The following is a 57,671-nucleotide window of genomic DNA, read 5'->3' as shown; positions in this document are numbered from 1 at the left end:
GCAGAAACACGTTGACGATCTGAACGCGATTCATCAACGCTTCAAAGCCTTGGTAAAACTACATCGGGAAGAACTGAATATTGACGATGTGTCAGAAGGCGATTTCTGGTTAGCAGAAGATGCACTGCAAAGAAAACTGGTTGATGAGTTGATGACCAGTGACAGTTATTTGATGTCGCTGTGTGAATCGACAGATGTTTATCGTGTACGTTGGCAGCCTCATAAATCGTTAGAACAGCGGATCAAGGGTGCATCGGCCGCGATTATGGCTGTGGTTGAAAACCGATTATGGCAGCGTCGTCTGCCTTGATGACAAATCGGCCTTAATGCAGTTATCCAGTCAGAAAGAGCGCGTAATTACGCGCTCTTTTTTGTTTGGTTACTGCATCCGTGTGACGTCAACGTAGAGCGTCAGGCGATCGCCCGGTTGCAGATATTTCTGCGAGAGCGTGTTCCACTTCTGAATATCACTGATTCTCAGATTGAACTTGTTGGCAATTCGGTAAAGAGAATCGCCTTCGCGGACAACATAGCCAACCTTGCGCACGACAGAGCGGTTATCAAGACTCGCCGTTGTTACTGAAACCGGCTCATCAGACCAGATGACCAGAGTCTGGCCGGGTCGCAGCACATCCTTGGGGGCCATGTTGTTCCATTTAGCAAGCGATTGAACACTGACATTGAACTTTCGTGACAGGTCCCAGAAGGTGTCGCCAGATTGTACGGTATAGTCCACGCGGTTCTTATCTGAACCCGCCAGCGCGTTTTGCTTTACTCTCAAGCGGTTATCCGCGGACAGGGCATAAGCATTGTCACTGCGGCTGGCAACGGGGATCAGCAAGGTGTCACCAGCTCGAATCAGGTTGCCACGAATATTGTTAACGTCCTTGACGACATCGACGGTCACCTCAAAACGTCTGGCAATACTGAGCAGAGAATCACCCGGTTCAATCGCATAGCGCTTCCAGGTTAAACGCTGATCAACCGGCAGTTGTGCAATGCGTTGCTCAAATAGTTCACCTTTTCCGACATGCACTAACAGATGGTGTGGACCGTCAGGATCTGTTGCCCATCGATTGAAGCCCGGGTTGAGCAGGTAAAGGTCAGACAGGCTCATATCGGCCAACGAAGCGGCCTGAGCCAGATCGATTTGACCGCCGGTACGAACCACATCAAAAAACGGCTCATTTGGTACGATAGGCAGCTCGATGCCGTATTCGTCTGGAGAATGGAACAGTTTGGCCAAGGCAAACATCTTAGGTACGTAAGCCTCAGTCTCTGTTGGAAGGTCCAGGTTCCAGAAATCGGTGGGCTTGCCTGCCGCCCGGTTGCGGCGTTGTGCTTTCAATACGGTACCCGGTCCTGAGTTGTATGAAGCCAGGGCCAATAACCAGTCACCGTCGAACATACGGTTTAGCTGGTCAAGGTAATCCAGAGCAGCGCGAGTCGACTCTAAAACGTCTCTTCGGCCGTCATACCACCAGTTTTGCTTCAGACCGTACATGCGGCCGGTTGAAGGAATAAACTGCCACATGCCGGACGCGCTGCCATGGGAATATGCGAATGGATCGAATGCGCTTTCAACAATCGGTAACAAGGCCAGATCCATTGGCATATTTCGGGCGTCCAGTTCCTGGACAATGTGGTAAAGGTACCGAGATGCTCGGTCACTGACACGGTTGATGTAGCTTTGATGGGAGGCATACCAACGCAGCTGCTGCATGACCCGCCGATCTTCGATGGTCAGATCAAAGGTGAAGTTGCGTCTAAGAACCTGATACAAATCATCCGGATACTTGTCATAAGGGTCTGGACGGGTCAGATCGAGCGGCTGAAACCAATGTTGCTTGGCAGCAATTGTGTTTCGGTAAAGTTCCTGGGCTCTGAGTAAGTTCAGGTTTTGCGCCAGGGCGTCATTTTTGGGGTCAGTGGTCAGATCGGGCGCAGAGGTTTGTTCCTGTTGGGCAACCGTCTTGGATGGTTGAGCCGCCTCAGAGTTCGCTTGTTCTGAGGGCTGTAGAGGAATCAGTTGGCATGCAGAGAGCAGGCATAGCGCCGTCAGAGGCGTAAATCTTTGTATTATTTTCATGTCTTGGCAGCAGAAGAATTGTGACGTCTATTCAGTTGGGCGATAATTCTATTTTTGTCACCGCAGGGTAGCAAGGAAACAAGGGCAGATAACTGCCAAATTTACCTAATAACGGAAAGTGTTTTGGTTAAACGACTTGGGCAACGTTTCAAACAGGTCTATCGGCAGGGGCCGGTAGAGACCCGGTTGCAGGAAGCCGCTTTGTCTCAATGGTACCGAACCAGCGTCGGTCAGGAACTGCTGGCCGCTGAGGTCGACCTGATCTCAAGAGCCATTTCCGGACGATTCGGTTCGATGATGGTGCAGTTGGACAGCGGGGCACATGAACCCTTGTTCGAAAAACGGCTTTTTGGCGCTGGGACCCTGGTTTCTCAGCTGGAAAACCGGGCCCCGTGCCCGGTTATTTGCGCAAAACCCGAAAACCTGCCGTTTGAGCCCGAAAGCATCGACATGTTGCTGATGCACCATACCCTCGATATCTGTGAAAACCCGTATCAAGTCATTCGTGAAGGCGCTATTGCACTGAAGCCTGGAGGTGTGTTGATTGTTCTGGGGTTCAATCCATACAGTCTGTGGGGGCTCCGGGCTCTCATACAGGGGCGCGGGGAAGGCGCAGGAATCTGGCACTCCCGGTTTTTACGCAGTGGACGAGTGGAAGATTGGATGCATCTGCTTGATTTTGAGCTCGAGCGGCATGAAAAACATCTGTTTTACCCTCCGTATCGACGTCCATCATGGCTTCAGCGCTTAAATTTCGGAGGGCGTGTCCAGCGGCGACTGTTACCTTTTACCGGCGCTGTTTACCTGCTTGTCGGGTATAAGCAGGTTTTAGGTCGGCTGCCAGCCGCAGAAAAACGAGTAAAACGCGGCTTTCTTGAGCCTGTCGTCTCCATTAACTCAAAAGTCAGGCATAAGTAACGAATGAAAACCGTAACTCTATATACGGACGGTGGTTGCCGTGGCAATCCCGGCCCTGGTGGGTGGGGAGCTGTCTTAATCTATGGCGATCACGAAAAAAAGCTAAAAGGCTCTGAACCTGAGACAACCAATAATCGAATGGAGCTGCTCGCAGCCATTGAGGGCTTGGAAGCGCTGAAGCAGGCGGTAACCGTCGATCTCTATACTGATTCCAAGTACGTTCAGCAGGGCATCACTCAATGGATCCATAATTGGAAAAAGAATGGTTGGAAAACCGCGGGGAAAAAACCCGTTAAAAATCAGGATTTATGGCAGCGTCTGGACAGTCTGATGTCAAAACACGAGGTGAATTGGCATTGGGTAAAAGGACACGCAGGTCATAAATACAATGAAATAGCGGATGAACTCGCCAACCAGGCGATGGATGAGATGGTAAGGCAATGAGACAAGTTGTATTGGATACAGAAACCACTGGTCTGAATCCGACCAAAGGTGACCGCATCGTGGAAGTGGGTTGTGTTGAAATGGTTGACCGAAAGCTAACCGGACGGCACTTCCATTATTACATCAATCCAGAACGTGATATTCCTGACGAAGTCGTTGCGGTTCACGGGATTGACAATGACAAAGTGAAAGACAGTCCTAAGTTTCGTGATATAGCCGTTGAGTTATGGACATGGCTGGAAGGTGCCGAACTGGTCATTCACAACGCTGCGTTCGACATGGGCTTTCTGAATGCTGAGTTCGAGCGATTTGCTCAAGAGCAGAGAGAACCGTTTGAGAAGCTGGAAACGGTTTGTGGCGTTCTTGATACCTTGAAAGTAGCCAGAGACAAACATCCGGGGTCCAAAGTGTCATTGGATGCGCTGTGTAAACGTTATGGGATTGATAACTCCCATCGGACCTTACACGGGGCCTTGCTTGACTCGGAAATTCTGGCTGACGTGTATCTGATGCTAACCGGTGGGCAGACGGCGTTGATTCTTGATGACAGCTCTGAGTCCGGCAGCAGCGATCAGGCGGTGGATGTTTCTGCTCTGGATGATTCAGGTGGGCATCTTATCACTGTCCAGCCGTCGTCGGCAGAGCTGGCTGCACATGAAGCCTTTATCGATATGCTGGCTGAAAAGTCAGGAAAAGATGTTCGTTGGCCATAACAAGCACTGGTTTTTTGCGGTCGCTAGAATGATCTGATGCAAACGGATTTGCTCAGGCCCCTAAAAGCTGGAAACCTGAGCATATGACCTCAGTGAATTGAACGTCGGATCACACCAACATACAGGCCTTCAATCGCAAAATCTTCTTCGCGCAGATTAACCTGAATGGGTTCAAAATCATCATTTTCAGGGTAGAGCGTCACAGTGTGGCCTTTCTTTTCATAGCGCTTTACGGTGACATCGTCGCCCACACGTGCCACGACAATGTCGCCGTTTCTGACCCGGTCTGTTTTATGAACAGCGATGAGATCATCTTCGAGAATGCCGATATTTTTCATACTGAGGCCTTGAACCTGCAGTAAAAAATCTGCGGTCGGGTGAAACAGTCCTTTTGGCAAATCCACATATTCGGCGACATGTTCTTCAGCCAATACCGGTGAGCCCGCAGCGACCCGTCCAACGACAGGTAATCCGGATTCTGACTCAGGCAAGCGAATACCACGGCTGGCTCCCTGGACTATTTCGATATACCCTTTACGAGCCAGTGCCTTGATGTGCTCTTCAGCGGCATTTGGTGATTTAAACCCCAGTGTTTTTGCAATTTCCGCCCGTGTTGGCGGATAGCCGGTATCCTCGATGTTATCTTTGATGACATCCAGAACCTGTTGTTGTCTTGCTGTGAGTTTTTCCATAACCTATCGCCTGTTAATATATACAGTATCTGTGATTATATACAGCTAATGTAATGTGTAAAGGGTAATTATCAATTGAAAAGCAGTAGTGAACTTTTCCCCGTGGAGCTGGTTTCAGCCGAACATCGGGGTACCTATTTTGAAGATCTTTATTCTGTGAAACACAATCGCAGCCAGGATCGCTCCGTTGAGGTCGCTGTTCTGCATCTACATGCTGCCAAGGATAACTCCGGATCGGATGCCTTTTTGTTTGTGCACGATGTCTTTGATAGCCATTGGCAATGGATGGATGATGGCGCGAATCAACAAGTGATTTCAGCATTGCTGAATGAGGGATACTCAATCTGGCTGTTTGACTGGCGTGGTCACGGCTCTTCAAAACATAATCGCGATGTTCATTCCAATACGCTCAGCGAAATGGCCGCAACCGATCTTCCAGCCGTCGTTGAGTTTATTCAGGAAAAGTCCCGTGGCGGTCAGTTAAGTGTGGTCTCGGCGGGTTACGGTGCGCAAATGGTTCTGCGGGCGATGCCACAGATCGATGCGGTGTCGAAGTTTGTGCTGGTTGATGCGCAGTGCATCAAGCCAGCCAGGCGCTACTGGATACCCTTCGTCAGACTTAAGAACCGAACTCGATTACTGGGTCGTCAATGGGTCAGTAATCGAGCCGGAGAACATGAGCCGGCGTCGTTGTTCATAGAGTTATTAAAAGAAGCCGCCTGGTTTTCCCGTTATCGCAGGAAGCAGTTAAAGCCTCTGATAGCGGAATTGCAATCACGGTCGCATCGCATATTCTGGTTGTGCACATCAGCACGATTCGAACGCAAAGCGCATCGGCTGCTGGGTACTAAGGCGCGCACGCATCGCGTCAACGCACAGGCGGCATTGAGTTCTGCTGACGTCTCAGGATTTGTTAATCCCGTCTTAAACGATCTGAAACAGCAATTGGGTTCTGAAAGTTAAAAACGATGATATAACTGGAAAGCGCGAAGGTCGCGATGGCCGTCGACTGCACTAAAACCGCCGCGCGTTCCGACAGCAGGCCTGAACCTTGTGCAAGAAAGGTCACCAGTAGCGAAAACTCCGATATTTGCCCCAGCCTAAAACCGATATCCCAGGCCAGATGATTCGACTCGCTCAGGCGATGCAGCAGAAAGCGGAACACGATTGGTTTGCCAGCGAGAATCAGGATCGTGAGCAACACCATAGGTAACCATACGGTGCTTAGTACGCCGATGTTGAGCTGAGCGCCGAGAGTGAAGAAGAACAGAATCAGGAAAAAGTCTCGCAACGGTTTAAGGTTGAGCGCAATAAACTGCGCAATGGGGCTGCTGGCCAGGCTGATGCCCGCGATAAAAGCGCCAATTTCATGAGACAGTCCCATCAGTTTGGCAACTTCGCCGATACCCAGGCACCACCCGATAGTCAACAGGAAAATGTATTCATGAAACCGGTCAAATCGAGTCAATAGCGGAAGAATGATCCATTTAACGGCCGCAAGGGTTGCGCCGATTAAGATGGGTAGCATGAGTAGTGGCTGGATAAAGGTCAGCGCGTCGATGGACTCTTTACCCAGACTTTCAATGGCTAACAGCACCAGGATCGCAATGAAGTCCTGAATGAGCAGAATCCCCACCATCAGTTCGCCCGCGTGTCGATGGTGCAGCACAGTCGTGGGTAACAGTTTGATGCCGATAATGGTGCTGGAAAACATCAGGCAAAGCCCAATGATCATGGCTTCGAGAGTGTGGAAGCCGAGTAGGAGTGTGACGAAAAAACCACATCCGGCAAAACACACGCAACTCAATACACCCACGAGTAAGCTCTTTCGCATCGTGGTCAGCAGGTTCGACAGCTGCATGTCGAGACCTAAAAGAAATAACAGAAAGATAATGCCGATTTCCGATATGTCGCCCAGCAGATCGGTATCTTCTAGGACTCCAAATCCGTAAGGGCCGGTCAGAACACCTAAAAAAATATAAGCAATGAGCAATGGCTGACGCGTGTAGAGCGCCACCGTGGCTAAGGCTGCCGCGCCACTGAAAATCAGAAAAAATGAGAAAAACATAACCGCCTGACAGGAGTCTGAGTCGTAAACATAATGACAGATTAGGTGGTGAGAAGAAAAAAATCACCCCCGTTCTGGATGGGATAAATCGCAGGCAGCCTCAGTTGAGGCTACTTGCCCGGGCTAGCATATTGGACTTTACTGAGTCCGCTTGGCTAATGACGCTTTTATTTTTGTGCGCATGGAGCGCAGCAATGTTTCAGTCGATTCCCATGAAATGCAGGCGTCGGTGACCGATTGGCCATAAGTGAGCTCTGATAGTTCAGCAGGGATTTTCTGATTGCCTTCGACCAGATTGCTTTCGATCATAACGCCGATTATCGATTCATTACCTTCCATGATCTGATTGGCAACGTTGTCGGCCACCAGAGGTTGAAGGTTGTGGTCTTTATTTGAGTTCGCGTGCGAACAATCGACCATGATGTTAGGAGTGATGCCCGCTTTCTGAAGTTGTTCTTCGCAAACGGAGACTGAAACCGAATCATAATTTGGTTTGCCGTCGCCCCCTCGCAGTACTACATGGCCGTAGGCATTACCTTTTGTTGATATAACAGACACTTGGCCTTGTTGGTTTATACCAAGAAAATTATGTGGTGCTGAAACGCTCTTGAGTGCATTGATGGCAACATCAAGACTGCCGTCGGTGCCGTTTTTAAACCCGACCGCAGAGGTCAGGCCACTGGCCATTTCACGGTGAGTTTGGCTTTCCGTTGTTCGCGCACCGATGGCCGACCAGCTGATCAAATCCTGGAGGTACTGCGGCGAAATCGGGTCGAGCGCTTCGGTCGCCGTCGGCAGGCCAAGCTCAGAGATATCGAGCAAGAGTTTGCGCCCCAGATGGAGACCTTCCTCAATGGCAAAGGTATCATTCATGTGTGGGTCGTTGATGAGGCCTTTCCAACCGGTTGTGGTCCGTGGTTTTTCGAAATAGACCCGCATGACAATTAACAGGGTATCATCAACTTCGTCGCTCAGCGCTTTCAGGCGTTTGGCATAATCCATCGCAGCGACTGGGTCATGGATAGAGCAGGGGCCGATGACAACAATCAAGCGAGGGTCTTCACGGTCCAGAATTTTTCGAACGGCTTTCCGTCCTTCTGCTATGGTATGAGTGGCGGCTTCCGAGACCGGAAGTTCTTTTTTAATGTCGGCAGGCGTAGTCAGTAATTCCTGACGGGCGATATTAAGGTTTTCAATTTGTGACATGATTTCTGCTTTAAGGTGATTCATTGGCTTGGTAGAGCGATGATAAAGTGGTAAATAAATGATTACAAGATGTACAAAAAAGTTTACAGGAAGGCGTTTTGGCTAAACAGAAAGGTGTTTTTAAGACAGTAATCGTCCCTTCATTCATCATTGCCGCGTTTGTAGTAGGACTCGCTATGGCGATTGAAGAGTTTGTCGCGACAAACGGGAGTTATCGGGTCACGATATGGGATGTGCTGAATGGCCGTGGGGAGCTTCCAGAAGGGCGAGCGGAAGTCAGTCAGCAGGTTGCGATTGAGGTATGCCGGCAAAAGGCTTCGGCAGAGTTTGGTCGAAATCTGTTGCTTACCCGGTTTGATCAACGGTCTTCAAGATACAATCCCGAACTCAAGGTGCACACCGTTTTTATTAATCTGACCATTAAGGGGTCTGAGCGTGACCCGATCTATATCCGCTGCGATATTTCGGCGGTCAATCGCATGATCATTGAATCCAGAATCAAAGGTACGCGTGGCTTTTCTCTGTTTGGTACCTGACGACTTCTAAAAGATCGCGTACTTCATTCCGAGCAGCATCAACAGGGTCGCCAGTACCGGCTGCATCAATCGGCTTGGGATCTTTCCGGAGAGCGCGGAACCGACATAGATGGCTGGTAATGATCCCATCAGCAGCGCCCCTAACAGTTGGAAATCTACATTGCCCAAATAGAGGTGTACAGCACCGGCAATGACGGTCAGGGGTACCGCATGTGCAATGTCCGTTCCGACCACTTGCTTGGGGATCAGGTACGGAAACATAAGCATCAGCACGGCGGTACCAATGGCGCCCGCGCCTACGCTGCTCAGCGTCACAAGGCTGCCCAGTGCCGCCCCGGCTAATAGCAGTTTGATCGAGAACTTTCTTGCAATTAAGTTATTTGAACGACGTCCATAATGGCGGGTCAGTCGACTTCGGAAAATTAAGACAATGGAGGTCAGGATCAACATGAACCCAAGTGCCGTTTTTAGCAGGGATGCATAGTTCTCCGCGGATCCAAACCAAAATGTCAGAGCCAGTCCGGTGAGCACCGCGGCAGGCAGGGAACCGGCCGCCAGATTCAATACAATAGACCAGCGAATGTGCCCTTTTTTCTGGTGCGCAATCAATCCGCCGGACTTGGTTAGGGCGGCAAACCAAAGGTCCGTGCCGATTGCGATGTGCGCGGGAAATCCGAACATCAGCAAAACCGGCGTCATCAACGCGCCGCCGCCAACTCCGGTGATGCCTACAACCAGCCCAACTACGGCGCCGGTCAAGATTAAAAAAAGGATTTCCATACGATTCAAAACGTCATAAATTAAGATGCAGCGTCAATCTAACGGTTATTAGCTATTTCTAAAAAGAATACTTAATAATATTTATATAACCGATTTGCAGAGGCTCGCATGATTTATGTACACTCGAGGCGAACAGCCCGCCCAAGCAACTGCTCTCAACGCTAGGGAAACGCTGTGACAGTTTGATGTACTCAGATGGGGCCGGTGACAGCGGCTTGGACGCTGTCAGGGACCCTAAAACTCGGTAAGGGATTCAGTTAATGAAACTTCAGCAACTCAAATACATTTGGGAAGTCGCCCATCACGATCTGAATGTCAGCGCGACGGCACAAGTTCTGTATACCTCTCAACCGGGGATCAGTAAACAGATCCGGCTGTTGGAAGATGAGTTGGGTATCGAGATTTTTGCTCGGTCGGGAAAACATTTAACTCGCATTACTCCGGCGGGGGAGGCGGTACTCAAAGTTGCTGGCGAAATTCTGGGCAAAGTTGATTCCATCAAGCAGATTGCTCAAGAGTACAGCAATGATAAGAAAGGCAGTCTGAGTATTGCCACGACTCATACGCAAGCCCGATATGCGTTGCCGAATGTTATTGAGGGCTTTATTCATGATTATCCGGATGTGTCGTTGCACATGCATCAGGGCACGCCCATGCAGATCGCAGAAATGGCGGCCGATGGCACAGTAGATATGGCCATAGCCACCGAGGGCATGGATCATTTTTCAGATCTGGTCATGATGCCTTGTTATCGCTGGAATCGATCCATTGTTGTTCCCAGAGATCATCCATTAGCGCAAAAGGGGACGTTAACGTTAGATGATGTTGCCAGCTATCCCATAGTCACCTATGTGTTCGGGTTTACGGGTCGGTCTAAGCTTGACGATGCTTTTATTGATAAAGATCTGAAACCGAGAGTGGTATTTACCGCGACGGATGCCGATGTTATTAAAACCTATGTTCGTCTCGGTTTAGGGGTCGGCATTCTGGCTCATATGGCTATTGATCCGGAAACAGACCGAGATCTGGTGAGTATCGACGCCAGCCATTTATTTGAAGCCAGTATTACTAAAATCGGTATGCGTAAGGGTACGTTTCTGCGCGGTTTTCAGTATCGGTTTATTGAGCGGTTTGCACCGCATCTTACCAAAGCCGTCATTGAAGAAGCAATGGCCTGTCACAGTCGCCACGATCTGGAAGAACTGTTTAAGAACACGCCGCTGCCGACCTATTAATGCTTACAAGCACGGCCGGCAGCTCGTGTTCAGAAAAATGCGCTTAACTTTCCAGTGTGGTCTCGTTGCCTGAATGGAGACCACACTCCTTCTTCGTCGCTTCTTCCCACCACCAACGTCCTTCTCGCTCATGTTGATTGGGCAGGGTGGCTTTGGTGCAGGGTTCGCAACCAATGCTTTTAAAACCTTGCTCATGCAATGGGTTGTAGGGAATTTCCATCATCCGAATGTAGTTCCAGACATCCTCGGATGACCAATTGGCCAATGGATTAAACTTAACCAATGTCTCGCCCCGGCCGGTAAAGGCGGGATCGGCCTGGACTACAGGGATCGTCGAGCGTGTACCCGGGCTCTGGTCTTTTCGTTGTCCGGTTATCCAAGCATCCAGCCCGGACAATGCGCGTTTCAGTGGCTCGATTTTACGGATGCCACAACATTCACCATGCCCGTCCTGGTAAAAGCTGAACAAGCCCTTTTCTGCCACGAAGGGCTCCAATGCGGTCGCATCTGGCGTGTACACCTCGAGTTTTATCTGATAATGCTGACGAACGCGGTCCAGAAACCGGTAGGTTTCCGGGTGCAGTCGGCCGGTATCGAGCGTGAAAACTTTGGGCGCGTCCGACAGCTTACTGATCATATCCACGAGAACGACGTCCTCGGCGCCGCTGAACGAGACAGCAATTTGCTCGTAATCAGCCAATGCACGCTTAAGAATATCGCGAGGGGACTTGGCACTGAGTTCGAGTTGGAGTTCTGAAAGTGTTGTCATAAGTAGGTCTCAGACAGAAAGTCAATTGGCGGGCAATTTATCATGATCGGCACCAACCTCGAAAATAACTGAATAAGATATGGTTATTACAGAACCATTAAGAATAACGTGGAACATGGTGTGTTCCACGTGGAATGCGTGGAACATCGCATGTCACGCCGGTTGTCGGCAATACAGCGATGCATTAATCGGGTTTGTCAGCGATCGGCACGGTGATACATTAGCAGTTTTAAACTTAGTGAATGGAGAAATGCGTGGAACTAGCCTGCCTTGATCTGGAAGGGGTACTGATTCCGGAAATCTGGATCGCCTTTGCTGAAAAAACCGGAATTGAAGAACTCAAAGCCACCACCCGGGACATACCGGATTACGATGTTTTGATGAAACAGCGACTGGCGATTCTGAAGGCGCATGATCTGGGATTGAATGAAATTCAGGAAGTTATCGCCACGCTGTCACCCTTGCCGGGTGCGGGTGAGTTCATCGATTGGCTGCGTGAACGGTTTCAGGTGGTGATTCTTTCCGATACCTTTTACGAGTTTGCCCAGCCACTGATGCGTCAACTGGGTTTCCCAACGTTGCTGTGCCACAAGCTGGAAGTGTCTGAAAGCGGTGAAATTACCGATTACCGGCTACGTCAGAAAGATCCGAAGCGCACGTCAATTAAGGCATTCCACTCACTGAATTACCGCTGTATCGCAGCCGGGGATTCGTACAACGATACGACAATGTTGAAAGAAGCCGATGCGGGGATATTGTTTAATGCTCCGGATAACGTCATCGCGGAGTTTCCCGAGTTTCCGGCCGTGAGGGGCTACGATGCTTTAAAAGCTGAGTTCTTAAAGGCCAGCGAGCGAAAACTGGCTCCCTAATCAGATGATGTTGATAGCGTCTGCATTAAGCGCCGTACCTTAACGGCGCTTTCTTCGAACTCTTCGGTCATCGTGCTGTCATGCACAATCCCACCACCGCCGTGACAACTTAATTGACCATCTGCCAGTGTCATGGTGCGAATCAGAATACTGCTGTCCAAATCCCCCTGAGCGTTCACATAAAAGCCGCTGCCACAATAGTTGGCTCTGTGACCTGTCTCCAGCTCATCAATGATTTCCATGGCCCGTTTTTTGGGTGCTCCGGTAATGGAGCCGCCGGGAAAGGCATCGCGAAGAATGTCCAATGCGTGACTGGTTGTCTTGCGCGTTGCGCTGATGGTGCTGACAAGGTGATGAACATTCGGAAAGCTCTGCACTTCAAACAACTGGTCGACTTTCACCGTGCCCGGTTGAGCGTGACGGGCCAAGTCATTGCGCAGTAAATCGACAATCATAAGGTTTTCTGCACGGTCTTTTTCGCTGTTTAACAGGGTGTTCGCCAGCATTTGATCGTCTTTCGGTGTTTGGCCACGGGGGCGGGTTCCTTTGATCGGTTGTGTCAGCATTTGAGTGCCGTTGATCCGTATGAAGCGCTCTGGTGAAACACTTAACAGACTATGACTGGGGCATCGATGGAACATTGAGAACGGAGCTGGCATGGCATCGGTTAACTGGCGGTAAATCGCTAAATCGGCCAGTGGTGCGGCCGTCGGGACATCGCATTGCCATTGACGGGTCAGATTCGCTTGATAGATGTCTCCGTCGACGATGTACTGTTTCAGTCGCATAAAGGCCTGTTCGTAGTCGGGGCGATCCATCTGACTGTGCCATTGCTCGAAAGACGGGCAGGAAAGGTAGGCTGTTGTCGATGCCGTGCTCTGCAGTTGATCGACCAGTTGTTCCAGACGGCGAGTTGTCTCGGTGCTGCAGCTCTGTTGCATGTAGAGCGTGGCGACTTTACGGGCGTGATCGATCTGCAGACTCCAAAGATAGAGCCCAGCCACAGCAAGGGGCATCGGCGTGCGAGGGTGGCGGCTCTTTATGTCGAGCAGCTCCAGTCCGAGGTCATAACTCAAATGGCCTGCCAACCCGCCGGTAAAAGGGGCGTCATCACATCCTTCAAGCACAGGTAGGCTGTGTTTGAGTGTTGAGAAAAAATCGCCGGACACTTCGTGTACTGATTGATCCGAATGGGTAAGTCGGGTGACGTCATCGCCCAAATACTCAAACCGGATTTCCGGATACGCGGAGATCCATTCGACATCACGAACGCCTGCGCCACTGTGGTACCAGATCAGATCAGGCCAGTCAGCAACAAGATTCAGATAAAACCAGGAAGATTCAGAGTAGGGCAGTTCGATGGTCAGCAAGAATGGTCAGCCTTTGATCAGCACAGATAATCACTGTCAGTCTGTGACAGCGGTTGCGCCCTTCACCAACTGACTTTAGGATGACGATGATAACGATAATAATAGGTAATTTCATCGATGAGCATCGCCTTAGTTGTAGACTCAGCCTGTGACCTACCGAAAACCTTTCTTGACGAACGAGGGATAAAACTGTTCCCCATCTCCATTAATGTGGATGGCGATCTGTACACTGACGACAAAGACCCCGCAACCCTGTTGAACTTTTATCAGGAAGATTTGCTTTCTCTGGATCATGAAGCTGAGTCAATACCGTTTAGCAGCGAACAGATGCACCACCTGATCATGGAGACCATTGTGCCAAACCATGATTTTGCCTTGGTGCAAACGGTCAGTCAGAAACGGTCTCAGATTTTCCAGAACTGCACAGACGCTCAGCCGGACGTGTTGGCCAGTTATCGTAAGTTGAAGGACGCTGGAGAGTTGGATACTCATTTCGGCATGCGCATTATGAACTCATCGACCTTGTTTACCGGACAGGGCTTGTTAGCGGTGTTTACGTCGGATCTGATTCAGGCTGGTAAAAGCAGACAGGACATTGTGCGTTTGGCTGACGCCTTTAAATCCCGGATTTATGCCTACGCCATTCCGCCCGATGTAGCCTATATTCGCGAGCGTGCTCGAAAGCGAGGAGAGAAGAGTCTGGGCATGCTGGGTGCTCTGGTGGCGAAGTCACTCGACATTAAGCCGATAATCCGAGCCAATAATGATGAAACTGCGCCAGTCGGCAAGGCGAGAGGCTTCGACAATGCCGTCGAGAAATTATTTGAATACGCCGCTGAGCGCATCAAGAAAGGGCTGCTGACACCGTATGTTATCGTCAGTGTGGCGGGGGATGAGTCAGAGCTGGCTCAGTATCCGGCGTTCGACGAGTTAAAACGAGCAGCGGATGAAGAGGGAGTTAACCTGATCACCTGTGTTATGGGATTGACCAGTGGTTTGAACTTAGGGCCGGGTGCCGTGTCATTGGCTTTGGCCGCAGAAGAGCATGCGTTTGAGTAAGCGGTTTGGGCCTGGCATTGCTGTCCAGGCCCTGTCGTTTAGCATTTCAGTCTTTCGTGTAGTACACGCCGGGGATCCAGCTTTTGTGCACCTTAGAGGTTTCCTCAAAGCGGTGTTCATTTTCGTCAACAAACTTAAAGCTGACGAAACCGATGCGCAGTACGTCGTTGTGCCGTACGTCTTGTTCGGTAATCTTTTTTTCGTTTACAAACGAACCGTTCGTGCTTTTTAAATCGATCAGTCGATAGGATCCGGGTTGTCCATCATCCCCTGGCAGAAACTCAAGCCAGGCATGATTCGCCGATACGGTTTTGTCGTCCAGCTGAATATCATTGTCCGTTCCGCGGCCGATAGAGACAGTCTTCTCTTCCAGCGGAAACTTGTTTTGTACAATGTCGTCTTTAATTTGCATCAGAATTGGCATTTCCGGTCTCCTGCGGTTGCCATTGGCTCATCATTTCAGGTATAGATTACCAGTATTCTGTCATGAACGTTGATAAGTTGTTAACACAATGGTGAAAGCCTTCGCTCAGTTTTTGTTCCTGCGGATCATCCCCGGCTGGGTCGTTGCGCTGTTTTTGGTCTTCGTATCCTTTCCCTGGTTGCAGTCTGCCTATGCGCCGGTTGCCCAGCAGTTGTGGGGGCTTACGTCAACTGCCGGCAACAGTGGCATCCGCTACCAGTTGTTGGAAAATCAGCCCGCTCAAACGCTTTCGGTGGTCTGGCCTGGTGGTCTGGCCCGAAACTTAAGCGCCTATAACGCAGAACTTTCCGTCAGTGACGCGATCGATGATTTACCGCTGCCTCGGCAACAGGTACTGACTTTTATGCACGGGTTGAGTGTGCCGCGTGACATCGTGACCGAACAGTCCTCCTCCGGTCTTTGGCGCCCGGCTGATAACAGCTATAAACGACTGGTATATCGTACCGACGAGCGTACTTATCTCGACCAGATACTGGTGAGGGCACACGGTAAGACCGATGTTCAGTTCTGGCAGGTGCAGTCCGGGTTTTACCGAGTTCCGTTGGACCCCTTTGGTGGATTGTATTTATTTGCATCTGAGGCTCCGGAGCCCATACAGGTCGGTCAAGATGAGTTGTTCGATGTTCAGATTTCCAGCGATGCCCAACTCGGGCAGCAATTTCTGCGTGAGCTCTGGGCGTTAAACAATCAACACTGGTCAGTTGTGACGATCGTTTCAATGAGTGCAGCGGCCCTGATGACTTTGCTGCCGTGGTTGTTCTTTGATCGTACCCGGCGGATTTACTTGTCAGTCATCAGTCTGGTCGTGGTCAATGTAGCTTTGCTGGTTGGCTTTCAGTTTCAGTACTCCTGGTTCTATCCCGTGCTCTTACCACTGTTATCACCGTTTTTTGCCTGGATATGGTATTCGCGATCCCGCCGGATGAATCAGATCATTGCCGGCGTTCGCGCACGGCATGGTGATGTCGCCAGGCTCTGGATCAGCCATCTGCTTGACGAGGGTAAGCCGGAAGCCGCGTTTCGCTTTTTAAAGGATGAGCAAAGTGCCAACCTGCAGTGCGCGGAGCATTGGCAGTTGGTCGCTCAGGGCTATGAGCGGAACCGTCAGTTTGATAAGTCGGTCGAGTGTTATCGTGAAATCCTGGCCGTTGAGCCAGGGCATGCGACAGCAAAGCAGCGAATCAAGCAGCTCAAAGGCGTGGTGGATGGATCGAAAACGGTTGCGATCACTCAGTCCGGTGGTGAACTGCCGGTGGGGCAGGTCGAGAACCTGAGTCTCGGACGTTATCGGATTTTGTCTGAGTTAGGGCGTGGGGCTATGGGCATCGTCTACGAGGCGGAAGACCCGAAAATCCATCGCAAGGTGGCTCTAAAGGTTGTACATCTGAAAAGTCTTGGGGTTGACGAAGTAGAGCAGGTCAAACAGCGATTTTTCCGTGAGGCACAAGCGGCTGGCAAGCTGAATCACCCGAACATCGTGACGGTCTATGATGTTGGCGAGGAGCATGATGTTGCTTACATCGCCATGGACCTGTTGATCGGGAAGCCATTGTCGGCCGTGATTAGCGCTGGTCAGACGGATCTGAAAACCATGGTGAGCTGGATTGCTCAGGCCGCCGAAGCGCTGGCCTATGCTCATGAAAGTGACGTCATTCACCGGGATGTTAAGCCCGCCAATATGATTATCGAAGAACGGACACGGCGCCTGAAACTGACCGATTTTGGCGTTGCCCGCATTGCCGGCGTCCAGCAAACCCAGACCGGTATCGTACTGGGCAGTCCGTCCTATATGTCGCCAGAGCAGATTCGTGGTGAAAAACTGACCGGAGCGACGGATATTTTCAGTCTTGGGGTGACCCTTTATCAATGCATTACCGGCCAATTGCCGTTTGCCGGCGAAACGCTACCGGCACTTGCTTACGCCATTACTCAAACCAAGCAATCAAGTCCACGTACCTTGAATGACGATGTACCGGTGTCTCTGGTAAGAATCTGTAATAAAGCCCTGCAGAAAAAGCCGGAGGAGCGATTTGAAACGGCTGCCGATTTTGCAAAAAGTCTGAATAAATGGGTGAATGAACACAGTTGATTCTATACTGAATATTAAGCCAACTGAGTGCTGAAACAGGAGGTGGTCCGAAAGCAAACAGAGTCAGGCCAGTATCAAAAAGACCGGTAAACGGCCCGTTATACGACACTCGAATGCCTAATCTGATCAATTCGCCGAAGGGAGTTCCGAATGGCTGAAGCACCCAACACCGATGTCCGTACCTACGCACTCGACACCAACGTTCTGATTCATGATCCGAATGCGGTGTTTAAATTTGAAGAACACTCAGTAGTCATCCCCATGGTCGTCCTGGAAGAACTGGACAAGTTAAAAGTCGGCGCGTCGTCGGTGGCGGCGGATGCCCGTCAGGCCGTGCGCACAATCGACGAGCTCCTGGGCCCGGCATCGCCACAAGAAATTATGGCCGGGGTTCCTATCCGGCGTCCTGATGGCACGGAACAGGGCGAAATTGCCATTCTGATGCCCTCTAATGAAGATCATTCCGGGCTGTCTTCATCCAGTAACGATAATCTCATTATCAACGACCTGATCGTTCTTAAAGGGCGCAGCGACAACAGTGATGTCGTGTTAGTCACGAAAGACATCAACATGCGCTTAAAAGCGCGGGGCACAGGCTTATCCGCCGAGGACTATCACAACGATCAGCTGATCAGCGATCTGGAATCGCTTGCCACGGGCTATCATCACATCGAAGGCAGCTTCTGGGAGGCTATTGAGCAGGTTGAGCCGCAGAAAGTAGAAGGCGGCAAATATCATGTGATGAAAAAATCGACATTGCAGGCCATCCTCGAGCGAACGGTTTACGTTAACCAGTTTATTTATGACGATCGCGAGTTCGTTTGTCGGGTATACAAAGAAGATGGCGAAAATGTTGCTATAGAATTGCTGAATACTGGAATACTCATGCGACAAAAAGCCTGGGGACTAGTTCCGCGGGACCTTTTCCAGGCGATGTCGATGTACTTGCTGTTCGACCCAGAGATCGATCTGGTGGCGATTAACGGCGCCGCAGGCAGTGGGAAAACGATCATGGCCCTGGCCTGTGCGCTGGAACAGACCATGGAAACCAAAGACTATAAACGGATCATCGCGACCCGCAGCACTCGTGGATTGGACGAAGACATCGGATTCTTACCCGGTACCGAAGCCGAGAAAATGCAGCCCTGGTTGGGCGCGTTTACCGACAACCTGGAAGCGTTGCATGCCGAAGATTTCGATCCCAGCAGCAGTGAAGACTATGTGGGTGCCCGGGTGCCGCTGCAGTTTAAAAGCCTGAACTTCGTTCGAGGACGAAGCTTTCAACAGACGTTTCTCATCGTTGATGAAGCTCAAAACCTCACGCCGCACCAGGTAAAAACCATTGTAACGCGGGCAGGTGAAGGCACTAAAGTGGTGTGCCTGGGTAACCTGGCGCAGATTGATACGCCCTATCTTGGGGCGACCAGTTCGGGGCTGACGTACATGAGTGAGCGTTTTAAAGGCTTCCGTCATGGAGGCGCCATTACCTTGCAGGGTGTTGCCCGATCTCGTTTGGCAGCCTATGCCGAGACACATTTGTAAGGTGGTACGGCGCTAACAGGGCTATCATTCAATCACTCCCCGAAGTATCATGCTTTGGGGTGATTGTCAGGGGGTTAATGTGGTAGAAATCATTGTTATCGATGACCATGATCTGGTCCGATTCGGTTTGGTCAGGCTACTGTCCGATGTGGAGGGAATCCGCGTCGTAGCTGAAGGAGATAGCGGTGAAAAGGCAGTTGAACTGGCGAAAAAATTTGAGCCAGACGTGATGTTGATGGACGTACGGATGCCGGGTATGGACGGCATTGAAGCGACCAAAAAGATTCAGCGTTTTCTGCCAGATGTTAAAATCATCGCGGTAACGGCCTGCGGTGAAGACCCATTCCCATCACGGCTGTTGCAGGCCGGCGCCTCGGGATACCTCACCAAAGACGCCTCGACCGATGAAATGGTACAAGCCATTAAAACGGTGATGGCCGGGCAAAAATATCTTACCCCTGAGATTGCACAAAAACTGGCTTTGACGCGGTTTGATGGTTCTGACAACCCTTTTAGTGATTTGTCGGACCGTGAAATGCAAATCGCTACGATGATCTGTTCGTGTAAAAAAGTTCAGGAAATCTCGGATAAGCTCTGTCTGAGTCCGAAGACGGTCAATACCTACCGCTACCGCGTGTTTGAAAAGCTATCGGTCAGCAGTGATGTTGAATTAACGCATCTAGCTATCCGACACGGTTTGCTTGAGCCTCAGGAAATGGTCTAATCCGGAAAATTTTCCAGTTTCGGGTCTATGACAGAATCCAAAGACGAGCCGTTCGATCACAAAGCCTTTTTGCGTAACCTGACGTCCCGTCCTGGTGTCTATCGCATGTACGATGCGGACGACACCTTGCTGTACGTCGGCAAAGCCAAAAACCTTAAAAACCGGGTTGCCAGCTATTTCAGAGGGCGCGGACTGACCAATAAGACGGTGGCGCTGGTGCAGCGCATCCACCATATTGAAACCACCATTACGCACAGTGAAACCGAAGCGTTATTGCTCGAGCAGACGCTGATCAATCGGCATAAGCCGCCCTATAACATTCTTCTGGTCGATGACAAATCATACCCTTATCTGAAGCTGAGTCGCAGTCACACCTGGCCGGGTCTTTTTGTGCATCGGGGCAAACGAAACAGTAAAGACGAGTTTTTTGGTCCGTTTCCAAGTGCGCACGCGGTACGTGAAAGTCTGGTCTTATTGCAAAAGGCGTTTCGTATCCGTCAGTGCGAAGATTCGGTTTTTGAAAACCGTAAAAAGCCCTGTTTGCAGTATCAGATTAAGCGGTGCAAGGCGCCCTGTGTGGGCTATGTCGACCCGGAAGAGTATGAGCAGGATCTCGATAAAACACGGGCGTTCCTTAATGGCAAAAGCCAGCAGCTGATTGACACCATCGAGATCGAAATGGATAAGGCGGCCGAAGTCTATGACTACGAGCAGGCTGCCGAATACCGTGATCAACTGTTGTTTCTTAGGAAGGTTCAGGAGCAACAGTATGTTTCCGGAAGCAAGGGTAATGTTGATGTGTTTGCTGTGGTGCAGCAGCCTGGTGGTGTCTGTATTCATTTCCTGATGGTGCGGGATGGTCGGATGATCGGCAGCCGAAGTTTTTTTCCAAAGCCCGGTATTGAGGACGATGCACGACTGATTATGACGGGTTTTCTGGCCCAGTATTATCTGGCCCGGCATCAGGGCGACTGCCCGGGGTCGGTGCTGACGAATGTACCGTTGCCGGACGCGGGCTCACTCGAGGCTGCTCTGAAAGAGCAGATGGGAAGAACGGTCCAGATTCAACACTCGGTACGATCGCAAAATGCGAAATGGTTGCAGTTGGCCGAGACTAATGCCGCAGAACAGCTGCAGATGCGTTTATCTCATGGACTTCAGGTGACACAGCGCTTGGAAGCACTTCGGGAGGCGCTGGAGCTGGAGCAGTTACCGCAACGTTTGGAATGCTTTGATATTTCTCATTCCAGTGGGGAGGCCACCGTTGCCTCCTGCGTCGTTTTCGATCAGGAAGGTCCCAATAAATCCATGTACCGGAAATTTAATATTGAGGGCATTACCGAAGGTGACGATTATGCCGCCATGACGCAGGCTATTTCCCGTCGATACTCGCGACTTCAAAAAGAAGAGCAGGCAATGCCGGATCTGTTGATTGTCGATGGTGGCAAAGGGCAGATGAGTATGGCCCGCGAAGTGATGAATGAACTGGGTATCGCCATTCCATTGCTGGGGGTCGCCAAAGGTGAGACCCGCAAACCGGGCATGGAAACGCTGTTCTTTGAAACGCCTGACCAGGTTATCCTGTTGCCCAACCACTCCCCGGCGCTGCATCTGATTCAACATATTCGCGATGAAGCACACCGCTTTGCGATTACCGGGCATCGTGCTCGTCGTGGCAAAGCCCGGGTCGGTTCGTTGCTTGATGATATTCCTCAGGTGGGTCCTGGTCGGCGACGTGCACTGATCCGTCATTTCGGTAGCGCACAAGCGGTTAAGTCAGCGAGTGTGGATGAGATCAGTAAGGTCAGTGGTATTTCGAAAGGATTGGCACGCGATATCTATGATTTCCTGCATTCTTCCTGATCGAGTGCCGGTGGTCTATGCCGGATGACAATGTATAATGCGGCTAATTCGATCAAAGGTGTTTCATGAATATCCCAAATTTACTAACGCTGTTGCGGCTGGTTTTGATTCCGGTCTGTGTTGTTGTTTATTACATTCCCGCAGACTGGGCCTACACCATTACGGCGGTGTTGTTTGCGCTCGCGGCCATTACCGATTGGTTCGACGGGTACCTGGCGCGTAAATGGGGTCAAACGACACCCTTTGGCGCCTTTCTGGATCCGGTAGCTGATAAGTTAATTGTTGCTGCCGCGTTGGTGATTCTGGTTGAACGGCACGAAACGTACTGGTTGACTATTCCGGCCGTTGTCATCATTGGCCGCGAAATTGTCATCTCCGCATTGCGTGAATGGATGGCAGAAGTCGGCAAGCGTTCGAGTGTGGCCGTCAATATGATCGGCAAAGTGAAGACGGCGGTGCAAATGGTCGCGATTGTGGTCCTGTTAAGTCAGGCTCCTGGAACAACCTTGGGAACCGTAGGTATTCTGGCGTTGCAAGTTGCCGCGGTCTTAACCCTCTGGTCGATGATCGTGTATCTGAAAGCTGCTTGGAGTGACTTACGTCCTCAGTAGATCTCTGCGATATTTCTTTAGTCCGGAACCGTAAAAACCTTTTCCGGATTATCCTCTTCTGAACTTTTCTGCCATTGCCATGACCTTATCAACCGGTGTTGCGACCTGCTTGCCGAACTCTGTCGCCGGAGTGAATGCATTTAAAAGCGAGGTAATGTCATCCGCGTTAAGCCGTTCTGCGCCCAGCTCTTTAACCACAGAAAGTCCCTGCGCCCGAGCGAGATAATAGTCAGACAGTTTAATGCTGTAACGGTAATTGGTGATGAGCACCTGCACCAGAAACATGATCACGGCCAGAGCTGAGATCCGAACCAGACTTTTTTCAAGCTGGTCGTTAAGGTCACTGGTATCAAACTCTATCAGCGTCGCTTTGTAGGCTTCGAGCAGGCGCTTTTGTTCTTCAAGCTGGGCCAGAGTGTTCGCTGTCGTAGGTTGTGTGCTGTTTTTCAACTGCTCGACCAAGGCTGGTAATTGATCTTCATCCAACAAATCTGTGATGTCCGTCAGCTGATACAGTCCGCCAAAGCTGGATAGGGTGGCTAAACTGTCGTCATGAAATACCGGCGGTTGCAGGTCAGTGGGAATGCCCGTTTGAAGGTTTTGCCAGGTCAGCCCTTGGTCTCTGGACATCAACAGGGTGCCGTCATCCCCCGGCACAAAAAGATCATTGTCGGGCGACTGCACGGCCGGTTTCAGATCCGCCGGCGTCCGGGTATTGACCGGAACCCAGCTCCTCCCGTTGTTAGTGGAAAGCAGTAAGGCCCCTTCATCGCCACTGATCAGCCCGGTGGTTCCAAAAAAGACGGGCGGTGCCAGATCCACACTGACCGATAACGATTGGTCAATCCATTGTTGTCCTTCATTGCTCGACGTTAGCAAAGCTCCATTGTCACCGGTAACAATAAGCAGCCCTTGTTCCGTTTCAACAGGCGGATGTAAGTCAGCAATGGCGGATGTTTGAATGGGTTGCCATTGCTGCCAGTCCGGATCAGAAACCAGCAGCAATCCGTCTTCGGCAGCAACGATCGCGCGACCCGATTGAGTTATGATCGGGCGGTTTAAGGTGTGATCGGTTGCTGTAATGACCTGTTGCCAATCGCGGCCATCCAGAGACATTAATAATGTGCCATCATCACCTGCAACAAGCCAACGTCGGTCATCAAATGTTGCCCAGTGGAGATCATTCCCCGTGTTGAGTGTTAGTTTCCTCCACGATTCCCCTCCATTGTCACTGAGCAACAATGTGCCCGATTTACCGACAATGACTCCGATTCCCTGACTATTGAAAACTGCCGGTTGTAATGGGACTGTGGCGAGGTTGTTTACTTGGCGCCAGGACGCGTTAGCGGCCGTTCTCACCAGCAGGGTGCCGTCCTGACCCGTGATAACAATAACGCCGGTTGAGCTTTGACTCGGCCGGTTCAAATCCGTTGCCAGGGACAAATCGATGGGGTTCCAGGTGGCTCCGGCGTCGTTGGAAACCAACAGTGCGCCTTGAGAGCCGGTAATGATGCCTTCGGTGTTATTAAGAAACAGCGGTGGCCAGAGCGCGTCAGTGATCAGTGTGGTTTGTTCTTCCCAGTTTTGGCCACTTGAATCGCCTATCAGCACCTGACCCTCATCGCCGGTAACTATCCAATGACCATCAGGACTTTTTACCGCCGGCCATAGTGGTTTTAAGCCGGGATAATAAAGGGGCTCCTGACGATTTGCCTGGCTGAAAACAGAGGACGCGAGAAAAGGGGGCATGGCCAGAAGAGCTTCGTCAATTTGTTGCTCAATGTCGGAAATCCGCAACTCAACCGCTTCCGTGCTTTGCGCACCACGGAACAACTTGTCGGCCATACTGAGCACATAGGGCAGTGCAATGACAACAAAGAGCCCCAGACCAATGAGCACGGTAATTGACAATGAGTAACCGCGTGCAGTTTTAGCATGCGTAGCACTGAGTTCACGGTAGTAGTTGATGGTGTCTTTAAATGGGGTTTCTTCGGCAGCGGTTGTATCCGACATGACAGTCACCTTTTCCTTGGGCGGCTATGTTGTTCAATCCCTGGCCTGAAACGACCTGACCACTGCAGGGTGCATAAATCTACGGATTGACCATAGCACACTGAAAGCTGTTCAAAACCTGGTCATTTCGTTCCTACAGATCTGTATTTTTCAGTCAAACCGGTTAAAACTTTAATAAAATCAGGAAGTTATAAAAAAATGTTTGACAACAAACAGAACGTCGGTAAAATGCGCATCCGTTGTCAGGGCAAGATGCTTGGCGACAGGATTGAAAAGCGGGAATAGCTCAGTTGGTAGAGCACAACCTTGCCAAGGTTGGGGTCGCGAGTTCGAGTCTCGTTTCCCGCTCCAAACTTAACGTTGTTTTGTTAAGTGTTGTGAGTAAAAGCGACCCCAAGGGGTCACGATCGGAATGCCGACCAGTTGAGTCTAAGTTCCGGCTCCAAAACAATCCGACTAACCGAATTCACAAGAAGCGACCAACAACGGTCGCTTTTTTGAATGCAGGGTCTGCGCTTAGGTTGCCAGACTTTGTCAATCAGTCCAGAGGTAGCGGCTGATTATCGGGCGCGATGGCAGAGTGGTCATGCAGCGGACTGCAACTCCGTGTACGCCGGTTCGATTCCGACTCGCGCCTCCAATTTACAATCACCTTTACAAGTCCCACTTGTACCCCGAGGCCCGGGTGGTGAAATTGGTAGACACAGGGGACTTAAAATCCCCCGATCATTGCGATCGTGCCGGTTCAAGTCCGGCTCCGGGCACCATCTCCAGGCAAATACATTGCTGTTGATCTTCGAATAATCATTCCATTTAATCCTCAAGAGTTTTAAGCAACATTTGCTCGTCACACCTCCTGCTTATCAAGCGTCATGATGACCTGTTCTGCGTTATGCCGTCTGACCGTTCTTAGATGTTTAAAACCAAGCCGTATTAGCAACGCAATAGAGCGGTGATTGTTAATCTGGGTTTCGGCAATGATCGGGCCAGTGAGGCTCGGTAGAGCGGATTTTAGCGCTCTATAGGCAAGTCCCTGGCCTTCGTACTCTGGAAATATCTGGTAGCTGATTTCTGTTCCGGGCTCTTCACAATGGTCTGACCAGGACAGCATACCGGCGAATTGCCCGTTGGTTTCTATCGCTAAACGAGAGTCAATGGTCTCAGTCAGCATTCGCTGTACACGGCGCTCTGCCAACTTAAGAGATAAGGGGCCTCCCAGAAAACGCCGAACCTGAGCATGGGTCAGTAACCGAATCAGGCCCACCTGATCTTCAGGTTTTAAGGGTCTAACCGTCACCTGCTGACAAGCTTTGTATAGCTTTTTGTTGATGGGGTTGGAGGGCATCGGCTGAACTCTTCAACTATCGTGCTTTCAATATTTGTAGTTCGCCACATTCTGGTCTTATTTGAAAGTGAAATGTCAAGGTAACCGGTTACCATTGTGTTGAATGAGCGCTCACGCTACTTTGGTCGTTCGAAAAAGTTCCTATCTAACCCATCATTGAGTTCTGCTTTTCGGAAATTTGTCGGCGGGGTACCGCGTCGATAACAAAAGAAAATCGGAAGCTATTGAAATGCCTAACCACAGGAAGCGCGCATGGCACTGATCAAGAATGTTCTGATCTCCTTACTCATCCTGGCCGTTGGTTATGCCGGTTATGTCTGGCTGAACCATGAGCCGAGCGCAGGTCGATCGGCCATGGCGGCGCCCCCGCCGGCTCAGAATGAGGATGCCGAGAAAACATCAGAAGACGAAACCGCCAATAATGATAGTGAAAATGCGGAGTCAGGGTCGGCAGACTCGCAAGCATCAAAAGGTGAGGAATCGGGACCATCCCGCGAGAATAACTCGTCCTCGTCAAATCGTAATAGCGGTCGAACCGGCCGTTTCGCGCAACAGGCGGCCACCTCGGTTGAAGTTCTCAGAGCGTCTCCGATGGTTCAGCCTGCCATGCTGAGGGTTTATGGCGCCATCGATGCGGAACGATTTGCGTCCTTAAGAGCACCGGCAGCGGCGACTGTCAGTGAGCTCAATGTGCGAGAAGGCGCTCGAGTCGATGGTGGTCAGACACTGGCGGTGCTGACCAGCGAAGATTTACCTGAACAATTACGACAACGGGAGGCCGCGCTCAATGAGCTGGATGCCCGCATTCGTAATGAATCTCTGCGTCATCAAACCGATTTGGAAGCTTTGGAGATTGAAGAAGAATTAGTGCGAATTGCTAAGAATGCCGTCGATCGCTTCAGCAGCCTGAACAGTCAACAGCTGACATCCAATACTGATTATGAGGCGGCCTTACGAACCTACCAGAGCCAGCGGTTGTCACTGCAGAATCGGCAACTGACTATAAACCAATATGCGGATACCCAGGCACAGCTTCAGGCTCAACGGGAACAGTTGCTTTCTCAGATTCGACAAACCCGGCAGCTCATTGAAGACTTAACGGTGCAGGCTCCGTTTACCGGCTTGCTGGCCCGCGTACATGTGAAAGACGGGCAGGAAGTGAGTGGTTCCGAGGCCATTGTGGATCTTTATGACCCCGCCAGTTTGGTACTGCATGTGCGGGTACCGGTACGCTACCAACTGAGCCAGAATGAGCTGTCATCAGTGACAGCCACCGACAGCCAGGGACGACAGTGGCGCGCTGTGGCTATCCGTCCAATGAATGAATCGGGTGCTCAGCGTTTAACCTTAACCGCCGACATATCCGCACAGGACAGTGCGCCGTTGCCGGGAACCTACGAATGGCTGACGGTGAGCTATCCGATGACGCAGCCTACCATCGAAGTTCCGATGACGGCACTTTACGATCAACAACGCCTGTATGTTTATGATTCACAAACGCAGCGAATCAAGGCCGTGGACGTCGCCATCGCGGGGCAAACTGAAACAGGTTATCTGGTGACAGGGTTAGCTGATGAAACCGTAGACATTATTTCCACGCGCCTGAAAAACCCGGTCAGTGGCATGGCGGTATCTGTAGTGGCCGACAATCGTGGAGATCGCTCATGAGGGCGTGGATTGCACTGTTTGCCAGCCACCGTATTGCTGCGAATGGCGTGATGCTGGTCATTATCGGGGCAGGGCTGTGGGGGCTCTCAAACGTTAATAATCAGTTTTTTCCGGATTTCAGTTTTGAACGCATTATCGTCAGTGCGAACTGGGACAGCGTCAGTGCCGAAGATATGTATCAGGCCGTGGCCCAGCCTCTGCAGCAGTCGCTGACCGGAATGCCGGAAATTGAGTCGATGACAACCCGCGCGCGGGATGGTCGCGTGGATCTGTACATTGCCATTACCGATCGGGCGGGTGGTCTTGAAGAGGCATCTGAGCTGATTGAAGAAACGATCAGTACCGTCAATCTGCCCGACGACGTTAATGAACCGGTGGTGTTCACCCCTCAGCGACGGGAAAGTGTCGCTGACCTGCTGTTGTATGGCGATGTGCCGCGCGATGAGTTGGCTGATCTGGCCTACAGCATGCAGAGTGATCTGTTGCAAGCCGGTTTTGCCGAAGTCGGACTGAGTGGTCTGCCGTCCCAGCAGATCGACATTACCATTCCAATGCAAACATTGCTGGAGACGGGCCTGACATTAGATGCGATCGCCGCTGCGGTGGCCGATGAGTATTCCGCACAACCGGCCGGAGCGACGAACGGGCTCAGTCAGACCTTGCAATTGCGCAGTAAGAACGAGTCCGTGGATCTCAGCAGTCTGTTAAATACGATCGTGTCCAGTGGTGACTCGGGCCGGGTTCTGAGGGTTGGCGACATTGCCCGAGTTGAGCGTGTGACCGAACCCTATTCGGCCGAACTGGAGTACGAGGGCAAAGCCGCCATTCAGCTGTCACTGCGGCGAACCGCCGGTGAAGACACGTTGGAAAATGCCGAGCTGATGGCGCAATGGTTAACCGAGGTTGAGCCGACCTTGCCTGATTCTGTGCAACTCAAAGCTTATAATCAGGTCTGGCAAACCGTATCCGATCAGCTGAACCTGCTGATAAAAAACGGTGCCCTCGGTATGGTGATGGTGTTAGTGGCGCTGTTTTTCTTTTTGAATACCCGCTTAGCGTTCTGGGTAGCGTTAGGCATCCCTATTAGCTTTCTCGCGACGTTCCTGTTTATGTCTTATACCGGGACGTCGTTAAACACCATCAGTCTGTTTGGCTTTATGATTGCGTTGGGCATTATTGTGGATGACGCCATTGTGGTTGGAGAGCAGACCCGCGCCTACCAGCAGATGGGGATGAATGCTCAAGAGGCTGCCATTCGGTCGGCTCAGAAAATGTGGCCGCCGGTTCTGGCGTCCAGTTTGACAACCATTGCGGCCTTCGTGCCATTGCTGTTGATCAGCGGACCCATTGGTCGATTGGCTCAGGACATTCCGATCGTTGTGACCATTGCAATAATTGCGTCTCTGATTGAATGTTTTCTGATCCTGCCGGGTCATCTGTCACACAGTCATCATAAGAAGGATCGAAAGCTTCGACAGACATTGGATGCCGCATTCAATAAGGTGCGGGATCAATGGTTCCGACCAATTGTGCGATGGTCTTTGCACAATCGATTAATCTTAATCGCTTTTATCATCGCCAACTTCATGATCGCCGTTGGCATGGTGACCAGCAGGACCGTTCCGTTTCAGTTTCAGCCATCGGTTGAATCGCCATCGCTGTCCGTGTTTGTGGAGTTTGCCGAGGGCGTTGTACCGGATAAGGTTGATCGGTTTGTTGATCATTTGACCGTTACGTTGCAGCAGGTCGAAGATGATACCGGGTATGACTTTATCAAAACCGCTGTGGTCACGCGCAATCAGGGTGGTCGACCTAATCAGGCACGCATTGATGTGGAACTGATCAGCGACCAGGATCGTCCCTATACCAACCAGGAGTTGGTGAACCAATGGCGCCAGGCCACGACCTTGCCGAGTGAAATCGATAACATCAGCTTTGGGCGCGGGCGGTGGTTTGGCGGCGATTCAGGTGATGTCACCGTGTTGCTGAAAGGCGATGACATTAATGAGTTGAAATCCGCCTCCGAGGCATTACAGCGCCAGCTGAACCAGACGACCGGACTGTCCGATGCGACCGATGATCTGCCCTATGGGGAAGAACAACTTCAGTTTGAACTGTCTTCCTTGGCCCGCGAGCTTGGCATTACTGAAGCAGGCATCGCTCGTTTTATGCGCCAGAGTCTGGACGGCGTCAGTGCCGCGGATCAGGTTTTGGGGTTGCAGACGCTCGATGTCAAAATCGTTCTGCCGGCTGAGCAACGCACAACGCTAAACGACATTTTAAGTCTGCCTTTTCGCGCGCCGAATGGAGAGTTAGTGCCGTTGGATGATCTCATTCACAGTCAGTATTTGCGTGGGATTGATCAGATTCGAGCCGAAAACGGAGAGATCTCAGTTGAAGTGTCGGCCACATTAGACACCAACGCCATGACCAGCGATGACATGTACAGCCTGCTGGAAAATGACGTCCTGCCCAGATTTCAGGCGCAGTATGGAACCGTGGAGGTCAGCCTCAGCGGTGGTGCTCAGGAACAGGAAGCGTTCTTCTCTGATACTGCCTTAACCCTGCTGGTGGTGTTGGTTTTGATTTTCGGAATACTGGCCTGGGTGTTTGAAAGCTGGCTTTGGCCTTGGGCGATCATTGCCACCATTCCATTTGGTCTAACCGGCGCAGTCTACGGCCACTGGTTAATCGATCTGCCGCTGTCGTCTTTGTCCGTCATGGGACTGTTTGGACTGGCCGGTATTGTCATTAACGACAGCATCGTTTTGGTCAGTGTGTATCGGGATTTGCGTGAGGAGGGCATGGCACTGCTGACGGCTCTTGAAGAAGCGGTGGCTCGCCGTTTGCGTCCGGTCTTGCTCACGAGTATGACGACTATGGTTGGGTTAACTCCGATTTTGTTTGAGACCAGCTTGGATGCGCAGTTCCTGAAACCCATTGCGGCAGGCCTTGTGTTTGGGTTGCTGTTTGGTACGACGCTGGTTTTGTTATTTGTTCCGGCATTGCTGTTGACGATTGAACATGCCCGCACCCGACTGGATCAATGGCGTCAGCGTTTTAGCAATCGACGTCCCGAAATCAGCGGATAACCGGGCGCTGCACGTGGTTTAAGAAAACTGGTACAGTCTCAGGGTTTTCATTTCTGGGATGTACCACGTGCCGTTCATAGAACATAAGTTTGGGAAAACCTTTTATCGCTCGAAAGGTCGAAAGTCTGGTCGATTGCCATTGGTGTTTCTGCATGGAGGACCGGGGGGACGGTCAAAGCCAGACTCGCCGCTTTTTGAGCTGGCCGATGAACGCAAGGTTTTTCTGTACGATCAGATCGGAGGCGGCAAAAGCACCCCGATTAAAAAGCGACAAATGACCATTGCCACCTTTGTGGAAGAGTTACGGATTCTCCTGGATGCCTGGGGGCTCGATGAGTGCCATTTGGCGGGTGGAAGTTGGGGAACCACCCTGGCGTTGGAATACTACCTTCGGCATCGTGGCAAAGGCATTCGGTCGTTGACCTTTCAATCGCCCATGTTCAGCGCGTTCGATTGGGAAGCCGATGCACAGAGACTGATCACCAACATGACACCTGAAGATCAGAAGGTCATTCACTATTGTCACGAGATCGGAGCCACAGACGCTCAGGTTTACAAAGACGTCAGTTATCGTTACTACGCGCGTCACGTTAATCGCAACCGGAAGAAACTCAAGGAAATGATGAGTAACGATGGCGCCAATCCTCATGGCGGCGAAGTCTATCAGACGATGTGGGGCCCCACCGAGTTCAAGCCAACCGGCACATTAAAATCCTATGATCGCACCGCTGATCTGCACCGGATTGACGTGCCGGTGCAATTTATCTGTGGTGAGCACGATGAAGCGACACCGCAGACCGCGCAGACCTATTGCAACGCTATCGCTCATGCCAAGTTGAGTGTTATTCAAGGGGCTTCGCATTCGATTGCCGCAGAAAAACCAAAACCGTTCATACGAACGCTGCGTCGTTTTCTGAGAGAACAGGATTGATCAACGCGGACAGATTAGGAGAACAGGATGACTCATAAGCAGTTTGCCGAAGAGGCTTATCAGACGACTTACCAGGGCAAGCTGATCAGGCTGCAGTCTGACCCGCCCGCTGTGATTCTGGACAGCACCATCTTCTATGCGCTCAGTGGTGGTCAACCGGGTGATACGGGTGAACTCTCAGCAGATGGCCTCACTGTGCGCGTCGTCGACACCCGTTATGATGCCGATCGTAAAACCATTCTTCATTATCTGGACCCCGAGTCGCCCGTGCCGGAATGGAAGACGGGGCAAATTATCGAAATGAAGATCGACTGGGCGCGTCGCCATCGACTCATGAGGATGCATACCGCCATGCATTTGCTGTGTTCATTGATTCCTTATCCGGTTACCGGAGGCGGCGTGGGTGAACGTGAAAGCCGGGTTGAGTTCGATATGGACACGGCCGATTTTGACAAAGCCGACCTCAGTCAGAAGCTGAATCAGTTAGTGACACAAAACCTGAGTGTAGACGTCAGTTCGATTACCGATGACATGCTGGATAACAACCCGGAACTGATTCGAACCATGAGCGTTCAACCGCCACGTGGTCAGGGGTCTGTTCGAATGATCAATATCGGGCAGGGTATCGATTATCAACCCTGCGGTGGAACACACGTGCGGGAAACCGGAGAGATTGGCGAACTGGTGGTCACGAAAATCAAAAGCAAGGGGAAACAAAACAAGCGTGTCAGCCTTGCTTTAGTCACGCCCTGACGAGACTAGAGCCAACTTATACCAATGTTGAAAGCAGGGCGGAACATGTCAATCAAAGGGTCGGATATGTCCGTCAATGAGTGCACGATAAGGCACAGAAAACTGGCAACCATCAGCGGCGTTTACAATCTAACAACGACCGCTGAATCCTCTGTTTGTAAGCCCGCCACCTGATTAAAAGGCGAACGTTAATTGCGGTTCTTTGTTGACCGGTACATCCGGGGTCGAAGAGAACACCAGCGTCCGGCAACTCAACCGACCCTCATCTTGCAGAACGTCCGGTAACTCATGGCTACCATCAGTCCAAATCGCGACTAACGAGCTTTTGCCATTCTGGACACATTGTTGAATATACTCTTCGGTATCGGGCGCATTTTGGCTCAGGCGCACGACTCGGATGTAGTGATTAGACAAGCCAATATCCCGCAAATAGCGATCATTAGGAATAAACGGCGGGTTGACCAGTGTCACCCACTGTCTGGGATTGGCATTACTCCGAATGGCATCGATCAGATGATGCCATTGTTCCAGAATAGGGCTGTTTGCATCCTGATGATCAACCTTGGGCTGATTCTGCTGGGCCATCATCGCGAAAAGACCGGTTTGTCGGCTGTAATTATAGTTTGCCGTTAACATACTCTCGACCGCCTGTATAAATAAACAGTATCTGTAGTTTTATACAGTAGTCGTGGATTGTCAATCTCTGATATTGATTTCCGATACACATCGGCACCGGTCGTAGTTCCGGCGGTATCACTTGGTAGAAACAAAATGAGGCAGTAGTAAATAACGCCTGCTGGTGACAGCAGGCGAGAGGGCTGTTCCGGTCAGCTAACGCGGCGGCGGAACAGGGGTTGGGACTGGACAGCATCCGACTGATATTGGACGGAAAAGGTGTTACCAAGTGCCAGTGCGGTCTCGGCTTCCTGCTCAGAACGCAAAACAAAGGCATCGAACCCACTTCGCTGCAGGTAGTTTACCTGATCAGGCAAGATGTCTCCGAAAGCACGGATTTCACCGGTGAAAGCGTGTTCTGATCGCAGCTGACGCGCGAACGAAAATGCTCGGCCATCGGCAAATTTCTCAAACTCGAAAGCGATGACTTTGAGCTGAGGCAGGTAGGGGATCAGAGCGTCGATCTCGTCACCGGCTCGCAGTACGGCCCCCAGCTTGAAGACGCTGTCTCTTATCTCGTCCCCTTGGGATACCCAGAAGCTCAGCGGCAACAGGGCGTACTCCGGAAAAGCGCCGTCTTCTCCGGCCTCAAATACGGCCCAAGGGTCGTTTTCAACAAGAAGACCATTCTTAATGAGAGGCTGCATAAACACGCTCCTTAAAGGGATCCAGACCAATGCGATGAACGGTATCCAGGAACAGTTCATCGTCGTGGCGCTGTTCAACATAGGTATCGAGGACCTTGCCAATCACGTCAGGAATCTGATCCGCTTTGAACGAAGGACCCAGAATTTTACCGACCTTGCCCTGTATGCCGCTGTCGCCGCCCAGGGAAACCTGGTAGAACTCTTCGCCTTTTTTATCGACACCGAGGATACCGATGTTGCCAATGTGGTGGTGGCCACAGGCATTCATGCACCCGGATATGTTCAGGTCAATGTCACCCAGATCGTAAAGGTAGTCCAGATCGTCAAATCGAGTCTGGACCGCTTCCGCAATCGGGATGGACTTGGCATTTGCCAGGGCGCAGTAGTCTCCACCCGGGCAGCAGATGACATCGTTAAGGGTGCCAACGGTTGGCTCAGCCAACCCCAGCGCTGTCAGTTTCTGATATAGAGAATACAGGTCCTGCTGACGGACGTCCGACAGAATGACGTTCTGTTGATGGCTTACCCGAAGTTCGCCAAATGAGTATTCATCCGCCAAATCAGCGATGATGTCAATCTGCTCAGCGGTTGCGTCACCGGGTGCATAGCCGGGTTTCTTGAGCGAAACGGTAATGGCGGCATAGCCCGGCTGTTTGTGCGCTTCAACATTGCGCGACAGCCATTTGTCGAACTGTGGATCTTCAAAGCGCTGCTGTGCCAGTAGATCGGCTTGGTCGTTCAGTGCTTCATAAGCTGGCGCACTAAAGTGGCCCTTAACCCGGTCAATTTCGGCACTGGTCAGTTTGTCGTCGCCATCTTTGTATTTCAGCCATTCGGCTTCCACTAGCTCACGGAAAGCGTCAATACCCATCGCTTTGACCAGAATTTTGATACGAGCCTTGTACTTGTTGTCACGCCGACCTTTCAGGTTGTAGACCCTTAGAATGGCATCCAGGTACGACAACAGGTCTTCCGTTGGCAGGAAGGAGCGAATCTCCTGACCGGGCAGCGGGGTTCGGCCCAATCCACCGCCAACAAACACCTGGAACCCAGTCTCGCCTTCTTCATTCTTAACAAGCTGCAGGCCAATGTCGTGAAAACGAATGGCGGCACGGTCGGTGGCCGTGGCCGCATTGACCGCAATTTTGAACTTCCGCGGTAGAAAGGCGAACTCAGGATGTAAGGTCGACCACTGTCTGATGATTTCGCACCAGGGACGCGGATCTTCAATTTCGTCCGCAATGATGCCGGCAAACTGGTCGGTAGTGGTGTTACGGATGCAGTTACCCGACGTTTGGATAGCGTGCATCTGTACTTCGGCAAGTTCGCCGAGAATATCCGGGACATCTTCAAGCGCCGGCCAGTTCAATTGAATATTCTGCCGGGTCGTGAAATGAACGTAACCCTTGTCGTAATCGCGGCTGATGCTGGCAATTCGGCGTAACTGGGTAGACGACATGAGCCCATAAGGGACGGCAATGCGCAGCATGGGGGCATGGCGCTGGATATAGAGACCATTTTGCAGTCGCAAAGGAAGAAACTCTTCCGGCGCTAGTTCGCCGTCCAGGAAGCGGTCAGTCTGTTCCCGGAACTGGGCAACACGTTGATCAACAAGTTGTTGGTCATACGAGTCGTAAACGTACATGTTACAACCTCATTTAGCCGATTAAGGTGAAAAGGCCATGCGCAAACGACGCACAGCCTTTCATTGTTGGAGCACTATACCTTAGCACCTATATTCTCTGAATTATTAAAGTTTCATAATTTAATTCCATAGTGTTATATAAAGGCGGTTGCAGGTCGTTGATAAAGGTTATTAAATGACGGTCGACGTTCGAAAGTCGTCCAATAGAAAACAATAAAAATAGGGGAGAGTAATAGTAATGGCTTCTGGTAAATCTCGTGTAACCGATGCGCAGGCCGACGCAATTGCGGCGGTTGTGGTGGTTCTGACTGTTGTGGCAACCGCTGTCTTCTGGGTATCCGGTGCCTGATCGATAATTTGGTTTCAATACATAGCAAATGAAAGGGCCTGGGCCCTTTTTTTATGCCCGTTAGGATACCGACCGCACCAGCACTATTAATGCGACAACAAAGAGCACGGTAAACAACACACCGCCGAAAACAAACGGCCAGATCGAATGCGTTTGAAAGTCGGCCTGACGGTTTTTATCGCTCTGCACGCCGATAGCACCAGCTAACACGCTTTTTGTGACTTGCCAGAAAGACGGTTTTTTCGTTTCGGACATAAAATTTATCCTTTTTGGTCGCTTACGTTCAGATGAGCGACAACTGTCGAAAAATGATGTCAGAGGGAATAGTCATCCCGGTCATTTATACTAGAGAATACGCGGTATTGAACTAGCATGATAGGCATGACTGTTGGTCTCAACCGCTGATCATCGTCAGCAACGGGACCACACATCAATAAAAATAATCGAGGACACTATGTCAACTGCGTTAATGACCAGTCAGGAAGAACTCATTGAAGCCTTGTATCAACGGCTGATCTCTCACTTTCCGAAAAAGCATCATGCGGATCTGAACATCCTGGTTCGTGAGCTGTTTATTCATGCCTCTATGCGCGACCTGTCACAGTATGAAATGACCGATCTGGCAGGCATGGTGGTGACCCTATGGCACTCACTTCAACACAAAGAAACACGTAAAGCCCGAATAGAAGTCATTAACCCGAATGTGGAAGAGCACGAATGGCAATCGCAACACACGATTGTTTCGATTCTGCATGATGAGATTCCATTTGTGATCGATTCTGCCCGACTGGCGCTTAACAAACTCGACATCAATATACACGCCATCTTTTATGCGACGTTCTCGGTGAAGCGAGATCAGAGTGGGCACTTCCAGGGGTTTTCAGACAAAGGTCAGCAGGAGCTCCTGCTGTGTCTGGAAATGGATCGGACCTCAGTGCCAGAGCAGCGTGAACAGATTTCAACGTCGCTTCATGAGGTAATGAGCGATGTGGTGTACGTCGTCGATGACTTTCCGGCGATGGTCGACAAAACCAATGAAGTCATCAACGATCTGAAATCCCAAAAACAGCCGTTTAGTGCCGAAGAGCTGGACGAGGCCATTGTTTTCATGGATTGGATCGCGAACAACCACTTCAGTTTTCTGGCCTACGATGAATACACCATCGAAGACGGGGTAGTGAAGCAGGTACCAGGTACCGAACTGGGCTTGTTTAAAAAGAACACCAATCGGCGCGACGAAGTTATCAAAGAAATGTCCAAAGAACGCCGGGAGCATGTGTTTAAGCAGGAGTTACTCATATTCACCAAGTCCGGGCGGCGCTCAACGGTACATCGTTCCGCCTATTCCGATTACATCCTGGTGAAAGACTTTAACGATAAGGGTGAAGTGATTGGCGGACGTCGCTTCCTCGGTCTGTACACATCCTCGGTTTACAATGAAACGCCGCGTAACATTCCGGTGGTTCGGCGCAAACTGCAACGTGTTCTGGATAATTCAGGCTTTGAGCCTGGTACGCATTCCTACAAAGAGCTGGCCGCGATTCTGTATAACTTCCCCCGTGATGAACTGATTCAGAGCAGTGATGCTACCTTGTTGCGGGTATCTCATGAGGTACTGTCTATTCAGGAGCGTAAGCAGATTCGACTGTTTCTGCGCAAAGATGCCTACGGCAAGTTTTTAAATGCCCTGGTGTACATGCCCCGGGATGTGTTTAACACTCAAATCCGGATCAAAGTGCACGATCTGTTGGCTGAGCGTTTTAAAGTTGAAGGGTCTGATTTCACGACGTTTTTCAGTGAATCGGTATTGGCCCGAACACGCTTTGTGTTCAAACTGTCAGAGCCGCTCGAGGAAATCCCCCCTCTGGATGCACTCGAAAACAAAATCGTTCAGATTGCCCGACGCTGGACCGATGAGCTGCATACCGCGCTGATTGAATCCTTCGGTGAAGAGAAAGGCGTGCGACTGTATCAGCAGTACGAACATGCATTCCCGTCCGGCTACACCGATGAATACAGCGCTCGGGTGGCCGTTGCGGATATTCAGCGTATTGAGAGTCTGCGAAAGAATCCGGACGAAAACATAACCCTGAGTTTTTTCCGTTCCATGGAACCGACGGGTAGCACTCTGAAGCTCAAGCTGTTTAATAAAGGTGAGGCCTTATTGTTGTCTGACCTGATTCCGGTGCTGGAAAACCTCGGGCTGAAAGTCATTGACGAGTTTCCGTATGAAATCGTCCACCCGGAAAACGGATGTACCTGGATTTACGATTTTAACCTGCTTTACGAGCCAAACCCGGAGCTTGATCCCAGCAAATACCGGGACTCGTTTTCTAAGGCCTTCCTCAATATCTGGAAAGGACGTGCCGAAAACGATTCTTACAACAAGCTGGTGCTGCAGGCTCGGTTAACCTGGCGCGAAGTGGCCATGTTGCGTGGCTATGCAAAATACATGAAGCAAACGCAATTTGGACTCAGCCTGGAGTACATCGCAGAGACTCTTATTCAGTACACCGGTATTACGGAAAACCTGTCCGAGTTGTTTTCAGCACGCTTCAACCCGGAAAAACAAAAGGGTGTGCATCTTGTTGAGCATTGGAACAGTGAAATTGAAGCGCAACTGGATGACGTCAACAACATCAACGAAGACCGGATCTTCCGTCGTTATGTCGAGCTGATGAAGGCCACGCTGCGGACAAACTTTTACCAAGAAGGTGAGACCGGTGCCCGCAAAGAGTACATCAGCTTTAAACTCGATCCGGGTCAGTTGAGCGATATCCCACTGCCAAAACCAAAATACGAGATCTTTGTGTATTCACCACGCATTGAAGGTGTGCATCTACGCGGCGGCTCCGTGGCCCGAGGTGGGTTGCGCTGGTCAGACCGTAACGAAGATTTCCGTACCGAAGTACTGGGATTGGTAAAAGCGCAGCAGGTGAAGAATGCGGTCATCGTTCCCGTAGGGGCCAAAGGTGGTTTTGTGGCCAAACAATTGCCACCACCGCAGGACCGCGATGCCTTCTTTGCCGAGGGAATTGAGTGCTATAAAACCTTTATTCGGGGTCTGCTGGATGTCACCGATAATCTGGTTGAAAATTCGGTGGTACCGCCTAAACAGGTGGTTCGCTACGATAGTGATGACCCTTACCTGGTTGTCGCGGCCGACAAAGGTACCGCCACATTCTCTGATATAGCTAATGAAGTCGCCAATGATTATAACTTCTGGTTGGGTGATGCCTTTGCCTCGGGTGGATCCAATGGCTATGACCACAAAAAAATGGGCATAACCGCCCGCGGTGCCTGGGTCAGTGTGCAGCGGCATTTCCGAGAACTGGGAGTTGATGTCCAGAAAGACCCGATCACGGCTGTGGGTATTGGTGACATGGCCGGAGATGTGTTCGGTAATGGCATGCTGCGGTCTGAAACCATCCGCTTGGTCGGTGCATTTAACCACATGCATATCTTTGTTGACCCGAATCCGGACGCTGAAAAAAGTTTTGCTGAACGTCAACGCCTGTTTGATCTGCCGCGTTCTACCTGGGACGACTATAACAAGGAGCTGATTTCTAAAGGTGGTGGCATTTTCAGCCGATCGGCCAAATCGATCCGGGTCAGCAAGGAGATGAAAGCGATCTTCGATATTGAACAGTCTACCCTGTCGCCGAATGAGTTGATTACCGCGATGTTGAAGGCCCCTGTGGACCTGTTATGGAACGGTGGTATCGGAACCTACGTGAAAGCCAGCACGGAGACCCATGCGGATGTAGGTGATAAAGCCAATGATGCCGTGCGCATTAATGGCAAGTCGCTGCGCTGCAAAGTGATCGGCGAGGGCGGTAACCTCGGTTTCAGCCAACTGGGCCGGATCGAGTTTAACTTGAAAGGCGGTCGCTGTTTTACGGACTTCATTGATAATGCCGGTGGTGTCGACTGTTCCGACCACGAAGTGAATATGAAAATCCTGTTGGATGACATGGTCGCGAACGGCGATATGACCGTGAAACAGCGCAACACCACGCTTGAGAAACTGACTGAGGATGTTTCAGGGCTGGTATTGACCAATAATTATCGTCAAACGCAGGCACTCGGCGTCGCGTTCACCGAGTCTCGACAGCGTGTTGAAGAGTATCGTCGGCTGATCAACGGATTGGAATCAGAAGGCAAACTCAACCGCGAGTTGGAGTTTCTGCCAACGGATGAACAGATTTCTGAACGTAAGGCCAACGGCAAGGGGCTCACACGGCCGGAACTGTCGGTGTTAATTTCCTATGTGAAGGGCGATTTGAAAGAGCAGCTGGCGAAAGACGAGCTCGCGAACGATCAGTTTATTGGGCACATCGTCGAGACTGAGTTCCCGGCGGCCATGAAGAAAAAGTTTGGCAAGGTGATGACTGAGCACCGGCTTCGCAAAGAGATCATTGCGACGCAGGTGGCCAATGACATGATCAACTACATGGGGATCACCTTTTACAGCCGGCTTCATGAAAGTACCGGATGTACCGCAATCGAAGCCGCCAAAGCCTATGTCGCATCACGTGAAATATTTGGTTTGCACAAGATCTGGGCGGACATCGAAGCCCTGGATCACATCGTGCCAGCCGATGTTCAGTCCAAAATGATGCTGAGAACGTTGCGCATGGTGCGCCGGGGTACTCGTTGGCTCATCAAAAACTATCGTAAAGGCATTGATATAGAAAGCCTGATCAGCCAGTTCAAAGGTCCGCTGGAAGCCATGGCCGACAACCTGATGGAGATTCTGCCGGAGAGCCCCCGTGAAACCTGGTTGGCCGACGCCTCGGGTATGATAGAAACCGGTGTTCCAGAAAATCTGGCTCGATCGGTGGCCGCTTCGGACATGTTGTATACGTCATTGGGGGTTGCCGCGGTGTCGCAGATACTGAATCGGGATGTCCTGCATGTGGCTCACGGTTACTTCCGTGTGGGTGAGTCGCTCGGTTTAGAGTTGTTTGCTCGCCAGGTTAACTCTGCCACGGTCAACACCCATTGGCAGGCGATGGCCCGGGAGTCATACCGGGATGACCTGGAATGGCAACAGCGGCGAATCACCCAAGGGTTAATATCTCAGATGGCGGACGATCAGTCGTTAGATGAGACCGTTGATCAGTGGCTGGAGCACAACAGCATCCTGGTTGAACGCTGGCTGCGTATCATGAATGAGATTCGAGCAGTAAACGAGCCTGAGTTCAGTATGTACAGCGTCGCGATCCGCGAGCTGTTAGACCTTTCCCAGGCAACCATGACTGAGTTACAGTAAGAAGGCTGAAGGGTAGCCGGCCGGCTGCCCTTTCTTTTTCCGGGTTTATTCAGGTAACAGAATGAGCAATCAGACTCTGATTGTCGATCTGCAGATCAGTGCGGACGACTACCTCTTGCATTATCAGGGGCATGTGAAACAGGTCTCCTGCGTATCCAGAGACGGTCGCCGAGTCCAGTTTCCGACAAAAATTCTGCAGCCGTTTGTAACCCGAAGCGGCATTCATGGCGTCTTTGCGATTGAGTTTGATCGCGAGAACCGATTTGTCAGCATCAAGCGTTTGGCCTGATGTTACCAGCCCAAAAAGACACCGGCTTTCTATCGGTAGGCTTGATTTAATCCCCTGTATTGTCCTTACGATATCCGTATAATTCGGCAAATCTTACCCAAGGAGAGTCGAATGTACCCCCTGTTTCGCAAAGCCGCGTTTCTACTGTCAGCTGAAACGGCGCACGAACTGACCATTGACGCCCTGTCTGCTGTGGGTCATTTGAAATTGACCAACCTGATGCCGCAACCAAAGCAGCAAAAATCCGTCAATGTCTTTGGTATCGAGTTTCCGAACGCTGTCGGCTTAGCGGCCGGACTGGATAAAAACGGGGATGCCATTGATGCACTAGGGGCCCTGGGGTTTGGCTTTATCGAAGTCGGCACCGTAACGCCGGAGCCGCAACCGGGCAACCCAACGCCGCGACTGTTCCGGATTCCTGAAAAGGAAGCGATCATTAATCGCATGGGGTTTAACAATAAGGGCGTGGATTACCTGGTCAGCCGGATACGGAAAAGTACCTACTCCGGTGTTATCGGTGTGAATATCGGTAAAAACAAAGTAACACCGGAAGAAGAGGCCGTTAACGATTACCTGATTTGCCTCGAAAAAGTCTACGAGGTTGCCGACTACATCGTCATCAATCTCTCGTCACCAAACACCCCAGGGCTTCGCAATCTTCAGTTCGGCGAAAACCTGTCCAACCTGATTCGTGCGTTGAAAGAACGTCAGGCTTCGTTGGATGAGCAATTTGAACATACTCCGGTATTGATAAAGATTGCACCGGATCTGGACGAAGACGACATCGTCGAGCTTACCAATACGTTTAACGAACTGAAGGTAGAGGGTGTTATCGCCACGAACACAACCATCAGTCGTGAGCAGGTCGAAGGCTGTCAGTTCAGTGATGAGCAGGGCGGTCTGTCGGGAACGCCGGTTCGAGACATGTCCAATCAGGTTCTGAAGCGGTTTCGTGAACTGCTTGATGACAGCATTCCGCTGATTGGTGTCGGCGGAATCATGAGTGAGCGTGATGCAGAAGAAAAGCTGACGATGGGGGCGGATCTGGTTCAGATCTACACCGGCTTCATCTATCAGGGGCCAGGTCTGATTAAGCGGACAGTAGAACGACTGGCCCGAATGTAAGCAGCGATTTCAGAGCGGTCTACTACCGAGACACAAAAAAGCCGGCGACCGCCGGCTTTTTTGCAGTTAAATTCGTGGGTGACTTTAGTGATGAATGACGACTTCGTTGAATCGATGAATACCACTTACTCCGGTATAGCCGTCCCAATGGTCGCTGCGTCCTTCACGCCAGCCGTTTATCCATTGTTGATGTTCAGGACCTTCTTCCTTCGGGCACATTTCCTTTGACTTTCCTTCAACGCCGGCCATGTAGCCACGTTGAAAGGCTCTCTCCATCTTATCTCTTTTTTGTCTTTTCATACGCGTTCCTCGTACTGGGTCTGCTGAAAATCGAAGCCGAAATATCAATCGGCTCCGGGGAAGAACAAAAGATATGCTACTGTTGTATCTAATTGCGGACACCGGTGTCGATGAACAATAAAATCTAATAAAATAGGTTTTTATTATCGATTCGCATATTTCAAAGATAAGACTTGGCATGCGCTGAATACGGTGCATCCAGGCTGATCATCAAACGACGGTAAATTTACATATAAGTAAATGTGACCGTTTCATGAAAACTTTATAGAGAATTCGTCTAAAAATGACCGCCAACCAAACAACTCGATTCTGGGTGACTTGCCCACAGGGTGTGCATGGGCTACTGAAACAGGAAATCGCCACCTTAACCGACGCGTCAGTTGGCGATTGGCACAAAGGGGTCGAGTTTACCGGTTCTTTGAAAGATGCCTATCGAGTCTGCCTGTGGAGTCGGCTGGCGAACCGCGTTTATGCGGCCTTAGGTGAGTCTCATGAGGTCTCATTTGACGCGCTGCAGGCGCTGGTGAGCTCTGTGAACTGGGATGAGCATCTGCGCCCCAGTGGCACATTAAAAGTGGTATTCACGGGTCGGCTACCGGAAATCCGCGATACCCGGTTTGGCGCGCAAAAGGTGAAAGATTGGGTCGTCGATCAGATTCGTGAACGTCATGGTGTGCGCCCGAACGTGGACCCGCAAAACCCCGATTTGACCATTTTTGCGCAAGTCGCCCGTAAAAAGCTGTTTCTTGGCATCGAACTGACAGGTGAGTCGCTGCATCGACGGGGGTATCGTCAGGCCACCGGGCCCGCGCCGATTAAAGAAAACCTGGCCGCGGCCATTCTGTTGGCCTCCGACTGGCCGGCGCGAGCGAAACGTGGTGAGTCCTTTCTGGATTTGATGTGTGGCTCCGGTACGTTAGTGACCGAAGCGGCCATGATTGCAGCTGATTACGCACCTGGCCTGGGACGCACACAGTTTGGCTTTGAGCGCTGGTTACAGCATTCGGTGAACGATTGGCGCGAGTTGTTAGGAGAGGCGCGAGAGCGACGCGAGGCTGGCCGCGAAACCATGCCAGTGGTGTTAGGGTACGATGCCGACGGTGGCGTCATCGCCAGTGCGAACGCAACGCTGGAAAAGCTGGGCTTGGAAAAGCAGGCACGCTGCTATCACAGATCGCTGGCGGAGTGGACGTTACCGACTCACTGGGCATTAACACCCGGTTTATGGGTGTCGAACCCTCCCTATGGTGAGCGTTTAGGTGATAAACCTACGTTGTTACGCACCTATCGTCGTATCGGGGAAATTGCACGCGAACAGCTCAATGGTTGGGAGCTTGGGATGCTGACATCTGACGACATTCTGGCCCGGGAGATTGGCTTTAAGCCCCATGACAAACGTCGGCTGTTTAATGGACCGATCGAAACGACCTATTACCAGTTCCACGTCGATGAGGCTCAGAAAGCGTCCGCACCGGCCAATAACGAGCAGGTTGAAGCGTTTCGTAATCGGTTGCTGAAAAACCGTAAGCAACTGAAAAAGTGGGTTAATCGGGAAAACCTGGAGGCCTATCGGCTTTACGATGCCGACATTCCGGAGTTTGCGCTGGCGATTGATGTCTATGGCCAGGCATTGCACGTGCAAGAGTACGCACCGCCGAAAACGGTTCCGGAGCACAAAGCCCAACAACGGTTATTGCAAGCCGTCGATGCTTTATCTGATGTCATGGAGTTACCGGTGTCGAAAATCGCGGTAAAACGTCGCGAACGGCAAAAGGGTACTCGGCAATACGAGAAAAATGATGCCCGAAACGAGTCCTTTACGGTCACAGAATACGGTGTGACGTTGAAGGTGAACCTGCACGATTATCTGGATACCGGCTTGTTTCTGGATCACCGGAACATGCGGAAAAAAGTTCAGGAAACCGCCAGGGGCAAACGTGTCCTGAATCTCTTTTGCTACACCGGCGCGTTCACGGCTCATGCTTATGCGGGTGGGGCGGCTTCGACAACCAGTGTGGATCTGTCCAAAACTTATTTAGCTTGGGCGAAAGATAACCTGCAACTGAATGGTGGAAAAGCTGGTCCGAATCATCGTTTTATTCACAGCGATTGCCTTCAATGGCTGAGTGAATCCAAGGACACCTTCGATCTTATCATTATGGATCCACCGACTTTCAGTAACTCAGCACGTATGAAAGACACGTTGGATGTCCAGCGCGACCATGAGTTTCTGGTGGATCACGCCATGAAACTGTTGAGTCCGGACGGTGTGCTGATTTTTTCCAATAATTACCGCAAGTTCTATCTTGATGATCGGCTCTATGAGGCCTATGCCGTTCAAGATGTGACTGGACAATCCGTGCCAAAAGATTTTACCCGGTCGCGGCCACATCGCTGCTTTGAAATTCGGCATAAGCCGGCATGACCAACAAGCGCACTGTCATGCCGACCGTCCAACTGACCGGATACATCGATGTACCGGAAAATTTGCTCAATGAGGTTTTACAGGCGCTGCCTGACCATGTTCATAACACCCGGGCTGAACCCGGGTGTTTGGCATTCAACGTGACTCAACAGACAGATCGGCCTACGCGGTTTGATGTCACTGAGCAGTTTATCGACCGGCAGGCCTTCGAGTCACATCAGCAACGCGTTCGTTTATCGGATTGGGGTCGACTGACGGTGGACGTTGAACGGTACTATGAAGTGACCGAGCATCCATCGGAAGACTAACAAACCCTAGTCAGCAAATGAGCAGGTGGCTTAGGGCTAGTCAGTCTGGACGCTATGCTGATTCATTCAGGTTAACATCCAGCCGTTTTAATCCTCTTTTCCGAAACCTGTAGTCAGATCTCATCGTTCTTCATCTTTTCTCTGCATTGCGTCTTTACCAAAAACGGTAACAAACTTTCGACCCTGTACTCAGTAGTACCCGCGAAAATTTTCATAATGTCAGGCCCTTTTTAACTAACTTTCACCAAAGGATTGAATGGATGAGAGCCGAAATACTTTTCACTTTCACAAGCCTGGCGTTAACCGCTGGGATGGTTCAGGGCAATGAGCACGCGTCACAAGATCACGATCCTGTTGCAGACTCCGTTATTGAACTTCAACGTGCGCAACTTGCAGCGAATACGATGGGACAGGGCTTTGGACCTCAATCACCGCGCGACATTGACCAGCCCCTGGGCGATAACACTATTACTTTTGCACCGGCTCCGGCCTATACCGCTATGAACTTGTGCAATATCCATTTTCATAAAAATGCTGAGCACAAAGGAGGGGAGTTCACTGAGTATGCTGGCAATGGCGACGGACATGGTTACGAGTCCGGATACACATACGTTGGCGAGTTGTCAGAATCGGAGTTGTCGCCCGTTAAGCAGGAGGTTTGCTTAAGTGAGCATGGTAGTCTCGTCCCCGGTGACACGATTGAAGTGCACTATGTTCATACCACTGCGCAGACAGAGCCGGGTCCCACATTGAATGCGTGTATGAGTGAATCACTGAAGAACCCTCAGTTACGTGTTGAGGCACAGGTCTTTGTGTTGGTGAATGACTCTGACGCCCTGGACTTTGAAGAAACCACTACGATTCAGGTCAGAGACGGCGTCTATCAGGCCGCCTCTATTCCCTCCCATACGGGAGCTCCGGTTGAGTATGCTGGCTCAACGACCGGGCCGGGATACAACGAACAAGGATCGCCCTATCAGGTGACCTGGAATGTCCGGCCTGGCGTTGAAAAAGTAAATATTGCTTCTGTGGGGGCTTGGTGTGAAGGGAATGAGTTTAACGAAGACCATGCTCACGGGGTAAGAAACCTGGTCGTGAACCCGGAACTGTTGTCACCGAATTCGCAATAAGATGTTGGTTCAATGATTGAATCCCGAATAAATAACGGCTCTTACTATTGAGTGGTTTAGTGGACGCCCCTGTTGTCAAACAGGGGCGTCGATGATTGGGGGGCGACGACTTTTTCTATCTGTATATGAGCAAAATTTGTTAGCTACAGATGCTCAGGGTTATGACATCAATGTGCATTTCCAGATCACAAACTTTGGATGTTTGGAAACTAAATGAACATCTTTGAAGCGTTTTTTAAGTTCTGTGGCATACGACAAGTGCCGGTTTGCGACGACCCAAAATTCACCGTCCTTAGACAGGTGCTTTTTGGCATCGTCAAACAGTTTCTGGGCGATACCTTCGGTCAGTGTGTTGTCCTGATGAAAGGGCGGATTACAAAGAATTAAGTCAAATTGCTGGTCAGCGGCGAGCGCATTTAAACCATTGGAATGGACAGTGATTGCGTTGCCGGGGAGGTCGTTTAATGTCCAGTTTTGTTCAGCCGATTTCAGTGCCTGAGCATTTTCATCGATCAAAACAACCTGAGCATCAGGATGAGCCTTAAAATAGGCCAATCCCAATATTCCGTTTCCACAACCCAGATCCAGAACCTTGTCCGCGGCCGGTAGATGTTCATAATAACTGAGAAACACGAGGGCGCCGGGATCCGGCCGGTTCTCAGCAAAGCATCCTGGAAGGTGCCGCAGAGTAAGGTTTGGGTTCTGAACGCGATATTGACGTTGAGTTGATATTTGAATGTGTTTTGGTTTTGAAAGTTCGATAACACGGGCCTTTTTCTCTGCCCGACCAGGGCTAACTTCCTCAAAAAGCCGGTTCATCACCTCAATATGACCCGCGCTGATGTGCTTAACCATTCCCAGGGCATAAATCGTCCGATCAGGCGCTGAATGTCGGCAGCACTGCTCCAATTGCCAGGCAAAATAGTTAATTGATTTTGGAATGTGCAGGGCGACGTTGTGCGCTTCGGTCTCAGTTGCCAGGCTGGTTAGAATGTTGGGCTGCCGGACACGATTTGCCTGACAGTTTAGCTGCAGGGCTTCCTGTGCCATGGCCGAGGCATGCCACCATTGCACCGGTTGATCATGCAGGGCAACCGCAAGGGCCCCAAAAGCGTCATTCAGTAGCAGTATTGGCGATCTATCCGGTTTGTAGCGTTCCAGAAACAACTCATCGGCGGCGTTCCACGCTTGCAGGCGATGATCTTGAGGAACGCGTTGCAGACGATATGATGATTGAAACAAATGATCAGCAGGTTTTGTCATGTGGTTCCAGAAAACAGTTCAATTAACGCCTAAGTCGCGAGGCTTTCATTTGGTGACAGACGAAATTGTGCATCAGTTACCATCATTGAACCAGATAAAAACCGGGCAGTTATCATTGCTGCTTCAACATACGTCCGCATCTCTGAGTTTGAATGAAAACGCCGACCCGACGGTGCGGACGGACCTGGAGACCGTTTTTAACAAACTGGTACCCGAAAACCATCCGGATTATCAACATACATTCGAAGGACCCGATGATTTACCCGCGCATATCAAAAGTGCCTTGCTGGGCGTGCAGCTCACACTGCCAGTGTCCAATGGACAGCTGGCCTTGGGCACCTGGCAGGGTATTGTGCTCGGCGAACACCGTAACCGGGGCGGGTCTCGTCGAATTGTAGCGACACTGATGGGCGATGGCTGACCCCGTCAATTCCGCTCCAATATAACCCCGGCTTCCATATGGTGCGTATAAGGGAACTGATCAAACAACGCCGTCGCGGTCATGCGGTACTGGCCTCTGAGTGCTTCGATGTTTTTGACCATAGACTCTGGGTTGCAGGAAATGTAGATAATCCTGCGAAACTTTTTTAACAATTCAACGGTGTCTTCATCCAAACCGGCGCGCGGCGGGTCGACCAGAATGGTGTCAAAGTCGTAGTCATCGATGCGGAACTCACGAAAGCGGCGATTGGGTTCATTGTGTAACCAAGCTTTTGACAGGTCTTCACTGGCCATTCTGGCAATACTGACATTGTCTACCTGGTTTAATGCGATGTTTTCCTGGGCGCTTTTGACTGAAGTACGCGAGATTTCAGTCCCCAACACCCGTCGAAAGTTCTGAGCCAGTGGGATTGAGAAGTTGCCGTTACCGCAATACAGCTCCAACAGATCGGCGCTCTCACGGCCCTGACTGTGCTCAACAGCCCATTGGATCATTTGTTCGCAGACGCCGGCATTCGGCTGAGTGAAGCTGTTTTCGTACTGGTGAAAGTGAAAGTCTCGACCGAGAATGCTCAGAGTTTCGGTGACGTAGTCCCGATCCAGCACCAGTCTGAGTTTTCGGGCACGACCAATAACCGGATAACCCCATTGTTCTTGCCAATAGCGAGCACGTTCTTCCCAGTTAGAGTCCAGTTGACGATGATAGATCAGAGTGATCAGGGCATCGCCCGATTGGGTGGTTAAAAACTCGACCTGGAACAATCGGTTTCGTAGTTCAGGGTCTTCATGTACGGCATTCCGGACCTTTGTCATCAGGTCGTTGCACAGCTCTGTGGCGACTGGAAAATCGACGACTTCAACCGGTGTGCGTCGATCTTCCGGGCGAAACATCGCGTAATAGGAGCGTTCGCCCTCATGCCAGAATCGGAACTCAGCCCGCATTCGGTAATGCGCGGATGTTGACGAAAAAATGTTGAGTTCGGGGTGGTCCCATGCGTCTAACAGCACTTTCAGCCGATCCGTTTTGTCGGCGAGTTGACGGTCATATTGGTCTGGTGCAAAAGGAAAAGGCATGTGAAACCTGTGCTGTGTTCGTTGAAGTGGGCGCATTGTAGGAATCTGGTACGAATTCTCTACTTTATACCGTTATCTTTATTGAAATCTTTGCGTACTGTGGTTTTTATCCGCCGACTTCCTATAATCCGCGCAATTTTATTCAAAACAGAGAGCTAAGTTTTAATGGATACCGAGCTGATAGACGACATTCTTACCGATATCCGGCATTTCCTGCTGTGCTCAACTCCTCAGGGCTGGATCGATGTGGCTCTGGACAATGTTCCATTGTTGCTGATCGATCATGCAAACTGTGAAAAGAAAGCCGCTTCAACGGCGATGTCGATGATGTATAAGTACATCGATCGTCGCGAGTTGTTAGCTAAGATGAGCAAGCTGGCGAGAGAAGAGCTGGTCCATTTCGATCAGGTTACCAAAATCATGTACGAGCGGAACATAGAATACATTCCTGTCTCCGCGGCTCGATACGCTGCTGGTTTACACAAGTTGGTGCGTAAGGAAGAGCCGAATCAGCTGATCGATAAATGCATCATCGGTGCGATTGTCGAAGCTCGTTCCTGTGAACGCTTTGCCTGTCTGATCCCTTATTTAGATGAAACTCTGGCGAAATTTTATTATTCGCTGCTAAAGAGTGAAGGGCGGCACTTCCGGGATTATCTGACATTGGCTGAACTCTATGCCGATCAACCGATTGATGAGCGTGTTCAGGTGTTTTTAGACGCCGAAAAAGCGTTGATAGAGAGTGACGATGTCGAGTTTCGCTTCCACAGCGGTGTACCTTCGGTTGCCTGACGAATCAGAGCCATCAGAATACCGGGTTGTCGACTGTGAAGCGGTGCAAAGTTGGGCCGTTTTGGTCGATTTTTCCGTACCAGCCGTAGTGATGCCAGTCGCCCAAGACCATCCGGCGCGGTGACTGCGCGTTTTCCTGGTTTTGCAGATCCAGGTGAATATCAGCCAGGTGAGTGTGTCCGTGAACGAGGATATCGCACTTGTTCTTAATCAGCGTCTGTTTTATTGCCTCCGGGGTGACATCAATTGGAATCGGATGACGCTGATACTTGTTTTTAGAGGCCGCTCGGAGCGTTTCCGCGATTTTAATGCGGCGCTTTTTACTCAGCGACCTGAGCATCTTTAATACCCATGGGTGTCGAATGATGCGGCGAAACATCAGGTATTTCTTATCGTCAGTACAGTACAGGTCGCCATGACTGAGCAGGACTCGATGCTTTGCGATGATAAGCGGAACTTCATCTGCCTCGAGCAAGATCATATGCGCACGGTCGCAATAGGCTTTCCCGATAGCAAAGTCCCGGTTGCCCGGTAAAAAATAGATCGTGATCGATTTCCGACGGGAGGTTTCGGCCAGTGCGTCCGCAACTTCGGTGGAGTAAGGCAGGTCAACATCATCGCCGACCCAGTATTCGAAGAAATCGCCCAGAATAAAAAGCGCCTCGATCTCTTCTGGAATCCACTTCAGAAACTGAAAAAAAGCCCGGATGCATTCCGGGCGATCTTCCATCAAATGCAGATCTGAAACAAACAACGCATTTGAATAGTTTTTGGTCATGATTCAGTCGACCAGGGTGGCCTTTTCAATCACAACGTCTTCAGTCGGAACATCCTGATGTCCAGCGCGGAAGGTTGTAGGTACCGACTTGATGCGATCAACAACATCCTGACCTTCAATGACTTCACCAAAGACCGCATAACCCCAACCATCGGCTGTTTCGGATTTAAAATCCAGGAAGCTGTTGTCGGCCACATTGATGAAAAACTGCGCGCTGGCGGAATGGGGATCCATGGTGCGCGCCATCGCGATGCTGTACTTCGTGTTTTTCAGGCCATTGTTGGCTTCGTTCGGAATAGGAGCGTCGGTTTCTTTCTGAATCATGCCGGGCTCAAAGCCGCCGCCTTGAACCATAAAGCCATTGATGACGCGGTGAAAAATGACACCGTCGTAAAAGCCTTTCTCGACATAAGATTTAAAGTTGGCCGCGGTTTTGGGTGCCTTTTCCGCGTTTAGTTCTAAGGTGATGTCACCCATGGAGGTTTGCAGTAATACTTTCATTCGTTTGTCCTTCCGGTTTAATTGGTTATGCCCAAGTGTAGTTGTTTCGCTGCGATCAGCGTGTTTTCCATCAGGGTTGCCACAGTCATAGGCCCCACACCACCTGGAACGGGTGTGATCCAACTGGCCCGTTGTTGAGCGGTTTCAAATTCAACATCGCCGACAATTTTGTTGTCGTCATCACGGTTAATGCCCACATCGATGACGATTGCCCCTTTTTTAATCCACTCACCTTTAACGAGGCCTGGCTTTCCGGCAGCAACCACAACAATGTCAGCGTGACGAACATGGCGCTCTAAGTCCTGAGTGAATCGATGAGTGGTAATGACGGTGCAGCCGGCCAACAAGAGCTCAAGGGCCATTGGGCGGCCAACGTGGTTGGAAGCGCCAACGACGACAGCGTCTTTCCCGCGTATGGTTTCACCCGTTCGGTGCAGCAGTGTCATGATGCCTTTAGGTGTGCAACTCTCCAGCAAAGGGCGACGCTGGGCGAGTCGACCGATGTTAAATGGGTGAAATCCATCGACATCTTTATCAACTTTGATTCGTTCAACCACCGTATCGGCGTTGATGTGCTCAGGCAGCGGCATCTGAACCAGAATTCCGTCGATAGAGGCATCGTCATTCAACTCATCAATCAATGCCAGCAGTTCGGCTTCTTTGGTTTCTGCCGGTAGTTCATAGTTTTTCGACTTAAAGCCGACTTCCTCGCAAGACCGGATCTTACTGCCCACGTACTTTTGTGATGCGAAATCAGACCCTACCAGCACGACAGCCAGTCCCGGTGGGCGTTGTCCTTGGTTAACTAGAGCCTGGACATCTTGAGCGACTTTCTGTTTAAGCTCGTTAGCAATGGCTTTTCCATCGATGATTTTTGCTGACACGTCGTGACCTACCGGGGATGATTGATAAGAAGGGCGCGATTTTCGCATGGTGGGCACCGCACAGCAACTTGCCAGCGATGGAGATCACTTTTTCTCTTATATACTCGGACCCGAGCCGTGTTGCTGGTTTACTTCTTAAGGTAGTCCGTTTGTCGGTTGGAGCGTCTTTGCAAGTAGCAGTGTTCAGAAATGGAGATCACTGAAATAGCCTGAACGTAGTTTGGCGTGACTTAAACCGGTCTTAAAATCACCTATCATCCTGATTTTTAAGATTTTTTTAAAAAAATGTTTGACGAGTGAGAAAGTCGCCATTAATATGCGCGCCACGTTGACGGACACAAGTCGATTCGGAGCATAGCGCAGCTTGGTAGCGCATCTGGTTTGGGACCAGAGGGTCGGGGGTTCGAATCCCTCTGCTCCGACCAACCTTTCGGGGTTGGGGTGGAAGTGAAGCGTTAGGCTGGGTTCGTTTATGGATCAAGTCTGAAGTCAGCTTCGGCCAAAAGTCGATTTGGTGGCCGGTAGGAACGGGCAGAGCGCTCGTAGCTCAACCGGATAGAGCACTCGCCTTCTAAGCGAGTGGTTGCAGGTTCGAGTCCTGCCGGGCGTGCCAAATCTCAGCGTAATTCTGGTGGGCGTAGCTCAGTTGGTAGAGCCCCGGATTGTGATTCCGGTGGTCGTGGGTTCGATCCCCATCGTCCACCCCAGTTTTCGAAAAAGGCCGTTTTGTGAAACGGCCTTTTTTTTTGCTCGTATGCGGGTAAAGCGACGATTTTAGACGGGTAGGGCTTGATTCTGGCGGGGTCCGTCCTTAGAGTATCAGCCCCCAAAAATTTAGTGATTGATCATCTATTTAAAGAGGAAGCCTCATGCAAGTTTCTGTCGAGACAACCACAGGTCTTGAGCGCCGCATGACTGTTGGTGTTCCAGCAGCTGAAGTAGACAACGCTGTTACGCAAAAATTAAAGGAAACGGCTCGACGAGTGCGAATTGATGGCTTTCGCCCTGGTAAGGTGCCTGTTTCAGTTGTTAAGCAACGTTTTGGTGACAGCATCCGGGCCGAAGTGCTCGAAGATGTTGTTCGCAACCATTACGCACAGGCACTGACATCAGAAAAAATCACACCGGCCGGTTCTCCTCAGATCGAACTGAGCAAAGATAAAGCTGGTGAAGACGTTGAGTTTATTGCCACGTTTGAAGTCTTTCCGGATGTCGAGCTGGCCGGCTTTGACGGTTTTGAGTTTGAAAAGTCCAAAGCTGAAATTACCGATGCAGACGTCGATAAGATGCTCGACAACCTGCGTCAGCAGCGAGCCAACTACGTTCAGGTAGAGCGCGCAGCGAAAGAAGGCGACCGCGTTAAAATCGATTTCGTCGGCAAGATTGACGGAGAAGCTTTTGACGGTGGTAGTGCAGAAGGCCAGTCGGTTACGCTGGGTTCCGGTCAGATGATTCCTGGTTTTGAATCAGGCATTGAAGGCTTGAAAGCTGGCGATGAAAAGCCTGTTGAATTGACCTTCCCTGAAGATTACGGCAACGAAGATCTGGCTGGCAAAGCCGCGGTTTTCGATATCAAGGTACACGAAGTGGCCGAAGCCGAGCTGCCTGAGCTGAATGAAGAGTTTTTTGCAGCCTTTGGTGCTGAGGGTAAAGACCTTGAAACCTTCAAAACGGAAGTGCGCCAGAATATGGAGCGTGAAGCCCGAACTGCACTGGAAGGCAAGCTGAAAAACACGGTCATTGACAAACTGGTTGAAGTCAATGAAATCGATGTGCCGTCAGCATTGGTTCAGGATGAGATTCACCGGTTGAAGCACCAGGCGGTTCAGCAGTTTGGTGATCAAGCTCAGATTGACCCACATTCATTGCCTGATGAGCTGTTCACAGAACAGGCCCAGCGTCGTGTAAAAGTTGGTCTGATTATGAACGAGTTGATCAACAAGGCCGAAATCAAAGCTGACGACGCGGCTGTGAAGGCTTATATTGAAGATCAGGCTTCTGTGTATCAAGATCCTCAACAGGTGATCGATTATTACAACAGCAATCCTGAAATGTTGAACCAGGTTAAGGCCGTTGTAGTTGAAAATGCTGCAATTGACCATATTCTGGAAAACTCAAAGGTAGCTGAATCCGTCGTCAGTTACGAAGAAGCCATTAAGTCGAACGGTTCTCAACAAGGGTGATTATTAAGTAACTTGTTGTAACAGTATTCGTAAAAACGACTACACTGAAAGTTGGCTCTTCTTAAAGGATGGCCAACTTTTTTTTTACTAAAAAATATCAAGGAGTCGGAGTATGTCATCTAATCGCGAAACGGGTTTTGCGAGTGATATTGTCAATGCAGGCGGCCTGGTTCCGATGGTTGTTGAGCAGACGTCACGTGGTGAGCGGTCGTTTGATATCTATTCCAGACTGTTAAAAGAAAATGTGATCTTTTTGGTCGGTCAGGTCGAAGACTATATGGCCAATCTGGTAGTGGCTCAGCTTCTGTTTCTGGAAAGTGAGAACCCGGATAAAGATATCCATCTGTACATAAATTCACCAGGTGGTTCCGTGACCGCCGGTATGGCCATTTACGATACCATGCAGTTTATCAAGCCGGATGTGTCAACCATGTGTATCGGCCAAGCTGCCAGCATGGGGGCTCTACTTCTAACAGGTGGTGCTAAAGGTAAGCGTTATTGTCTGCCTAATTCGCGAATGATGATTCACCAGCCGCTCGGTGGTTACCAGGGCCAGGCGACTGACATTGAAATTCATGCTCGTGAAATTCTGGAAATGAAACGCCGTTTGAATGAGATAATGGCGCATCACACCGGTCGACCACTGGAAGATGTTGAGAGAGATACGGATCGTGATAACTTCATGACAGCAGAGCAGGCTGTCGACTATGGGTTGGTCGATCAGGTAATCACGAATCGTTGATAATGATTCGTTAATCACAGAGATTACAAAATCCCACGAAATAATAGGGTGAAAACTTGCTTTTACGGCAAGGTGGTTTCATCTTTATCAGGTAATACAGCAATGGAGTATTTTGATGGCTGATGATAGAACCAGAAAGGGCGATGATGGAAAGTTGCTTTATTGCTCCTTCTGCGGCAAGAGCCAGCATGAGGTCAGGAAGTTAATTGCTGGGCCATCGGTGTTCATCTGCGACGAATGCGTTGATCTGTGTAATGACATTATTCGGGAGGAGCTTCAGGAGTCTGCGCCGAAGAGCGAAAGTACGCGACTCCCCGTGCCGTCCGAAATCCGATCCACCTTGGATGAGTATGTGATTGGACAAGATCGCGCCAAAATGGTCTTGTCGGTAGCGGTTTATAACCACTACAAGCGTCTTCAATATGGTGAAGCTAATTCTGACGTCGAGTTGAGCAAGTCAAACATTCTGCTGATCGGCCCAACCGGTAGCGGTAAAACATTGCTGGCGGAAACCATGGCTCGGCTGTTGAACGTGCCATTTACGATGGCCGATGCAACAACTCTGACTGAAGCTGGTTATGTTGGTGAGGATGTTGAAAACATCATTCAGAAACTGCTGCAGAAGTGTGATTATGATGTCGACAAGGCGCAGCGCGGCATTGTTTATATCGATGAAATTGACAAAATTTCACGTAAGTCAGACAACCCCTCCATCACGCGTGATGTGTCTGGAGAAGGGGTGCAGCAGGCATTGCTTAAGCTGATTGAAGGCACGGTTGCTTCCGTGCCGCCTCAAGGTGGGCGTAAGCATCCTCAGCAAGAGTTCCTGCAGGTAGATACTGCTAATATCCTGTTCATCTGTGGTGGTGCCTTTGCCGGTCTTGAAAAGGTCATTCAGAACCGCACCGATAAAGGTGGTATTGGCTTCAACGCCGAAGTTAAGAAAAAAGATGACCGGAAACTGGGGTCTGTCATTGCCAATGTAGAGCCTGAAGATCTGGTGAAATACGGCTTGATTCCTGAATTCATCGGTCGCCTGCCGGTTGTAGCGACTCTGACTGAGTTGGACGAGGCAGCCTTGGTACAGATTCTTACAACTCCAAAGAACTCTCTGGTTAAGCAGTATCAGAAACTGTTCGAAATGGAGTCCGTTGAGTTGGATATTCGCGAGAGTGCATTGAAGGCTGTTGCCAATAAAGCAATGGAGCGTAATACCGGTGCACGTGGATTGCGTTCGATTCTCGAAAATGTGTTGTTAGACACCATGTATCGGGTGCCGTCTGAAGACAATGTCACGAAAGTGGTGATAGACGAATCCGTGATTAGCGGTGAGTCAGAGCCTCTGCTGATCTATGAAAGTTCAGATAATCAGCGAACAGCAAACGGGTCTAACGATTGATCAGATCCGATCTTTTCGTTTCGAACGGTCTTCGGATGACTCCTTAGGCCGAGCAGTTCGGTTTCAGGGTTTGCGGGTCAAACTGAAATTGAACGCATGCGGTGATCCCGACCCGGGAGGCTGAAGACCGCCAGGAATTTCAGCCTCCTATTTCATCTAAGCTATTGATATCCTTCATATTGTCACCATTGTTGGATTACGAAAACAGTGAATTGAGGTTTACATGTCGAGCCAAGACGTTACCGAAAACCCAACAATGGAGCTTCCATTGCTGCCTCTGCGGGATGTGGTGGTCTATCCACATATGGTAATCCCGCTGTTTGTCGGTCGTCAGAAGTCGATTGCTGCGCTTCAGCACGCGATGGATAACGACAAAAAAATTCTTTTGGTTGCCCAGAAAAATGCCAAAGACGATGAACCAGATCGCTCAGATCTCTATACCGTTGGCACCTTGGCAACCGTACTGCAGTTGTTGCGACTGCCTGATGGAACTGTAAAGGTTCTGGTCGAGGGTATCGATCGAATTTCACTGCATTCGATCATTGAGACCGACGAGTTTCTCAGTGGTCAGGCCGAGTTGTTGAACACTAATCCTTTAAGTGACAGGGAAAAAGAATCGCTGGTGCGTATTCTGATGTCACAGTTCGACAAGTACGTTCAGTTGAGCAAAAAAGTCCCATCTGAAGTGACGACGTCGCTTAACAGCATTGAAGAGCCAGGCCGTTTATCGGACACCATTGCGTCTCATCTTTCGTTGAAGGTTGAAGAAAAGCAGAAAGTGCTCGAAGTCGCGGCTGAGCGTGAGCGTATCGAACACTTACTGGCATTGCTCGAATCTGAAATCGATCTGCTGGAAGTTGAAAAACGAATTCGTGGTCGCGTTAAAAAGCAGATGGAAAAGTCTCAACGCGAGTATTACCTGAATGAACAAATTAAGGCGATCCAAAAAGAGCTGGGTGACCTTGATGAAAGTAATGCCAGTGAAGTTGAAGAGCTGACCCGGAAAATCGAAGAATCAGGGATGCCAAAAGAAGCCAAAGAAAAGGCTTCGGCTGAACTTAACAAACTGAAGATGATGTCTCCCATGTCGGCTGAGGCATCTGTTGTGCGCAATTATCTCGATTGGATGCTTGGCGTTCCGTGGTCGAAGCGCTCCCGAGTGCGCCATGATTTGGAAAAAGCCAAGTCTGTTCTTGAGTCTGATCATTACGGGTTGGATGAAGTCAAAGAGCGCATTCTGGAATATTTGGCGGTTCAACAGCGCGTCAAAAAAATTAAAGGCCCGGTCTTGTGTTTGGTTGGACCTCCAGGGGTCGGTAAAACTTCGCTGGGTCAATCGATTGCGAAAGCGACCAATCGACAGTTTGTCCGAATGGCCTTAGGCGGTGTACGGGACGAGTCTGAAATTCGTGGCCATCGTCGCACCTACATCGGCTCAATGCCGGGTAAAATTGTTCAAAAGCTGAGTAAAGCCGGTGTAAAAAACCCTCTGTTTTTGTTGGATGAAATCGACAAAATGGGCATGGATCATCGCGGTGATCCAGCTTCTGCACTGCTCGAGGTGTTGGATCCAGAGCAAA

The 57,671-nt window shown here is 50.6% G+C and carries 50 protein-coding genes and 6 tRNA genes (1 of these 56 cut by a window edge); 36 read left to right on the top strand and 20 right to left on the bottom strand.

The genetic code is table 11. From position 1 onward, the window contains the following. On the top strand, nt 1-310 hold the final stretch of the coding sequence (gene sohB / locus MED297_RS07285) for a protease SohB (RefSeq protein ID WP_008043681.1). 695 nt of this gene lie to the left of the window's left edge; the window shows 310 of its 1,005 coding nt (coding positions 696-1,005); the start codon falls outside the window, past its left edge; its stop codon occupies nt 308-310. Between the two features lie 69 nt (nt 311-379). On the opposite strand, the gene MED297_RS07280 is transcribed toward sohB, so the two are convergent. Further along, on the bottom strand, nt 380-2,089 hold the full coding sequence (locus MED297_RS07280; RefSeq protein ID WP_008043680.1) for a LysM peptidoglycan-binding domain-containing protein: 1,710 nt from the start codon (nt 2,087-2,089) through the stop codon (nt 380-382). A 123-nt stretch (nt 2,090-2,212) separates the two neighbouring features. Between MED297_RS07280 and MED297_RS21150 the strand changes: the two genes are divergently transcribed. From MED297_RS21150 to dnaQ, 3 genes are read left to right on the top strand one after another with little or no spacing between them, the layout of a single operon-like run. Then, a complete protein-coding gene (locus MED297_RS21150) occupies nt 2,213-3,007 on the top strand; it encodes a class I SAM-dependent methyltransferase (RefSeq protein WP_008043679.1) in 795 nt (264 codons plus the stop codon). Between the two features lie 3 nt (nt 3,008-3,010). Next, nucleotides 3,011-3,451 carry a ribonuclease HI gene (gene rnhA, locus MED297_RS07270; protein WP_008043678.1) on the top strand — a complete coding sequence of 147 codons (441 nt, stop codon included), beginning with the start codon at nt 3,011-3,013 and terminating at the stop codon, nt 3,449-3,451. Next, nucleotides 3,448-4,164, top strand: coding sequence for a DNA polymerase III subunit epsilon (gene dnaQ / locus MED297_RS07265; RefSeq protein ID WP_008043665.1), 717 nt, complete (start codon nt 3,448-3,450; stop codon nt 4,162-4,164). Before rnhA ends, dnaQ begins: the two co-directional genes overlap by 4 nt. Before the next feature lie 89 nt (nt 4,165-4,253). On the opposite strand, the gene lexA is transcribed toward dnaQ, so the two are convergent. Then, complete coding sequence (gene lexA / locus MED297_RS07260; protein ID WP_008043664.1) at nt 4,254-4,856, bottom strand: transcriptional repressor LexA; 603 nt, start codon at nt 4,854-4,856, stop codon at nt 4,254-4,256. 102 nt (nt 4,857-4,958) lie between these two features. Here lexA and MED297_RS07255 point away from each other — a divergent pair, with 102 nt between their 5' ends. Further along, nucleotides 4,959-5,819: an alpha/beta fold hydrolase gene (locus MED297_RS07255; protein ID WP_008043663.1), complete on the top strand. Its 861-nt coding sequence runs from the start codon at nt 4,959-4,961 to the stop codon at nt 5,817-5,819. Here MED297_RS07255 and MED297_RS07250 read toward each other — a convergent pair. Both MED297_RS07250 and MED297_RS07245 read right to left on the bottom strand, forming a co-directional pair. Continuing rightward, nucleotides 5,770-6,924: a cation:proton antiporter domain-containing protein gene (locus tag MED297_RS07250; protein WP_008043662.1), complete on the bottom strand. Its 1,155-nt coding sequence runs from the start codon at nt 6,922-6,924 to the stop codon at nt 5,770-5,772. The genes MED297_RS07255 and MED297_RS07250 overlap by 50 nt on opposite strands. A 138-nt stretch (nt 6,925-7,062) precedes the next feature. After that, nucleotides 7,063-8,130 (bottom strand): 3-deoxy-7-phosphoheptulonate synthase, encoded by a 1,068-nt coding sequence (locus tag MED297_RS07245; RefSeq protein ID WP_040556729.1) that lies wholly within the window; start codon nt 8,128-8,130, stop codon nt 7,063-7,065. Between the two features lie 98 nt (nt 8,131-8,228). On the opposite strand from MED297_RS07245, the gene MED297_RS07240 reads away from it, so the two are divergent. Beyond that, entirely contained in the window at nt 8,229-8,666 is a 438-nt protein-coding gene (locus MED297_RS07240) for a hypothetical protein (RefSeq protein ID WP_040556728.1), read from the top strand. A 6-nt stretch (nt 8,667-8,672) separates the two neighbouring features. Here MED297_RS07240 and MED297_RS07235 read toward each other — a convergent pair whose 3' ends face one another. Next, nucleotides 8,673-9,446: a sulfite exporter TauE/SafE family protein gene (locus MED297_RS07235; RefSeq protein WP_008043659.1), complete on the bottom strand. Its 774-nt coding sequence runs from the start codon at nt 9,444-9,446 to the stop codon at nt 8,673-8,675. A gap of 260 nt (nt 9,447-9,706) precedes the next feature. Here MED297_RS07235 and cysB point away from each other — a divergent pair, with 260 nt between their 5' ends. Next, nucleotides 9,707-10,681: an HTH-type transcriptional regulator CysB gene (gene cysB, locus MED297_RS07230; RefSeq protein ID WP_008043658.1), complete on the top strand. Its 975-nt coding sequence runs from the start codon at nt 9,707-9,709 to the stop codon at nt 10,679-10,681. Nucleotides 10,682-10,724: 43 nt separating this feature from the next. Here cysB and MED297_RS07225 read toward each other — a convergent pair whose 3' ends face one another. Beyond that, a complete protein-coding gene (locus tag MED297_RS07225; protein WP_008043657.1) occupies nt 10,725-11,450 on the bottom strand; it encodes a phosphoadenylyl-sulfate reductase in 726 nt (241 codons plus the stop codon). Between the two features lie 254 nt (nt 11,451-11,704). Here MED297_RS07225 and thrH point away from each other — a divergent pair, with 254 nt between their 5' ends. Further along, on the top strand, nt 11,705-12,322 hold the full coding sequence (gene thrH / locus MED297_RS07220; protein WP_040556727.1) for a bifunctional phosphoserine phosphatase/homoserine phosphotransferase ThrH: 618 nt from the start codon (nt 11,705-11,707) through the stop codon (nt 12,320-12,322). Here the strand turns inward: thrH and pabB are convergent. Then, complete coding sequence (gene pabB / locus MED297_RS07215; protein WP_008043655.1) at nt 12,319-13,692, bottom strand: aminodeoxychorismate synthase component I; 1,374 nt, start codon at nt 13,690-13,692, stop codon at nt 12,319-12,321. The two genes, thrH and pabB, sit on opposite strands and share 4 nt — an antisense overlap. 117 nt (nt 13,693-13,809) lie before the next feature. Here pabB and MED297_RS07210 point away from each other — a divergent pair, with 117 nt between their 5' ends. Then, complete coding sequence (locus MED297_RS07210) at nt 13,810-14,751, top strand: DegV family protein (protein WP_008043654.1); 942 nt, start codon at nt 13,810-13,812, stop codon at nt 14,749-14,751. Between the two features lie 46 nt (nt 14,752-14,797). Here MED297_RS07210 and MED297_RS07205 read toward each other — a convergent pair whose 3' ends face one another. Then, nucleotides 14,798-15,175, bottom strand: coding sequence for an FHA domain-containing protein (locus MED297_RS07205; protein WP_008043653.1), 378 nt, complete (start codon nt 15,173-15,175; stop codon nt 14,798-14,800). Nucleotides 15,176-15,263: 88 nt separating this feature from the next. On the opposite strand from MED297_RS07205, the gene MED297_RS21145 reads away from it, so the two are divergent. The 5 genes from MED297_RS21145 (at nt 15,264) to pgsA (ending at nt 22,064) form a co-directional block, all read left to right on the top strand. Further along, on the top strand, nt 15,264-17,324 hold the full coding sequence (locus MED297_RS21145; protein ID WP_008043652.1) for a serine/threonine-protein kinase: 2,061 nt from the start codon (nt 15,264-15,266) through the stop codon (nt 17,322-17,324). A gap of 150 nt (nt 17,325-17,474) precedes the next feature. Next, nucleotides 17,475-18,866: a PhoH family protein gene (locus MED297_RS07195; RefSeq protein WP_008043651.1), complete on the top strand. Its 1,392-nt coding sequence runs from the start codon at nt 17,475-17,477 to the stop codon at nt 18,864-18,866. A 79-nt stretch (nt 18,867-18,945) separates the two neighbouring features. Then, nucleotides 18,946-19,590, top strand: coding sequence for a UvrY/SirA/GacA family response regulator transcription factor (gene uvrY / locus MED297_RS07190; protein WP_008043650.1), 645 nt, complete (start codon nt 18,946-18,948; stop codon nt 19,588-19,590). Between the two features lie 27 nt (nt 19,591-19,617). Continuing rightward, a complete protein-coding gene (gene uvrC, locus MED297_RS07185; RefSeq protein WP_008043648.1) occupies nt 19,618-21,453 on the top strand; it encodes an excinuclease ABC subunit UvrC in 1,836 nt (611 codons plus the stop codon). Between the two features lie 65 nt (nt 21,454-21,518). Then, the gene (pgsA, locus tag MED297_RS07180; protein ID WP_008043646.1) at nt 21,519-22,064 is read left to right on the top strand and encodes a CDP-diacylglycerol--glycerol-3-phosphate 3-phosphatidyltransferase; all 546 of its coding nucleotides are present in this window, start codon (nt 21,519-21,521) and stop codon (nt 22,062-22,064) included. A gap of 48 nt (nt 22,065-22,112) precedes the next feature. Here the strand turns inward: pgsA and MED297_RS07175 are convergent, their stop codons facing one another. Continuing rightward, nucleotides 22,113-24,077 carry a WD40/YVTN/BNR-like repeat-containing protein gene (locus MED297_RS07175; RefSeq protein WP_008043644.1) on the bottom strand — a complete coding sequence of 655 codons (1,965 nt, stop codon included), beginning with the start codon at nt 24,075-24,077 and terminating at the stop codon, nt 22,113-22,115. Between the two features lie 275 nt (nt 24,078-24,352). Between MED297_RS07175 and MED297_RS07170 the strand changes: the two genes are divergently transcribed. From MED297_RS07170 to MED297_RS07160, 3 genes are all read left to right on the top strand, one after another. Next, nucleotides 24,353-24,428: transfer RNA gene (locus tag MED297_RS07170), tRNA-Gly, on the top strand. A gap of 215 nt (nt 24,429-24,643) precedes the next feature. Beyond that, a tRNA-Cys gene (locus tag MED297_RS07165) sits at nt 24,644-24,717 on the top strand. A 39-nt stretch (nt 24,718-24,756) separates the two neighbouring features. Continuing rightward, nucleotides 24,757-24,844, top strand: a tRNA-Leu gene (locus MED297_RS07160). Between the two features lie 80 nt (nt 24,845-24,924). On the opposite strand, the gene MED297_RS07155 is transcribed toward MED297_RS07160, so the two are convergent. Then, nucleotides 24,925-25,422, bottom strand: coding sequence for a GNAT family N-acetyltransferase (locus MED297_RS07155; RefSeq protein WP_008043637.1), 498 nt, complete (start codon nt 25,420-25,422; stop codon nt 24,925-24,927). 252 nt (nt 25,423-25,674) lie between these two features. On the opposite strand from MED297_RS07155, the gene MED297_RS07150 reads away from it, so the two are divergent. The 4 genes from MED297_RS07150 to MED297_RS07135 are packed head-to-tail and all read left to right on the top strand — an operon-like array spanning nt 25,675 to nt 31,866. Further along, on the top strand, nt 25,675-27,090 hold the full coding sequence (locus MED297_RS07150) for an efflux RND transporter periplasmic adaptor subunit (protein WP_008043636.1): 1,416 nt from the start codon (nt 25,675-25,677) through the stop codon (nt 27,088-27,090). Further along, nucleotides 27,087-30,182 (top strand): efflux RND transporter permease subunit, encoded by a 3,096-nt coding sequence (locus tag MED297_RS07145; RefSeq protein ID WP_008043635.1) that lies wholly within the window; start codon nt 27,087-27,089, stop codon nt 30,180-30,182. Before MED297_RS07150 ends, MED297_RS07145 begins: the two co-directional genes overlap by 4 nt. Before the next feature lie 58 nt (nt 30,183-30,240). Then, the gene (locus MED297_RS07140; RefSeq protein WP_008043634.1) at nt 30,241-31,113 is read left to right on the top strand and encodes a proline iminopeptidase-family hydrolase; all 873 of its coding nucleotides are present in this window, start codon (nt 30,241-30,243) and stop codon (nt 31,111-31,113) included. 27 nt (nt 31,114-31,140) lie between these two features. Beyond that, nucleotides 31,141-31,866 carry an alanyl-tRNA editing protein gene (locus MED297_RS07135; RefSeq protein ID WP_008043626.1) on the top strand — a complete coding sequence of 242 codons (726 nt, stop codon included), beginning with the start codon at nt 31,141-31,143 and terminating at the stop codon, nt 31,864-31,866. Nucleotides 31,867-32,040: 174 nt separating this feature from the next. Here the strand turns inward: MED297_RS07135 and MED297_RS07130 are convergent, their stop codons facing one another. From MED297_RS07130 to MED297_RS07115, 4 genes are all read right to left on the bottom strand, one after another. Beyond that, complete coding sequence (locus MED297_RS07130) at nt 32,041-32,502, bottom strand: hypothetical protein (protein ID WP_008043624.1); 462 nt, start codon at nt 32,500-32,502, stop codon at nt 32,041-32,043. A 191-nt stretch (nt 32,503-32,693) separates the two neighbouring features. Further along, nucleotides 32,694-33,188: a DUF934 domain-containing protein gene (locus MED297_RS07125; protein ID WP_008043623.1), complete on the bottom strand. Its 495-nt coding sequence runs from the start codon at nt 33,186-33,188 to the stop codon at nt 32,694-32,696. Then, nucleotides 33,172-34,833: a nitrite/sulfite reductase gene (locus MED297_RS07120; protein WP_008043622.1), complete on the bottom strand. Its 1,662-nt coding sequence runs from the start codon at nt 34,831-34,833 to the stop codon at nt 33,172-33,174. The genes MED297_RS07125 and MED297_RS07120 overlap by 17 nt, the downstream gene beginning before the upstream one ends. 409 nt (nt 34,834-35,242) lie before the next feature. After that, complete coding sequence (locus MED297_RS07115) at nt 35,243-35,437, bottom strand: DUF2970 domain-containing protein (protein ID WP_008043620.1); 195 nt, start codon at nt 35,435-35,437, stop codon at nt 35,243-35,245. 199 nt (nt 35,438-35,636) lie between these two features. Here MED297_RS07115 and MED297_RS07110 point away from each other — a divergent pair, with 199 nt between their 5' ends. The 3 genes from MED297_RS07110 to MED297_RS07100 all read left to right on the top strand — a co-directional run bounded on the left by MED297_RS07110 (nt 35,637) and on the right by MED297_RS07100 (nt 41,871). Next, nucleotides 35,637-40,457, top strand: a complete 4,821-nt coding sequence (locus MED297_RS07110; protein ID WP_008043619.1) for an NAD-glutamate dehydrogenase — start codon at nt 35,637-35,639, stop codon at nt 40,455-40,457. 61 nt (nt 40,458-40,518) lie between these two features. Then, nucleotides 40,519-40,746, top strand: a complete 228-nt coding sequence (locus MED297_RS07105; RefSeq protein ID WP_008043618.1) for a DUF2835 domain-containing protein — start codon at nt 40,519-40,521, stop codon at nt 40,744-40,746. 111 nt (nt 40,747-40,857) lie between these two features. Continuing rightward, nucleotides 40,858-41,871 carry a quinone-dependent dihydroorotate dehydrogenase gene (locus MED297_RS07100; RefSeq protein ID WP_008043617.1) on the top strand — a complete coding sequence of 338 codons (1,014 nt, stop codon included), beginning with the start codon at nt 40,858-40,860 and terminating at the stop codon, nt 41,869-41,871. A gap of 84 nt (nt 41,872-41,955) precedes the next feature. Here MED297_RS07100 and rmf read toward each other — a convergent pair whose 3' ends face one another. Beyond that, entirely contained in the window at nt 41,956-42,171 is a 216-nt protein-coding gene (rmf, locus tag MED297_RS07095) for a ribosome modulation factor (protein WP_040556725.1), read from the bottom strand. A gap of 283 nt (nt 42,172-42,454) precedes the next feature. Here rmf and rlmKL point away from each other — a divergent pair, with 283 nt between their 5' ends. From rlmKL to MED297_RS07080, 3 genes are all read left to right on the top strand, one after another. After that, nucleotides 42,455-44,596: a bifunctional 23S rRNA (guanine(2069)-N(7))-methyltransferase RlmK/23S rRNA (guanine(2445)-N(2))-methyltransferase RlmL gene (gene rlmKL, locus MED297_RS07090; RefSeq protein ID WP_008043615.1), complete on the top strand. Its 2,142-nt coding sequence runs from the start codon at nt 42,455-42,457 to the stop codon at nt 44,594-44,596. Then, complete coding sequence (locus MED297_RS07085; protein WP_237613420.1) at nt 44,593-44,904, top strand: putative quinol monooxygenase; 312 nt, start codon at nt 44,593-44,595, stop codon at nt 44,902-44,904. The genes rlmKL and MED297_RS07085 overlap by 4 nt, the downstream gene beginning before the upstream one ends. A 260-nt stretch (nt 44,905-45,164) precedes the next feature. Next, the gene (locus tag MED297_RS07080; protein WP_008043611.1) at nt 45,165-46,034 is read left to right on the top strand and encodes a delta-class carbonic anhydrase; all 870 of its coding nucleotides are present in this window, start codon (nt 45,165-45,167) and stop codon (nt 46,032-46,034) included. A 159-nt stretch (nt 46,035-46,193) separates the two neighbouring features. Here MED297_RS07080 and MED297_RS07075 read toward each other — a convergent pair whose 3' ends face one another. Next, nucleotides 46,194-47,297 (bottom strand): class I SAM-dependent methyltransferase, encoded by a 1,104-nt coding sequence (locus MED297_RS07075; RefSeq protein WP_008043608.1) that lies wholly within the window; start codon nt 47,295-47,297, stop codon nt 46,194-46,196. Here MED297_RS07075 and MED297_RS07070 point away from each other — a divergent pair. After that, nucleotides 47,296-47,718: a secondary thiamine-phosphate synthase enzyme YjbQ gene (locus MED297_RS07070; protein ID WP_008043606.1), complete on the top strand. Its 423-nt coding sequence runs from the start codon at nt 47,296-47,298 to the stop codon at nt 47,716-47,718. The two genes, MED297_RS07075 and MED297_RS07070, sit on opposite strands and share 2 nt — an antisense overlap. Nucleotides 47,719-47,723: 5 nt before the next feature. On the opposite strand, the gene trmA is transcribed toward MED297_RS07070, so the two are convergent. Next, nucleotides 47,724-48,812 (bottom strand): tRNA (uridine(54)-C5)-methyltransferase TrmA, encoded by a 1,089-nt coding sequence (trmA, locus tag MED297_RS07065; RefSeq protein WP_008043604.1) that lies wholly within the window; start codon nt 48,810-48,812, stop codon nt 47,724-47,726. Between the two features lie 165 nt (nt 48,813-48,977). Here trmA and MED297_RS07060 point away from each other — a divergent pair, with 165 nt between their 5' ends. Continuing rightward, a complete protein-coding gene (locus MED297_RS07060) occupies nt 48,978-49,604 on the top strand; it encodes a MiaE family protein (protein ID WP_008043601.1) in 627 nt (208 codons plus the stop codon). Between the two features lie 13 nt (nt 49,605-49,617). Here the strand turns inward: MED297_RS07060 and MED297_RS07055 are convergent, their stop codons facing one another. From MED297_RS07055 to folD, 3 genes are read right to left on the bottom strand one after another with little or no spacing between them, the layout of a single operon-like run. Then, on the bottom strand, nt 49,618-50,382 hold the full coding sequence (locus MED297_RS07055; RefSeq protein WP_008043597.1) for a UDP-2,3-diacylglucosamine diphosphatase: 765 nt from the start codon (nt 50,380-50,382) through the stop codon (nt 49,618-49,620). A 3-nt stretch (nt 50,383-50,385) separates the two neighbouring features. Further along, nucleotides 50,386-50,883: a peptidylprolyl isomerase gene (locus tag MED297_RS07050; RefSeq protein WP_008043595.1), complete on the bottom strand. Its 498-nt coding sequence runs from the start codon at nt 50,881-50,883 to the stop codon at nt 50,386-50,388. 17 nt (nt 50,884-50,900) lie between these two features. After that, the gene (gene folD / locus MED297_RS07045) at nt 50,901-51,815 is read right to left on the bottom strand and encodes a bifunctional methylenetetrahydrofolate dehydrogenase/methenyltetrahydrofolate cyclohydrolase FolD (protein ID WP_008043594.1); all 915 of its coding nucleotides are present in this window, start codon (nt 51,813-51,815) and stop codon (nt 50,901-50,903) included. 300 nt (nt 51,816-52,115) lie between these two features. On the opposite strand from folD, the gene MED297_RS07040 reads away from it, so the two are divergent. The 7 genes from MED297_RS07040 to MED297_RS21800 form a co-directional block, all read left to right on the top strand. Then, a tRNA-Pro gene (locus tag MED297_RS07040) sits at nt 52,116-52,192 on the top strand. Nucleotides 52,193-52,303: 111 nt separating this feature from the next. Beyond that, nucleotides 52,304-52,380: transfer RNA gene (locus MED297_RS07035), tRNA-Arg, on the top strand. An 18-nt stretch (nt 52,381-52,398) separates the two neighbouring features. Continuing rightward, a tRNA-His gene (locus MED297_RS07030) sits at nt 52,399-52,474 on the top strand. Between the two features lie 162 nt (nt 52,475-52,636). Beyond that, the gene (tig, locus tag MED297_RS07025; RefSeq protein WP_008043593.1) at nt 52,637-53,950 is read left to right on the top strand and encodes a trigger factor; all 1,314 of its coding nucleotides are present in this window, start codon (nt 52,637-52,639) and stop codon (nt 53,948-53,950) included. Nucleotides 53,951-54,062: 112 nt separating this feature from the next. Further along, the gene (gene clpP, locus MED297_RS07020) at nt 54,063-54,692 is read left to right on the top strand and encodes an ATP-dependent Clp endopeptidase proteolytic subunit ClpP (protein WP_008043591.1); all 630 of its coding nucleotides are present in this window, start codon (nt 54,063-54,065) and stop codon (nt 54,690-54,692) included. A gap of 115 nt (nt 54,693-54,807) precedes the next feature. Continuing rightward, nucleotides 54,808-56,091, top strand: coding sequence for an ATP-dependent Clp protease ATP-binding subunit ClpX (gene clpX, locus MED297_RS07015; protein WP_040556724.1), 1,284 nt, complete (start codon nt 54,808-54,810; stop codon nt 56,089-56,091). A 223-nt stretch (nt 56,092-56,314) separates the two neighbouring features. Continuing rightward, nucleotides 56,315-57,671, top strand: a 1,357-nt coding sequence (locus MED297_RS21800) for an LON peptidase substrate-binding domain-containing protein (RefSeq protein WP_008043587.1), incomplete at its 3' end; no start/stop codon positions are given.

Origin of the sequence: Reinekea blandensis MED297 (genome assembly GCF_000153185.1) — a bacterium.
Taxonomy (GTDB): Bacteria; Pseudomonadota; Gammaproteobacteria; order Pseudomonadales; family Natronospirillaceae; genus Reinekea; species Reinekea blandensis.
The sequence above is the reverse complement of the archived record's forward strand: the minus strand, read 5'-3'. Positions and strand labels throughout refer to the sequence as shown.

Excerpts from the sequence above, each read along its gene's own strand:
- MED297_RS07280 (WP_008043680.1), bottom strand. The coding sequence starts at position 2,089 with ATGAAAATAATACAAAGATTTACGCCTCTGACGGCGCTATGCCTGCTC.
- rnhA (WP_008043678.1), top strand. The coding sequence starts at position 3,011 with ATGAAAACCGTAACTCTATATACGGACGGTGGTTGCCGTGGCAATCCC.
- dnaQ (WP_008043665.1), top strand. The coding sequence starts at position 3,448 with ATGAGACAAGTTGTATTGGATACAGAAACCACTGGTCTGAATCCGACC.
- lexA (WP_008043664.1), bottom strand. The coding sequence starts at position 4,856 with ATGGAAAAACTCACAGCAAGACAACAACAGGTTCTGGATGTCATCAAA.
- MED297_RS07250 (WP_008043662.1), bottom strand. The coding sequence starts at position 6,924 with ATGTTTTTCTCATTTTTTCTGATTTTCAGTGGCGCGGCAGCCTTAGCC.
- MED297_RS07245 (WP_040556729.1), bottom strand. The coding sequence starts at position 8,130 with ATGTCACAAATTGAAAACCTTAATATCGCCCGTCAGGAATTACTGACT.
- MED297_RS07235 (WP_008043659.1), bottom strand. The coding sequence starts at position 9,446 with ATGGAAATCCTTTTTTTAATCTTGACCGGCGCCGTAGTTGGGCTGGTT.
- cysB (WP_008043658.1), top strand. The coding sequence starts at position 9,707 with ATGAAACTTCAGCAACTCAAATACATTTGGGAAGTCGCCCATCACGAT.
- MED297_RS07225 (WP_008043657.1), bottom strand. The coding sequence starts at position 11,450 with ATGACAACACTTTCAGAACTCCAACTCGAACTCAGTGCCAAGTCCCCT.
- MED297_RS07210 (WP_008043654.1), top strand. The coding sequence starts at position 13,810 with ATGAGCATCGCCTTAGTTGTAGACTCAGCCTGTGACCTACCGAAAACC.
- MED297_RS07205 (WP_008043653.1), bottom strand. The coding sequence starts at position 15,175 with ATGCCAATTCTGATGCAAATTAAAGACGACATTGTACAAAACAAGTTT.
- MED297_RS21145 (WP_008043652.1), top strand. The coding sequence starts at position 15,264 with ATGGTGAAAGCCTTCGCTCAGTTTTTGTTCCTGCGGATCATCCCCGGC.
- MED297_RS07195 (WP_008043651.1), top strand. The coding sequence starts at position 17,475 with ATGGCTGAAGCACCCAACACCGATGTCCGTACCTACGCACTCGACACC.
- uvrC (WP_008043648.1), top strand. The coding sequence starts at position 19,618 with ATGACAGAATCCAAAGACGAGCCGTTCGATCACAAAGCCTTTTTGCGT.
- pgsA (WP_008043646.1), top strand. The coding sequence starts at position 21,519 with ATGAATATCCCAAATTTACTAACGCTGTTGCGGCTGGTTTTGATTCCG.
- MED297_RS07175 (WP_008043644.1), bottom strand. The coding sequence starts at position 24,077 with ATGTCGGATACAACCGCTGCCGAAGAAACCCCATTTAAAGACACCATC.
- MED297_RS07155 (WP_008043637.1), bottom strand. The coding sequence starts at position 25,422 with ATGCCCTCCAACCCCATCAACAAAAAGCTATACAAAGCTTGTCAGCAG.
- MED297_RS07150 (WP_008043636.1), top strand. The coding sequence starts at position 25,675 with ATGGCACTGATCAAGAATGTTCTGATCTCCTTACTCATCCTGGCCGTT.
- MED297_RS07145 (WP_008043635.1), top strand. The coding sequence starts at position 27,087 with ATGAGGGCGTGGATTGCACTGTTTGCCAGCCACCGTATTGCTGCGAAT.
- MED297_RS07140 (WP_008043634.1), top strand. The coding sequence starts at position 30,241 with ATGTACCACGTGCCGTTCATAGAACATAAGTTTGGGAAAACCTTTTAT.
- MED297_RS07135 (WP_008043626.1), top strand. The coding sequence starts at position 31,141 with ATGACTCATAAGCAGTTTGCCGAAGAGGCTTATCAGACGACTTACCAG.
- MED297_RS07130 (WP_008043624.1), bottom strand. The coding sequence starts at position 32,502 with ATGTTAACGGCAAACTATAATTACAGCCGACAAACCGGTCTTTTCGCG.
- MED297_RS07125 (WP_008043623.1), bottom strand. The coding sequence starts at position 33,188 with ATGCAGCCTCTCATTAAGAATGGTCTTCTTGTTGAAAACGACCCTTGG.
- MED297_RS07120 (WP_008043622.1), bottom strand. The coding sequence starts at position 34,833 with ATGTACGTTTACGACTCGTATGACCAACAACTTGTTGATCAACGTGTT.
- MED297_RS07115 (WP_008043620.1), bottom strand. The coding sequence starts at position 35,437 with ATGTCCGAAACGAAAAAACCGTCTTTCTGGCAAGTCACAAAAAGCGTG.
- MED297_RS07110 (WP_008043619.1), top strand. The coding sequence starts at position 35,637 with ATGTCAACTGCGTTAATGACCAGTCAGGAAGAACTCATTGAAGCCTTG.
- MED297_RS07105 (WP_008043618.1), top strand. The coding sequence starts at position 40,519 with ATGAGCAATCAGACTCTGATTGTCGATCTGCAGATCAGTGCGGACGAC.
- MED297_RS07100 (WP_008043617.1), top strand. The coding sequence starts at position 40,858 with ATGTACCCCCTGTTTCGCAAAGCCGCGTTTCTACTGTCAGCTGAAACG.
- rmf (WP_040556725.1), bottom strand. The coding sequence starts at position 42,171 with ATGAAAAGACAAAAAAGAGATAAGATGGAGAGAGCCTTTCAACGTGGC.
- rlmKL (WP_008043615.1), top strand. The coding sequence starts at position 42,455 with ATGACCGCCAACCAAACAACTCGATTCTGGGTGACTTGCCCACAGGGT.
- MED297_RS07085 (WP_237613420.1), top strand. The coding sequence starts at position 44,593 with ATGACCAACAAGCGCACTGTCATGCCGACCGTCCAACTGACCGGATAC.
- MED297_RS07080 (WP_008043611.1), top strand. The coding sequence starts at position 45,165 with ATGAGAGCCGAAATACTTTTCACTTTCACAAGCCTGGCGTTAACCGCT.
- MED297_RS07070 (WP_008043606.1), top strand. The coding sequence starts at position 47,296 with ATGTGGTTCCAGAAAACAGTTCAATTAACGCCTAAGTCGCGAGGCTTT.
- MED297_RS07075 (WP_008043608.1), bottom strand. The coding sequence starts at position 47,297 with ATGACAAAACCTGCTGATCATTTGTTTCAATCATCATATCGTCTGCAA.
- trmA (WP_008043604.1), bottom strand. The coding sequence starts at position 48,812 with ATGCCTTTTCCTTTTGCACCAGACCAATATGACCGTCAACTCGCCGAC.
- MED297_RS07060 (WP_008043601.1), top strand. The coding sequence starts at position 48,978 with ATGGATACCGAGCTGATAGACGACATTCTTACCGATATCCGGCATTTC.
- MED297_RS07055 (WP_008043597.1), bottom strand. The coding sequence starts at position 50,382 with ATGACCAAAAACTATTCAAATGCGTTGTTTGTTTCAGATCTGCATTTG.
- MED297_RS07050 (WP_008043595.1), bottom strand. The coding sequence starts at position 50,883 with ATGAAAGTATTACTGCAAACCTCCATGGGTGACATCACCTTAGAACTA.
- folD (WP_008043594.1), bottom strand. The coding sequence starts at position 51,815 with ATGCGAAAATCGCGCCCTTCTTATCAATCATCCCCGGTAGGTCACGAC.
- tig (WP_008043593.1), top strand. The coding sequence starts at position 52,637 with ATGCAAGTTTCTGTCGAGACAACCACAGGTCTTGAGCGCCGCATGACT.
- clpP (WP_008043591.1), top strand. The coding sequence starts at position 54,063 with ATGTCATCTAATCGCGAAACGGGTTTTGCGAGTGATATTGTCAATGCA.
- clpX (WP_040556724.1), top strand. The coding sequence starts at position 54,808 with ATGGCTGATGATAGAACCAGAAAGGGCGATGATGGAAAGTTGCTTTAT.